The 40,658-nt window shown below is 70.3% G+C and carries 35 protein-coding genes and 1 riboswitch (1 of these 36 running past the window's edge); of the genes, 26 read left to right on the plus strand and 9 right to left on the minus strand.

Annotation, left to right across the window (positions count from 1 at the left end):
* Positions 1-207, plus strand: the 3' end of a protein-coding gene (locus tag ACWGKT_RS23720; RefSeq protein ID WP_356144115.1) for a geranylgeranyl reductase family protein. Its footprint begins 1,128 nt before the window's first position; the window shows 207 of its 1,335 coding nt (coding positions 1,129-1,335); its start codon lies beyond the left edge, outside the window; it ends in the stop codon at positions 205-207.
* Positions 208-440: 233 nt separating this feature from the next.
* On the opposite strand, the gene def is transcribed toward ACWGKT_RS23720, so the two are convergent.
* Entirely contained in the window at positions 441-1,067 is a 627-nt protein-coding gene (def, locus tag ACWGKT_RS23725; protein ID WP_453275260.1) for a peptide deformylase, read from the minus strand.
* Between the two features lie 88 nt (positions 1,068-1,155).
* Here def and ACWGKT_RS23730 point away from each other — a divergent pair, with 88 nt between their 5' ends.
* Positions 1,156-2,988, plus strand: coding sequence for a hydroxysqualene dehydroxylase (locus tag ACWGKT_RS23730; protein ID WP_453275261.1), 1,833 nt, complete (start codon positions 1,156-1,158; stop codon positions 2,986-2,988).
* Positions 2,989-3,088: 100 nt separating this feature from the next.
* On the opposite strand, the gene ACWGKT_RS23735 is transcribed toward ACWGKT_RS23730, so the two are convergent.
* Entirely contained in the window at positions 3,089-3,904 is an 816-nt protein-coding gene (locus ACWGKT_RS23735) for a C40 family peptidase (RefSeq protein ID WP_453275262.1), read from the minus strand.
* A 734-nt stretch (positions 3,905-4,638) separates the two neighbouring features.
* On the opposite strand from ACWGKT_RS23735, the gene ACWGKT_RS23740 reads away from it, so the two are divergent.
* The 15 genes from ACWGKT_RS23740 (at position 4,639) to recQ (ending at position 22,818) form a co-directional block, all read left to right on the plus strand.
* On the plus strand, positions 4,639-4,998 hold the full coding sequence (locus ACWGKT_RS23740; RefSeq protein WP_007383963.1) for an NADH-quinone oxidoreductase subunit A: 360 nt from the start codon (positions 4,639-4,641) through the stop codon (positions 4,996-4,998).
* A 13-nt stretch (positions 4,999-5,011) separates the two neighbouring features.
* Positions 5,012-5,566, plus strand: a complete 555-nt coding sequence (locus tag ACWGKT_RS23745; RefSeq protein WP_235456089.1) for a NuoB/complex I 20 kDa subunit family protein — start codon at positions 5,012-5,014, stop codon at positions 5,564-5,566.
* Positions 5,563-6,327, plus strand: coding sequence for an NADH-quinone oxidoreductase subunit C (locus tag ACWGKT_RS23750; RefSeq protein WP_453275263.1), 765 nt, complete (start codon positions 5,563-5,565; stop codon positions 6,325-6,327). Before ACWGKT_RS23745 ends, ACWGKT_RS23750 begins: the two co-directional genes overlap by 4 nt.
* Positions 6,324-7,661, plus strand: a complete 1,338-nt coding sequence (locus ACWGKT_RS23755) for an NADH-quinone oxidoreductase subunit D (protein ID WP_356144125.1) — start codon at positions 6,324-6,326, stop codon at positions 7,659-7,661. Before ACWGKT_RS23750 ends, ACWGKT_RS23755 begins: the two co-directional genes overlap by 4 nt.
* Entirely contained in the window at positions 7,658-8,524 is an 867-nt protein-coding gene (gene nuoE / locus ACWGKT_RS23760; protein ID WP_453275264.1) for an NADH-quinone oxidoreductase subunit NuoE, read from the plus strand. Before ACWGKT_RS23755 ends, nuoE begins: the two co-directional genes overlap by 4 nt.
* Positions 8,521-9,870 carry an NADH-quinone oxidoreductase subunit NuoF gene (nuoF, locus tag ACWGKT_RS23765; protein ID WP_453275265.1) on the plus strand — a complete coding sequence of 450 codons (1,350 nt, stop codon included), beginning with the start codon at positions 8,521-8,523 and terminating at the stop codon, positions 9,868-9,870. Before nuoE ends, nuoF begins: the two co-directional genes overlap by 4 nt.
* Complete coding sequence (locus ACWGKT_RS23770) at positions 9,867-12,371, plus strand: NADH-quinone oxidoreductase subunit G (RefSeq protein WP_453275266.1); 2,505 nt, start codon at positions 9,867-9,869, stop codon at positions 12,369-12,371. Before nuoF ends, ACWGKT_RS23770 begins: the two co-directional genes overlap by 4 nt.
* A complete protein-coding gene (gene nuoH / locus ACWGKT_RS23775; protein ID WP_453275267.1) occupies positions 12,368-13,732 on the plus strand; it encodes an NADH-quinone oxidoreductase subunit NuoH in 1,365 nt (454 codons plus the stop codon). Before ACWGKT_RS23770 ends, nuoH begins: the two co-directional genes overlap by 4 nt.
* Positions 13,725-14,336, plus strand: coding sequence for an NADH-quinone oxidoreductase subunit NuoI (nuoI, locus tag ACWGKT_RS23780; protein WP_235456100.1), 612 nt, complete (start codon positions 13,725-13,727; stop codon positions 14,334-14,336). Before nuoH ends, nuoI begins: the two co-directional genes overlap by 8 nt.
* Positions 14,333-15,175, plus strand: coding sequence for an NADH-quinone oxidoreductase subunit J (locus ACWGKT_RS23785; protein ID WP_235456102.1), 843 nt, complete (start codon positions 14,333-14,335; stop codon positions 15,173-15,175). The genes nuoI and ACWGKT_RS23785 overlap by 4 nt, the downstream gene beginning before the upstream one ends.
* Entirely contained in the window at positions 15,172-15,471 is a 300-nt protein-coding gene (gene nuoK, locus ACWGKT_RS23790) for an NADH-quinone oxidoreductase subunit NuoK (protein ID WP_066995480.1), read from the plus strand. The genes ACWGKT_RS23785 and nuoK overlap by 4 nt, the downstream gene beginning before the upstream one ends.
* Positions 15,472-15,485: 14 nt before the next feature.
* The gene (gene nuoL, locus ACWGKT_RS23795) at positions 15,486-17,381 is read left to right on the plus strand and encodes an NADH-quinone oxidoreductase subunit L (RefSeq protein ID WP_453275268.1); all 1,896 of its coding nucleotides are present in this window, start codon (positions 15,486-15,488) and stop codon (positions 17,379-17,381) included.
* 5 nt (positions 17,382-17,386) lie between these two features.
* Positions 17,387-18,958: an NADH-quinone oxidoreductase subunit M gene (locus ACWGKT_RS23800; protein WP_453275269.1), complete on the plus strand. Its 1,572-nt coding sequence runs from the start codon at positions 17,387-17,389 to the stop codon at positions 18,956-18,958.
* Complete coding sequence (nuoN, locus tag ACWGKT_RS23805) at positions 18,955-20,604, plus strand: NADH-quinone oxidoreductase subunit NuoN (protein ID WP_453275270.1); 1,650 nt, start codon at positions 18,955-18,957, stop codon at positions 20,602-20,604. The genes ACWGKT_RS23800 and nuoN overlap by 4 nt, the downstream gene beginning before the upstream one ends.
* A gap of 204 nt (positions 20,605-20,808) precedes the next feature.
* Entirely contained in the window at positions 20,809-22,818 is a 2,010-nt protein-coding gene (recQ, locus tag ACWGKT_RS23810) for a DNA helicase RecQ (RefSeq protein ID WP_453275287.1), read from the plus strand.
* A gap of 39 nt (positions 22,819-22,857) precedes the next feature.
* On the opposite strand, the gene ACWGKT_RS23815 is transcribed toward recQ, so the two are convergent.
* The 4 genes from ACWGKT_RS23815 to fahA all read right to left on the minus strand — a co-directional run bounded on the left by ACWGKT_RS23815 (position 22,858) and on the right by fahA (position 26,755).
* Complete coding sequence (locus tag ACWGKT_RS23815) at positions 22,858-23,796, minus strand: M56 family metallopeptidase (RefSeq protein WP_453275271.1); 939 nt, start codon at positions 23,794-23,796, stop codon at positions 22,858-22,860.
* 415 nt (positions 23,797-24,211) lie between these two features.
* The gene (locus ACWGKT_RS23820) at positions 24,212-24,589 is read right to left on the minus strand and encodes a GntR family transcriptional regulator (RefSeq protein ID WP_453275272.1); all 378 of its coding nucleotides are present in this window, start codon (positions 24,587-24,589) and stop codon (positions 24,212-24,214) included.
* The gene (locus ACWGKT_RS23825; protein WP_453275273.1) at positions 24,586-25,407 is read right to left on the minus strand and encodes a hypothetical protein; all 822 of its coding nucleotides are present in this window, start codon (positions 25,405-25,407) and stop codon (positions 24,586-24,588) included. The genes ACWGKT_RS23820 and ACWGKT_RS23825 overlap by 4 nt, the downstream gene beginning before the upstream one ends.
* Positions 25,408-25,537: 130 nt before the next feature.
* Positions 25,538-26,755, minus strand: a complete 1,218-nt coding sequence (gene fahA / locus ACWGKT_RS23830; protein WP_453275274.1) for a fumarylacetoacetase — start codon at positions 26,753-26,755, stop codon at positions 25,538-25,540.
* A 234-nt stretch (positions 26,756-26,989) separates the two neighbouring features.
* Between fahA and ACWGKT_RS23835 the strand changes: the two genes are divergently transcribed.
* From ACWGKT_RS23835 to ACWGKT_RS23845, 3 genes are all read left to right on the plus strand, one after another.
* On the plus strand, positions 26,990-28,234 hold the full coding sequence (locus tag ACWGKT_RS23835) for a carboxylate--amine ligase (protein WP_356144149.1): 1,245 nt from the start codon (positions 26,990-26,992) through the stop codon (positions 28,232-28,234).
* Between the two features lie 26 nt (positions 28,235-28,260).
* Positions 28,261-29,463 (plus strand): FAD-dependent oxidoreductase, encoded by a 1,203-nt coding sequence (locus ACWGKT_RS23840; RefSeq protein WP_453275275.1) that lies wholly within the window; start codon positions 28,261-28,263, stop codon positions 29,461-29,463.
* 173 nt (positions 29,464-29,636) lie between these two features.
* A complete protein-coding gene (locus tag ACWGKT_RS23845; protein WP_453275276.1) occupies positions 29,637-30,443 on the plus strand; it encodes an HAD family hydrolase in 807 nt (268 codons plus the stop codon).
* Positions 30,444-30,466: 23 nt separating this feature from the next.
* Here ACWGKT_RS23845 and ACWGKT_RS23850 read toward each other — a convergent pair whose 3' ends face one another.
* The gene (locus tag ACWGKT_RS23850) at positions 30,467-30,952 is read right to left on the minus strand and encodes a transglycosylase SLT domain-containing protein (protein ID WP_453275277.1); all 486 of its coding nucleotides are present in this window, start codon (positions 30,950-30,952) and stop codon (positions 30,467-30,469) included.
* Between the two features lie 3 nt (positions 30,953-30,955).
* Positions 30,956-31,128, minus strand: a riboswitch (cyclic di-AMP (ydaO/yuaA leader).
* A gap of 889 nt (positions 31,129-32,017) precedes the next feature.
* On the opposite strand from ACWGKT_RS23850, the gene ACWGKT_RS23855 reads away from it, so the two are divergent.
* The 5 genes from ACWGKT_RS23855 (at position 32,018) to ACWGKT_RS23875 (ending at position 37,616) form a co-directional block, all read left to right on the plus strand.
* Complete coding sequence (locus tag ACWGKT_RS23855; RefSeq protein ID WP_356144156.1) at positions 32,018-33,028, plus strand: polyprenyl synthetase family protein; 1,011 nt, start codon at positions 32,018-32,020, stop codon at positions 33,026-33,028.
* Between the two features lie 190 nt (positions 33,029-33,218).
* Positions 33,219-34,175, plus strand: a complete 957-nt coding sequence (locus ACWGKT_RS23860) for a CHRD domain-containing protein (protein WP_453275278.1) — start codon at positions 33,219-33,221, stop codon at positions 34,173-34,175.
* 260 nt (positions 34,176-34,435) lie between these two features.
* Complete coding sequence (locus tag ACWGKT_RS23865; protein ID WP_453275279.1) at positions 34,436-35,695, plus strand: LolA family protein; 1,260 nt, start codon at positions 34,436-34,438, stop codon at positions 35,693-35,695.
* Between the two features lie 33 nt (positions 35,696-35,728).
* Positions 35,729-36,709 (plus strand): ABC transporter ATP-binding protein, encoded by a 981-nt coding sequence (locus ACWGKT_RS23870; protein WP_453275280.1) that lies wholly within the window; start codon positions 35,729-35,731, stop codon positions 36,707-36,709.
* Entirely contained in the window at positions 36,696-37,616 is a 921-nt protein-coding gene (locus tag ACWGKT_RS23875) for an ABC transporter permease (protein ID WP_453275281.1), read from the plus strand. Before ACWGKT_RS23870 ends, ACWGKT_RS23875 begins: the two co-directional genes overlap by 14 nt.
* A 3-nt stretch (positions 37,617-37,619) precedes the next feature.
* On the opposite strand, the gene ACWGKT_RS23880 is transcribed toward ACWGKT_RS23875, so the two are convergent.
* Together ACWGKT_RS23880 and ACWGKT_RS23885 are read right to left on the minus strand one after the other, a co-directional pair.
* Positions 37,620-38,219 carry a flavodoxin family protein gene (locus tag ACWGKT_RS23880; protein WP_356144164.1) on the minus strand — a complete coding sequence of 200 codons (600 nt, stop codon included), beginning with the start codon at positions 38,217-38,219 and terminating at the stop codon, positions 37,620-37,622.
* A 105-nt stretch (positions 38,220-38,324) separates the two neighbouring features.
* Positions 38,325-38,897 (minus strand): DUF6668 family protein, encoded by a 573-nt coding sequence (locus tag ACWGKT_RS23885; protein ID WP_453275282.1) that lies wholly within the window; start codon positions 38,895-38,897, stop codon positions 38,325-38,327.
* Between the two features lie 123 nt (positions 38,898-39,020).
* Here ACWGKT_RS23885 and ACWGKT_RS23890 point away from each other — a divergent pair, with 123 nt between their 5' ends.
* Positions 39,021-40,619, plus strand: a complete 1,599-nt coding sequence (locus ACWGKT_RS23890) for a tetratricopeptide repeat protein (protein WP_453275283.1) — start codon at positions 39,021-39,023, stop codon at positions 40,617-40,619.
* The last annotated feature ends 39 nt before the right edge of the window (positions 40,620-40,658 follow it).

Here is a 40,658-nt window from a genome sequence, read left to right on the forward strand (position 1 = left end):
TACGGCGGCTACTACACGCTGGGCCGCGCCTTCGTGAAGCTCATCGGCAACCCGAAGGTCATGCAGATCGCCGCCCAGCGCGGCCTCACCCACCCCCTCCTGATGAAGTTCACCCTGAAGCTCCTGGCCAACCTCACCGACCCGACGGGCGGCGACGCGATGGACCGGATCATCAACGGCCTGAGCAAGGTGGCACCGAAGGCCTGACCCGCCACGAGCCCTGGGTCCTGTCGTTTGACGACAGGGCCTAGCTATGGCCTCTCGTTCGGATCATGCCGGGCTCGCGGGCCCTGGCACCGCTCCCCAAGCTCTTCGAGCAGGGGGTACCCCCAGCCGCGTTGTCGTCGGTTGCCATGGCTCCGCCATGACGCCCTCCTCCGCCTTGCGATGCACGGCACCAGACCCCGCTCCCTGATCCGGCCTGATCCAAACGAAAGACCCTAGCCGCTCAGCGCCTCGGTGTTGGCGGCCCGGCGGGCGAACACCTCGTCGCGCCGGTCCGCCACCTGCCGCAGCGCCTGCGCGCGCTCCCGCCGGGACAGCCGGTCCAGGTACACCTGACCGTTCACGTGGTCGGTCTCGTGGGCGAGGCAGCGCGCGAAGTACCCCGTTCCCTCGATCACGAGCGGCAGGCCGTCCCTGTCCTGCCCGCGCACGACGGCCCGGTCGGGGCGCGGTACGTCCATGACCGCGCCCGGCACCGACAGGCACCCCTCGCCCTCGTCGAGCAGCCGGCGCCCGACCGGGTCGAGCGGGTCCAGGACGGGATTCACGATGTGCCCGACATGTCGGACACCATCGTCGTCGGGGCAGTCGTACACGAACAGGCGCAGATCGACCCCGACTTGGTTCGCCGCAAGTCCCGCGCCGTCGGCGACATACATGGTCAGGAACATGTCGTCGATGAGCGCGGCGAGATCGGGCCCGAACTCGGTGACGTCCCGGCACGGCTTGTGCAGGACCTCCTCGCCGACCTCGGTGATGCGCCGCACCGACCCGCGCCGGGCCTCCGGGGCGAGCGGGGGATAGGACGCGACGGGCCGGCCCTGGACGAACACGCTTGGCATCACTGTCTCCTTGTGATTGTGAGGATGCCGTGGGTGACGGGTGAAGCGGGTTCCGGCATCCGGAGCCCCTCCCTACCCTCCGGGTCTCATGACAGCAGAACTCGCGCAGCAGTCCCAGGAGCACGTCGGACACTCCCGCAGACGCTTCCTCGCGACCGCCGGCGGAGCGGTTGCCGCGGGAGCGGTCGGCGCCACCACCTCGGCCGCCGCCGCGCACGCGGCCGGAGCCTCTTTAGGGGGCAAGCGGGTCGCGGTGCTCGGCGGCGGCGTCTCCGGCCTCAGCGCCGCCCACGAACTCGCCGAACGCGGCTACGCCGTCACCGTCTACGAGTACTACGACGTCCTCGGCGGCAAGGCCCGCTCGATGGACGTCCCCGGAACGGGCACCGACGGCCGCAGGCCGCTCCCCGGCGAGCACGGCTTCCGCTTCTTCCCCGGCTTCTACCGGAATCTGCCCGACACCCTGCGCCGCATCCCGTTCCCCGGGAACGCAGGCGGCGTCCACGACAACCTCCGCAGCGGCACCGAGGCCCTGTTCGCCCGCGCCGCCGACCGCCCGGACCTGCACTTCCCGCTGCGCAGGGCGACGACCCCGCCCGCGCCCGGCGACATCACGCCGTCCTGGCTCCGGGACCAGATCCTGTCCGTGCTCGATCTCGGCACCCGGCTACCCGCCCACGAGGTCGCCTACTTCGCCGATCGCCTTCTGGTCCACCTCACCAGTTGCGACGCCCGCCGCGAGGACCAGTGGGAGAAGACGGCGTGGTGGGACTTCATCCGCGCCGGGCAGATGAGCACGGAGTACCAGGTGCTCCTCGGCATCGGCCAGACCCGCAACCTGGTCGCCACCCGCGCGGAGATCGCCTCCACCCGCACGGTGGGCCGCGTCATCATCGAGGCCCTGCTGCTGTGGGGCCTGCTCGGCCGGGGCATGGACGGCGACGCCGAGGTCGACCGCGTCCTCAACGCCCCCACGAGCGAGGCCTGGATCGACCCCTGGGAGACGCATCTGCGCTCCCTCGGGGTCCGGTTCGCGCTCGGGACACAGGTGCGGGAGGTGGTGTACGAGGGCGGGCGGGTGACCGGCGTACGCGTCTCGGCCCGCGACGGCGGCCAGGAGCGCGTGATCACCGCCGACAACTACGTCAGCGCGATGCCCGTCGAGCACGCCCGCGCGACCTGGGGCCGGGCCCTGCGCGCGGCCGACCCGCAGCTCGGCCGGTGCGACGCCCTGAAGACGGACTGGATGACCGGCGTGATGTTCTACCTGCGCACGCCCACACCCGTCGTGCACGGGCACATCAACTGCCTCGACTCCCCCTGGGCGGTGACCGGCATCGGCCAGTCCCAGTTCTGGGACGTCAGGGACTTCTCGCGCGACTACGGAGACGGTCGGGCCCACGAATGCCTGTCCACGATCATCTCCGAGTGGGACAAACCCGGCATCCTGTACGGCAAGACGGCCCGTGAGTGCACCAAGGACGAGATCGTCGCCGAACTCTGGGCCCAGCTGAAGGACGGGCTGAACGACTCCGGCAAGGCGACCCTCACCGACGAGGACCGGCTGGGCTGGTTCATGGACCCGGCCGTGACGGGCCTGGGCGGCCCCGACCCGCAGAACCGCGAACAACTCCTCATCCACCCCACGGGCACCCTCTACAACCGCCCCTCGGCCCGCACGAAGGTGCCGAACTTCTTCCTCGCGGGCGACTACATCCGCACAGACGTGGACCTGGCGACGATGGAGGGTGCCAACGAGTCCGCGCGGCGCGCCGTCAACGCGCTCCTGGATGCGGACAATTCGGGCGCCGAGCGGTGCCGCGTCCTGGATCTGTTCCGGCCGCCGGAGCTGGAGCCCCTGAAGCGGGTCGACGAACTGCGCCACCGGCTCGGACTGCCCAACACCTTCGACCTGGGGTGAGCCCGAAGCGCCCGGAATCGGCCTGAACATCCCGGGATGAGCCCGAAGGGCCGCTGCCCCCGAGCGGCTGCGGCCCTTCACGCGTCGAGACTCGGTGCTCTCAGAGCACCCGCACCGCGCCGGTCGGCGGGTCGTAGGAGAGGGGCTTCTCCACGACGCCGGTGGACGGGTTCTGCGCACCGACGAACATACCGTCGCCCACGTACACCGCCACGTGGTACGCGCTGCCCGCGCTGCCCCAGTAGAGGATGTCGCCCGGCTGCAGGTTGCTCAGCGAGACCTGGGTGCCGGCGGTCGACTGGTCCTGCGAGACACGCGGCAGGCTGATGCCGACCTGCTTGAAGGCGGCCTGCACCAGGCCGGAGCAGTCCCAGGTGTTCGGGCCGGTGCCGCCGGAGATGTAGGTGTCGCCGATCTGGGCCTTCACGAAGGAGACGATCGCCGCGGCCGAACCGGTGGCCGTCGACGAGCCCGTGGAGGTGCTGGAGCCCGCGTGAGCGGTGGTGCTGAGGGTCGTCCGCGCGGTGCTGCGCGAGGCGCGCTCGGCGGCGGCCTTGCGGGCGGCCTCGGCGGCGGCCTTCTTCCGGGCCTCCGCCTTCTTCTTCGCCTCAGCCAAGTCCGACTTGGCCTGCTTCGCGGCCTTTGCGGCGGCCGCGTCACGCTCGGCCTGCAGCTGGTAGTTCGCGGCCGCCTGCTGCGTGGCGTCCGCGGACTGGGCGACCTGAGCGGACAGGTCGGCCGTCAGGGTGGGCAGTTCGAGCGTCTGTGTCACCGGCTCGGCGGCGTTCGCCGACGCCGACGCGCCGGCAGCGGCGAGGCTGAGGACGCCACCGGCTACTCCGGCCCGCATCGCGATGGTCGACGCGCTGCGGTTGCGGGGCTTCCGGTGGCTGCGTATGTGAGCGGTGTGGGGCATGAGAACAACCGGTATCAGGGGCTCCTTCATATCTTCAAGAAACGTGTGCTGCGCCACAGTTGTTCAATCGAGACCGTGAATCCCGGGCGCGTCGTTCTTTATTGACGCCGTAACGGACATTGCGGACGTGGGTGATCAAGCCCGTGATCACGGGTTTTCATCATTACGCCCGAATTGCCCTCCGCCTACCACTGGTTGCGGTCAGTGGCCAAGCCCGGTTCTCAGGCGGTTCTCATGGATGTGGCGGAGGTCACGGAACGGTCACCGGAGGGGCGGCGTCTCGCGCGCGGCCGACTTCGTGAATGTGTGCACGCGTCCACACCTCACCCCGGACCTCCCCCTGATGTGTGAACGGGCTCCTTTAGCAGGACGTGGCACTCGATGCCAATTTGCATGCAAGGGAAGCCTCTTGATATGGAGGCATGCCCTCTGGCCTGCGGCGTTGAGCGAAAATGTCACTTCTGGTGATCAGGTGAACGCTTCGCGTACGAAGATCACCGCTCATCCGACTTCATGATCCTTCGTCAGGTGGTGGAGATCACAAAGCTTGTGTAATACCCCGTGTCGCAGATCACAGAGTGGCGGGCATAGGATGCGAGGCAGTTGGGCTTGTGACCTGCTTCACATGTTCTCGATCTTCGCCCGGGACGCGCGGGGCTCGTGGGACCGGTGGGGCGGAAGTGGGCCCGACATGACCGCCACCAGTCAGTGCCGACTGAGAGGAGCGAGGAGCGGTGAACGCCTATGCGCCCATCCTCGTACTGGGAGCCCTCGGGGCAGGCTTTGCGATCTTCTCCGTGGTCATGGCCACGCTGATCGGTCCGAAGCGGTACAACCGCGCCAAGCTCGAAGCCTACGAGTGCGGCATCGAGCCGACCCCCACGCCGGCCGGCGGCGGGCGCTTCCCGATCAAGTACTACCTGACGGCGATGCTCTTCATCGTCTTCGACATCGAGATCGTCTTCCTCTACCCCTGGGCCGTCACCTTCGACGCCCTGGGTGTTTTCGGGCTCGTGGAGATGCTGCTCTTCGTGCTCACCGTCTTCGTCGCGTACGCGTACGTATGGCGGCGCGGCGGCCTGGAATGGGACTGAGGGGCCTAAGGACATGGGACTCGAAGAAAAGCTGCCGAGCGGATTCCTGCTGACCACCGTCGAGCAGGCCGCGGGCTGGGTGCGCAAGGCGTCCGTCTTCCCTGCGACGTTCGGCCTCGCCTGCTGCGCCATCGAGATGATGACGACCGGCGCCGGCCGTTACGACCTGGCGCGCTTCGGCATGGAGGTCTTCCGCGGCTCGCCGCGGCAGGCGGACCTGATGATCGTCGCGGGTCGGGTGAGCCAGAAGATGGCGCCGGTGCTGAGGCAGGTCTACGACCAGATGCCCAACCCGAAGTGGGTGATCTCCATGGGCGTCTGCGCCTCCTCGGGCGGCATGTTCAACAACTACGCGATCGTCCAGGGCGTCGACCACATCGTCCCGGTCGACATCTATCTCCCCGGCTGCCCGCCCCGGCCCGAGATGCTGATGGACGCCATCCTCAAGCTCCACCAGAAGATCCAGACCTCCAAGCTCGGCGTGAACGCCCAGGAGGCGGCCCGCGAGGCGGAGGAGGCGGCGCTCAAGGCCCTGCCCACCATCGAGATGAAGGGGCTGCTGCGGTGAGCGACGCGAACGGCACCAACGGCGCGAACGGGTCCTCGAACGGGGTGAACCCCGAGAAGGACCTCTCCGCCTCCAACCTCCCCGGCCAGCGCGGCCAGGGCGGCGAGGAGATCCGCGTCCAGCGCGGCATGTTCGGCGCCAACAACGGCGGCGACACCTCCGGCTACGGCGGCCTGGTCCGCTCGGTCCGACTCCCGGGACCGGCGAACCGCCCCTACGGCGGCTGGTTCGACGAGGTCGCCGACGAGCTGGAGGGCGCCCTGGAGGAGCAGGGACTCCTCCCCGAGAACGCCGTTCAGAAGACGGTCGTCGACCGCGGCGAGCTCACCTTCCACATCGAGCGCGAGCACCTGCTGCGCGTCGCCCAGACCCTGCGCGACGACCCCGCCCTGCGCTTCGAGCTCTGCACCGGCGTCAGCGGCGTCCACTATCTCCACGACAAGGGACGCGAGCTGCATGCCGTCTACCACCTGCGCTCGATCACCCACAACCGGCTGATCCGCCTCGAAGTCAGCGCCCCCGACAGCGACCCGCACATCCCGTCGCTGGTCTCGGTCTATCCGACGAACGACTGGCACGAGCGCGAGACCTACGACTTCTTCGGGATCGTCTTCGACGGTCACCCGGCCCTGACGCGGATCATGATGCCGGACGACTGGCAGGGCCATCCGCAGCGCAAGGACTACCCCCTCGGCGGCATCCCCGTCGAGTACAAGGGCGCCCAGATTCCGGCTCCGGACCAGCGGAGGTCGTACTCGTGAGCAGCACGCAGTCAGCAGCCGCGGCCGCCTCGGCCCGCGAGACCACCGAGGGCACCGTATATACGGTCACCGGTGGCGACTGGGACGAGGTCGTCCAGTCCGCGACCCGCGCCGACGACGAGCGCATCGTCGTCAACATGGGTCCTCAGCACCCGTCCACCCACGGAGTGCTCCGGCTGATCCTGGAGATCGACGGCGAGACGGTCACCGAGGCCCGCTGCGGCATCGGCTACCTCCACACCGGTATCGAGAAGAACCTCGAATACCGGACGTGGACGCAGGGCACCACGTTCGTGACGCGCATGGACTACCTGACGTCCTTCTTCAACGAGACCGCCTACTGTCTCGCCGTCGAGAAGCTCCTCGGCATCGAGGACGACATCACCGAGCGCGCAAAGATCATCCGGGTGCTCCTGATGGAGCTGAACCGGATGTCCTCCCACCTGGTGTGCATCGCCACCGGAGGCATGGAGCTCGGCGCCACCACGATCATGATCTACGGATTCCGTGATCGTGAAATGATTCTCGACATCTACGAGCTCATCACGGGCCTCAGGATGAACCACGCGTACATCCGGCCCGGCGGACTCGCCCAGGACCTGCCGCCCGGCGCGGTGGACCAGATCCGCGAGTTCGTGAAGAAGATGAAGAAGAACCTCCCGGAGTACGACAAGCTCGCCACCGGGAACCCCATCTTCAAGGCCCGCATGCAGGACATCGGCTATCTCGACCTGGCCGGCTGCATGGCCCTCGGTGCCACCGGCCCGATCCTGCGCTCCACCGGCCTGCCGCACGACCTGCGCAAGGCACAGCCGTACTGCGACTACGAGACGTACGACTTCGACGTCCCGACCGCCGACAGCTGCGACTCCTACGGCCGCTTCCTGATCCGCCTGGAGGAGATGCGCCAGTCGCTCAGGATCGTCGAGCAGTGCCTGGACCGGCTCCAGCCCGGCCCGGTCATGGTCGCCGACAAGAAGATCGCCTGGCCCGCCCAGCTCGCCCTGGGACCGGACGGATTGGGCAACTCCCTCGACCACATCAAGAAGATCATGGGCACCTCCATGGAGGCCCTGATCCACCACTTCAAGCTGGTCACCGAAGGCTTCCGCGTCCCGCCGGGACAGGCGTACGCGGCCGTCGAGTCGCCCAAGGGCGAACTCGGGGTGCACGCCGTCTCCGACGGCGGCACCCGCCCCTTCCGGGTCCACTTCCGTGACCCGTCCTTCACCAACCTGCAGGCCATGGCGGCGATGTGCGAGGGCGGCCAGGTCGCCGACGTCATCGTCGCCGTCGCGTCCATCGACCCCGTGATGGGAGGCGTCGACCGGTGACCACCAGTTCTTCGGAGCAGGGCGTCAGCCTGGGCATGCCCGAGCTGCCCGCGCCCGGCTACCCGGACGACGTCCGAACCCGGCTGGAGACGGACGCGCGCGAGATCATCGCGCGCTACCCGGACTCCCGCTCGGCCCTGCTGCCGTTGCTGCACCTCGTGCAGTCGGAGGAGGGCCACGTCACGCGCACCGGGATGCGGTTCTGCGCGGACATGCTGGACCTGACCACGGCCGAGGTCACCGCGGTCGCCACCTTCTACACCATGTACCGGCGCAAGCCCTCCGGTGACTACCAGGTGGGCGTCTGCACCAACACACTGTGCGCGGTGATGGGTGGCGACGCGATCTTCGAGGAGCTCCAGGAGCACCTGGGCGTCGGCAACGGCGAGACCACCGACGACGGCAAGGTCACCCTGGAGCACATCGAGTGCAACGCGGCCTGCGACTACGCGCCGGTCGTGATGGTCAACTGGGAGTTCTTCGACAACCAGAACCCGGCGAGCGCCAAGCGTCTGGTCGACGACCTGCGCGCCGGACGCTCCGTGGAGCCCACGCGCGGGGCACGGCTGTGCACCTTCAAGGAGACCGCCCGGATCCTGGCGGGCTTCCCCGACGAGCGGCCCGGGGCCGTCGAGGAGAGCGGCAGCGCGGGACCCGCTTCGCTGGTGGGTCTTCGCCTGGCGAGGGGAGAGACCGCACCCGCGCGCGTGGTGCATCCGCGCGGGGGCCCCCATGAGGGACCGCAGGACAGGGTGCACGAGCCGTCGCCGACCGAGCATCTCAGTTCCCATGACGCGCCGCAGGAGACATCGGCGTCCGACCCAGCCCACCCGGCAGGGCCTACTGCGGAGGAGGGGGAGTGATGACGGTGGCAGCCGAACTCAAGGACACGAGCCCGGAGAAGCTGCTCGCACCCGTGCTGTCGGCCTTCTGGGACGAGGACAGGTCCTGGACGCTGGACGTCTACCGGAGGCACGAGGGGTACGAGGGGCTGCGCAAGGCGCTCGCCATGTCGCCGGACGACCTGATCGCGTACGTCAAGGACTCCGGTCTGCGCGGGCGCGGCGGCGCGGGATTCCCGACCGGAATGAAATGGCAGTTCATTCCGCAGGGTGATGGGAAACCGCACTATCTAGTTGTCAACGCCGACGAGTCGGAGCCGGGAACCTGCAAGGACATCCCGCTCCTCTTCGCGAACCCGCACAGCCTCATCGAGGGCATTGTGATCGCGTGCTATGCCATCAGGTCGTCGCATGCCTTCATCTATCTGCGTGGTGAAGTCGTCCCCGTTCTGCGGCGGTTGCACGAGGCCGTGCGCGAGGCCCACGCGGCGGGCTACCTCGGCGAGAACATCCTGGGCAGCGGACTCGACCTCCAGCTCACCGTGCACGCCGGCGCCGGCGCGTACATCTGCGGTGAGGAGACCGCACTGCTCGACTCGCTCGAAGGCCGCCGTGGTCAACCGCGGCTCCGTCCCCCCTTCCCTGCTGTCGAAGGGCTCTATGCCTGCCCGACTGTTGTGAACAACGTCGAGTCGATCGCGTCGGTTCCCGCCATCCTGCAAAACGGCAAGGAATGGTTCAGGACGATGGGAAGCGAGAAGTCTCCCGGCTTCACGCTCTACTCGCTCAGCGGCCACGTCGCCAGCCCCGGCCAGTACGAGGCGCCGCTCGGCATCACGCTCCGCCAACTCCTCGACATGAGCGGCGGCATGCGACCCGGGCATCGCCTCAAGTTCTGGACGCCGGGCGGTTCCTCCACGCCGATGTTCACCGACGAGCACCTCGACGTCCCTCTTGATTACGAAGGAGTGGGTGCCGCGGGTTCCATGCTGGGCACGAAAGCCCTGCAGTGCTTCGACGAGACCACCTGCGTCGTACGCGCCGTGACCCGTTGGACCGAGTTCTACGCCCACGAGTCCTGCGGCAAGTGCACGCCCTGCCGCGAAGGTACCTACTGGCTCGTCCAGTTGCTGCGTGACATCGAGGCCGGCAAGGGCGCCATGGCCGACCTCGACAAGCTCAACGACATCGCCGACAACATCAACGGCAAGTCCTTCTGCGCCCTCGGCGACGGCGCCGCCTCGCCGATCTTCTCCTCGCTCAAGTACTTCCGCGAGGAGTACGAGCAGCACATCACGGGCCGGGGCTGCCCCTTCGACCCGGCAAAGTCGACGGCCTGGGCCGACCGCCCGGAGGTGAACGCATGACCGTGACCACCAGCGCTCCCTCCGGAGGGGGAGAGACGGCGGTCCCGCCGGAGGACCTGATCACGCTGACGATCGACGGCGTGGAGATCAGCGTGCCCAAGGGCACCCTGGTCATCCGGGCCGCCGAACAGCTCGGCATCGAGATCCCCCGCTTCTGCGACCACCCCCTCCTCGACCCGGTCGGCGCCTGCCGCCAGTGCATCGTCGAGGTCGAGGGCCAGCGCAAGCCCATGGCGTCCTGCACGATCACCTGTACGGACGGGATGGTGGTGAAGACTCAACTCACCTCCCCGGTCGCCGAGAAGGCCCAGCACGGTGTGATGGAGCTGCTCCTCATCAACCACCCGCTGGACTGCCCGGTCTGCGACAAGGGTGGCGAGTGCCCGCTGCAGAACCAGGCCATGTCGCACGGCAACGCCGAATCCCGCTTCGAGGGCCGCAAGCGGACGTACGAGAAGCCCGTCCCGATCTCCACGCAGGTGCTGCTCGACCGTGAGCGCTGCGTGCTGTGCGCCCGCTGCACCCGCTTCTCCAACCAGGTCGCGGGCGACCCGATGATCGAGCTGCTGGAGCGGGGCGCGCTCCAGCAGGTCGGCACCGGCGAGGGCGACCCCTTCGAGTCGTACTTCTCCGGGAACACCATCCAGATCTGCCCGGTCGGCGCGCTGACCTCGGCGGCGTACCGTTTCCGTTCCCGTCCCTTCGACCTGGTGTCCTCGCCCTCGGTCTGCGAACACTGCTCCGGCGGCTGCGCGACGCGCACGGACCAACGGCGCGGCAAGGTGATGCGCCGGCTCGCCGCCAACGACCCCGAGGTCAACGAGGAGTGGATCTGCGACAAGGGGCGCTTCGGGTTCCGGTACGCGCAGCTGAAGGACCGGCTGGAGACGCCCCTGGTGCGCAACGCCGAGGGTGAGCTCGAACCGGCTTCCTGGCCGGAGGCGCTGCAGATCGCCGCGCAGGGACTGCTCGCCTCGCGCGGCAGGACCGGTGTCCTCACCGGCGGCCGTCTGACGATCGAGGACGCCTACGCCTACAGCAAGTTCGCGCGCGTGGCCCTCGGCACGAACGACATCGACTTCCGCGCGCGCGTGCACAGTGGCGAGGAGGCCGACTTCCTGGCCGCCCGGGTCGCCGGACACGGCCGGGACCTCGACGGTACGGGCGTCACGTACACCTCCCTGGAGAAGGCGCCCGCCGTCCTGCTGGTCGGGTTCGAGTCCGAGGAGGAGGCGCCCGGCGTCTTCCTGCGGCTCCGCAAGGCCTGGCGCAAGCACAAGCAGCGGGTGTTCTCGCTGGCCACGCACGCCACCCGCGGCCTGGAGAAGGCGGGCGGCACGCTGCTGCCGGCCGCTCCCGGCACCGAGCCCGAGTGGCTCGACGCCCTCGCGAGCGGCGTCGGCCTGGAGGAGGGCGGAGGGCAGGCGGCCGAGGCGCTGCGCGCCGAAGGCGCGGTGATCGTCGTCGGCGAGCGGCTGGCCGCGGTCGCCGGTGGCCTCACCGCCGCCGTACGGGCCGCCACCGCGACCGGCGCCCAGCTGGTGTGGATCCCGCGCCGGGCCGGGGAGCGCGGCGCGATCGAGGCGGGGGCGCTGCCCTCGCTGCTGCCGGGCGGCCGCCCGGCCACCGATCCCCGCGCGCGCGAGGAGGTCGCCTCGGTCTGGGGCGTGGCCGAACTCCCGGTCCGCTATGGCCGCGACACCGACCAGATCGTCGAGGCCGCCACGAGCGGTGAGCTCCAGGCGCTGCTGATCGCCGGTGTGGAGGTCGCCGACCTGCCCGACCCGGCACGCGCGCGTGAGGCACTGCGCGAGGTCGGCTTCCTGGTGTCGCTGGAACAGCGGCCGGGCGAGATCACCGAGCTCGCCGATGTCGTCCTGCCGGTCGCCGCGGTCGCCGAGAAGGCGGGCACCTTCCTCAACTGGGAAGGCCGGGTCCGCTTCTTCGAGGCCGCGCTCAAGCCCGACCAGATGACCCGCCGCGTGTCGCCGACCGACGCGCGCGTGCTGCAGATGGTGGCCGACGCGATGGACATCCACCTGGGTCTGCCGGATCTGCGCACCGCGCGCGCGGAGCTCGACCGGCTGGGCGCCTGGGACGGTCCGCGGGCCACCGATCCGCTGGAGACCTCCGGTGTGCCGCCCCGGCCTGCCGCCGGGGAGGCCGTGCTCGCCGGACACCGGCTGCTGCTCGACCAGGGCGCCCTCCAGGAGGGCGACGAGGCGCTCGCCGGAACCCGGCACGCGGCACACGCGCGCGTGTCGGCCGCCACCGCCGCCGAGGCGGACGTGGCGGACGGCGACCTCATCGCCGTGACCGGCCCTGCCGGAACGGTCGAACTCCCGCTGCGCATCACCGAGATGCCCGACCGCGTGGTGTGGCTCCCGCTGAACTCCGTCGGCGGCGGCGTCGCCTCCGACACCGGGTCGCGGCCCGGCTCCCTCGTCCGCATCGGCCCGGCGGCACACGCCGGTGAGGCCCCCAAGGAGGTGGAGGCATGAGCCCGTACCTCGCCGCTGAAGACCTCTCGATGTTCGGCACCGACCCCTGGTGGCTGGTCGTCATCAAGGCGGTGTTCTGCTTCGCCTTCCTGATGGTGACGGTGCTGTTCTCGATCGTCTGGGAGCGCAAGGTCGTCGCCTGGATGCAGCTGCGCATCGGCCCGAACCGGCACGGCCCCTGGGGCATGCTCCAGTCGCTCGCCGACGGCATCAAGCTGATGCTCAAGGAAGACATCATCGTCAAGCGCGCGGACAAGGTGGTGTACGTCCTCGCGCCGATCGTCGCGGCCATCCCGGCCTTCATGGCGATCGCGGTGATCCCCTTCGGGCCCGCCGACGACGAGATCTCGATCTTCGGCCACCGCACCGCGATGCAGCTCACCGACCTGCCGATCGCGATGCTCTACATCCTCGCGGTCGCCTCGGTCGGCATCTACGGCATCGTGCTCGCGGGTTGGAGTTCCGGATCCACCTACCCGCTGCTCGGCGGCCTGCGCTCCTGCGCGCAGATGATCTCGTACGAGATCGCCATGGGCGCTTCCTTCGCCTCCGTGTTCCTCTACTCGGGGTCGATGTCGACGTCGACGATCGTCGCGCAGCAGGAACACCGCTGGTACATCCTGCTCCTGCCGGTCTCCTTCATCCTCTACATCGTCACCATGGTCGGCGAGACCAACCGCGCCCCCTTCGACATGCCGGAGTCCGAGGGCGACCTGGTCGGCGGCTTCAACACCGAGTACTCCTCGATCAAGTTCGCGATGTTCATGCTCGCCGAGTACGTGAACATGGTGACGGTGTCGGCCGTGTCGACCACGCTCTTCCTGGGCGGCTGGCGGGCACCGTGGCCGATCAGCGGCTTCTGGGCAGGCGCCAACCACGGCTGGTGGCCGCTGCTCTGGTTCGTGGTCAAGGTTCAGCTGCTGCTGTTCTTCTTCATCTGGCTGCGCGGCACGCTCCCGCGCGTCCGCTACGACCAGCTGATGAAGCTCGGCTGGAAGGTCCTCATCCCGGTCTCCGTGGCCTGGCTGATGCTCGTCGCGACCGTGCGGACCCTCAGGAACGAGAACTACGACTTCGCCGACATCGCCCTCTACGTCGGCGGCGGTGTCCTGGCCCTGCTGCTCCTGTCCTTCGTCGTCGACATGTTCCGCGACAAGGCCAAGCCGGCCGAGCCGGCCGCCGCCGAGCCGGCCGGCTTCGATCCGATGGCCGGCGGCTTCCCCGTACCGCCGCTGCCCGGACAGGAGTTGCCGCCGGTGCCGAGGCGCCACTCGCGCCGCCAGCGGGAGCTGATTGTCAGTGCTGGGTCGGACACTGTCAGTGACGGATCTTCGGATGGAAAGGAGGCGTCCGATGGCTGAGGAGCCCCAGGAGGCCGGGCAGACGAAGCCCGGTTTCCAGAACCCCGTGGCCGGCTTCGGCGTGACCTTCAAGGCCATGTTCAAGAAGCGGCTGACCGAGCAGTACCCGGAGCAGAAGAAGACCACGGCTCCCCGGTTCCACGGACGGCACCAGCTCAACCGCCATCCGGACGGCCTGGAGAAGTGCGTCGGCTGTGAGCTGTGCGCCTGGGCCTGCCCCGCCGACGCCATCTATGTGGAGGGCGCCGACAACACGGACGAGGAGCGCTACTCGCCCGGCGAGCGGTACGGCCGCGTCTACCAGATCAACTACGCCCGCTGCATCCTGTGCGGCCTGTGCATCGAGGCGTGCCCCACGCGCGCGCTCACGATGACCAACGAGTTCGAGCTGGCCGACTCCAGCCGCGCCAACCTCATCTACACCAAGGAGCAACTGCTCGCCGGTCTGGAAGAGGGCATGGTCGACACACCCCACGCGATCTTCCCGGGGATGGACGAGCAGGACTACTACCGGGGACTCGTCACCGAGGCCGCGCCCGGTACGGTCCGCCAGGTCGCCCTCTCCAAGGGAGAGAAGCCCGAGGAACAGGGGGCCGACGCATGAGCCCGCAGCTCGCCGCCTACACGACCTCCACCGGAGAGGCCTTCCAGTTCTGGGTCCTCGGTACGGTCGCGGTGATCGGCGCCTTGTGCACCGTCTTCATGAGGAAGGCCGTGCACAGCGCGCTCTGCCTCGCCGGGACCATGATCATCCTGGCGGTGTTCTACCTCGCCAACGGCGCCTACTTCCTGGGCATCGTGCAGATCGTCGTCTACACCGGCGCGATCATGATGCTGTTCCTGTTCGTGGTGATGCTCGTCGGTGTCACGGCCGCGGACTCGCTGAAGGAGACCATCGCGGGCCAGCGCTGGCTGGCCCTGCTGTGCGGGGTCGGCTTCGGCGTCCTGCTGTTCGCCGGCATCGCGAACGCCTCCCTGAAGGAGTTCGCCGGCACCGGCAAGGCGAACGCGAACGGCAATGTGGAGGGCCTCGCGGCCCTCATCTTCACCAAGTACGTCTTCGCCTTCGAAATCACCGGCGCCCTGCTCATCACGGCGGCCGTCGGCGCCATGGTGCTCACCCACCGCGAGCGCACCGAGCGGGCCAGGACACAGCGCGAGCTGGCCGAGCAGCGGGTGCGCGAGGGCAAGAACGTGCCGCCGCTGCCCGCGCCCGGTGTGTACGCCCGGCACAACGCCGTGGACATCGCGGGCCTGCTGCCCGACGGCACCCCGTCCGAGCTCACGGTCAGCAAGACGCTGCGCGAGCGCGGCCAGGTCCGTGACGTGTCGACGGAGGCGCTCAACGACCTGCGGGCCCTGGAACAGCGCGCCGAGGAGCGGCTGGAGCGGACCGAGATCGAGCCGGCCAACCTCAAGCGGGCCGAGGAGGCGTCGAAGTGAACCCCGTCAACTACCTCTATCTGTCGGCCCTGTTGTTCACGATCGGCGCCACAGGTGTGCTGATCAGACGCAACGCGATCGTCGTGTTCATGTGCATCGAGCTGATGCTCAACGCCTGCAACCTCGCGTTCGTCGTCTTCTCCCGGATGCACGGCAATCTCGACGGCCAGATCATCGCCTTCTTCACGATGGTCGTCGCCGCCGCGGAGGTCGTGGTCGGGCTCGCGATCATCGTGTCGCTGTTCCGTACCCGCCACTCGGCCTCGGTCGACGACGCCAGCCTGATGAAGCTGTGAGGGGTCGCTGAATCGTGGAGAACCTGATTGCGCTGCTGATCGCGGCGCCCCTGCTCGGAGCGGCCGTCCTGCTGGTCGGCGGCCGGCGCCTGGACGGCGTCGGTCACTGGATCGGCACGCTCCTGTCGACCACGTCCTTCGTGTTCGGCGTGATCCTCTTCGCCGACCTGCTCGGCAAGGACGCCGAACACCGCACCCTGACCCAGCACCTGTGGACGTGGATCTCGGTCGGCAGCTTCCAGGCCGACGTCACCTTCCGCCTCGACCAGCTGTCGATGACGTTCGTCCTGCTGATCACCGGCGTGGGCTCGCTGATCCACCTCTACTCGGTCGGGTACATGGAGCACGACGAGCGGCGCCGCCGCTTCTTCGGCTATCTGAACCTGTTCCTCGCGGCGATGCTGCTGCTCGTCCTCGCCGACAACTACCTGCTGCTGTACGTCGGCTGGGAGGGCGTCGGTCTCGCCTCGTACCTGCTGATCGGCTTCTGGCAGCACAAGCCCAGCGCCGCGACGGCCGCGAAGAAGGCCTTCATCGTCAACCGCGTCGGCGACATGGGCCTGTCCATCGCGATCATGCTGATGTTCACGACGTTCGGGTCCTTCGCCTTCGGGCCGGTGTTCAGCCACGTCGGCGACACCTCCGAGGGCAAGCTCACCGCCATCGGCCTGATGCTGTTGCTCGCCGCCTGCGGCAAGTCCGCCCAGGTGCCGCTGCAGTCCTGGCTCGGGGACGCGATGGAGGGCCCGACCCCGGTCTCGGCCCTCATCCACGCCGCGACGATGGTGACCGCGGGCGTCTACCTGATCGTCCGCTCCTCCGCGATCTTCAACGCCGCCCCCGACGCGCAGCTGGCCGTCACCGTGGTCGGCGCGGTCACGCTGCTGTTCGGTGCGATCGTCGGTTGCGCGAAGGACGACATCAAGAAGGCGCTGGCCGGCTCGACCATGTCGCAGATCGGCTACATGGTGCTGGCGGCGGGCCTCGGCCCCATCGGCTACGTCTTCGCGATCATGCACCTGGTGACGCACGGCTTCTTCAAGGCCGGGCTGTTCCTCGGTGCCGGTTCGGTCATGCACGGCATGAACGACGAGGTCGACATGCGCAGGTACGGCGGCCTGCGCACGTACATGCCGATCACGTTCATCACGTTCGGCCTCGGCTACCTCGCCATCATCGGCTTCCCGGGCCTGTCCGGCTTCTTCTCCAAGGACAAGATCATCGAGGCGGCCTTCGCCAAGGGCGGCACCGAGGGCTGGATCCTCGGCGGCGCGGCCCTGCTGGGCGCCGCCATCACCGCGTTCTACATGACGCGCGTGATGCTGATGACGTTCTTCGGCGAGAAGCGCTGGCAGCCGGACGAGAACGGCAACGAGCCGCACCCGCACGAGTCGCCCAAGGTCATGACGATCCCGATGATCGTGCTGGCCTTCGGCTCGGTCTTCGCGGGCGGCCTGTTCAGCTTCGGCGACCGCTTCCTGGACTGGCTGGAGCCGGTCACCGGGCACAGTGAGGGCGACTCGCCGCTCAGTGCCGGGACGGTCACCGGCGCGACCATGGTGTGCCTGCTCATCGGCGTCGGCCTCGCGTACGCGCAGTACGGCCGCAAGCCCGTCCCGGCCGTCGCCCCGCGCGGGTCGCTGCTCACCCGGGCCGCCCGCCGCGACCTGCTCCAGGACGACTTCAACCACGTCGTCCTCGTCCGCGGCGGAGAACACCTCACGCGCTCCCTGGTCTACGTCGACCACACCCTGGTCGACGGGGTCGTCAACGGCACGGCGGCCACCTTCGGCGGCCTCTCCGGTCGGCTGCGCAAGCTGCAGAACGGCTTCGCTCGCTCCTACGCGGTCTCGATGTTCGGCGGTGCGGCACTCCTGGTCGCCGCGACCCTGCTGATGAGGGCGGTCTGATACCGATGTCCTTTCCTCTGCTGACAGCGACCGCGGTGCTCCCGGCCGTCGGGGCCGTCGCCACGGCCGCCGTACCGGCCTCGCGACGCACCGCCGCCAAATGGCTGGCGCTGCTGGTCTCCCTCGCCACGCTGGCCCTGGCGATCGTCGTCCTGGTCCGCTTCGACCCGGACGGCGCCCGCTACCAGCTCACCGAATCCCACGCCTGGATCAAGGCGTTCGGGGTCCGCTACGAACTGGGCGTGGACGGCATCGCGGTCGCCCTCGTCGCGCTGACCGCCCTGCTGATGCCGTTCATCGTCCTCGCGGGCTGGCACGACGCCGACCCGCTGGAGACGGGCAGCCGCCGCTGGCGGCCGACACAGGGCTTCTTCGCCCTGATCCTGGCCGTCGAGGCGATGGTGATCATCTCCTTCGAGGCCACCGACGTCTTCCTCTTCTACATCTTCTTCGAAGCCATGCTGATCCCGATGTACTTCCTCATCGGCGGCTTCGGGGACCGTGCCCACGAGCACGGCGAGGAGGTGGCGTCGACGCAGCGGTCGTACGCCGCGGTGAAGTTCCTGCTCTACAACCTGGTCGGCGGTCTGATCATGCTGGCCGCGGTGATCGGCCTCTACGTGGTCGCCGGGAACTTCAGCCTCCAGGAGATCGCGCAGGCACGGGCCAACGGCTCGCTGGACATGGCGACGAACACCGAGCGCTGGCTGTTCCTGGGCTTCTTCTTCGCCTTCGCGGTGAAGGCGCCCCTGTGGCCGCTGCACACCTGGCTGCCCAACGCGATGGGGGAGGCCACCGCTCCGGTCGCCGTCCTCATCACCGCGGTCGTCGACAAGGTGGGCACCTTCGCGATGCTCCGCTTCTGCCTCCAGCTCTTCCCGGAGGCCAGCAAGTGGGCGACGCCCGCCATCCTCGTCCTGGCGCTCATCAGCATCGTCTACGGCGCGCTGCTCGCCGTCGGCCAGCGCGACATCAAGCGGCTGGTGGCGTACGCGTCGATCTCGCACTTCGGCTTCATCATCATGGGCATCTTCGCGATGACCGCCCAGGGCCAGTCCGGCGCGACGCTCTACATGGTCAACCACGGCATCTCCACTGCCGCGCTGATGCTGGTGGCGGGCTTCCTGATCTCCCGGCGCGGTTCGCGGCTCATCGCGGACTACGGCGGTGTCCAGAAGGTCGCCCCGATGCTCGCCGGCACCTTCCTGATCGGCGGTCTGGCGACGCTCTCCCTGCCCGGACTCGCGCCGTTCGTGAGCGAGTTCCTGGTCCTGGTCGGCACGTTCACGCGCTACCCGGCGATCGGCATCATCGCCACCTTCGGCATCGTGCTCGCCGCGCTCTACACCCTCGTCCTCTACCAACGGACGATGACGGGCCCGGTGAAGCCGGAGGTGTCCGCGATGCCCGACCTCAGGGCGCGGGAGCTCGTCGTCGTCGCCCCGCTGGTCGTTCTGCTGATCTTCCTGGGCGTCTACCCGAAGCCCGTCACGGACATCGTCAACCCCGCGGTCAAGCAGACCATGTCCGACGTACACAAGACCGACCCCAAGCCCTCGGTGGAGGCGGCCAAGTGAGCGCAACAGCCGTCCACAGCCTGTGGACAACCGCGGCCGAGCCGATCTCGAAGATCCCGGCACCGAAGATCGAATACGGACAATTGTCGCCGACACTGATCATCGTCGGCGCGGCGGTCGTCGGCGTACTGGTCGAGGCGTTCGTGCCGCGCAGGTCCCGCTACTACGCCCAGGTGTTCGTGTCCGTCGTCGCGCTCTGCGCCGCCTTCGCCGCGGTCGTCGCCCTCGCGGCCGACGGCTACGGCACGACGAAGGCGCACATCGCGGCGATGGGCGCGATCGCGGTCGACGGGCCGTCGCTGTTCCTGCAGGGCACGATCCTGCTGGCCGGCCTGGTCGCCCTGTTCACCTTCGCCGAGCGGCGCCTGGACCCGGAGGCGCACGGCAACCGGGTCGACTCGTTCGCGGCGCAGGCCGCGTCCGTGCCGGGCAGTGAGGGTGAGAAGGCCGCGGTCAAGGCCGGATTCACCACCACCGAGGTCTTCCCGCTGCTGCTCTTCGCGATCGCGGGCATGCTGGTCTTCCCCTCGGCCGACGACCTGCTGACCCTCTTCGTGGCCCTGGAGGTCTTCTCCCTGCCGCTGTACCTGCTGTGCGCGCTGGCCCGCCGCAAGCGGCTGATGTCGCAGGAGGCCGCGGTCAAGTACTTCCTGCTCGGCGCGTTCGCCTCCGCGTTCACGCTGTTCGGCATCGCGCTGCTGTACGGGTACGCGGGCTCGGTCTCGTACGGCACGATCGCGCAGGTCGTCGACGGTTCGGTGACCAACGTCGACCCGGCGCTGGCGAACACCATGGGCAACGACGCGCTGCTGCTCGTCGGCACCGCGCTGGTGGTGATGGGCCTGCTGTTCAAGGTCGGCGCGGTGCCGTTCCACATGTGGACGCCCGACGTCTACCAGGGCGCGCCGACTCCGGTCACCGGCTTCATGGCGGCGGCCACCAAGGTGGCGGCGTTCGGCGCGCTGCTCCGCCTGCTGTACGTCGTCCTGCCCGGCCTGCGCTGGGACTGGCGGCCGGTCATGTGGGCGGTCGCGGTCCTCACGATGCTGGGCGGCGCGATCGTCGCGATCACGCAGACCGACATCAAGCGGCTGCTGGCGTACTCGTCGATCGCGCACGCGGGCTTCATCCTCGCGGGTGTCATCGCGACCTCGAAGGACGGCGTGTCCTCCGTCCTCTTCTACCTGGCCGCGTACTCCTTCGTGACGATCGGCGCCTTCGCGGTGGTCACCCTGGTGCGCGACGCCGGCGGTGAGGCGACGCACCTGTCCAAGTGGGCGGGTCTCGGCCGCCGCTCGCCGCTGGTCGCGGCCGTGTTCGCGGTGTTCCTGCTGGCCTTCGCGGGCATTCCGCTGACCTCCGGGTTCGCCGGGAAGTTCGCGGTGTTCAAGGCGGCGGCGGAAGGCGGCGCGGCTCCGCTGGTGGTGATCGGTGTGATCTCCTCGGCGATCGCGGCGTTCTTCTACATCCGCGTGATCGTGCTGATGTTCTTCAGCGAGCCCCGTCCGGAGGGACCGACGGTCGCCGTACCGTCACCGCTCACCATGGCGGCGATCGGCGTCGGCGTGGCGGTGACGCTGGTACTCGGCGTGGCCCCGCAGTACTTCCTGGACCTGGCGAATCAGGCGAGCGTGTTCGTGCGCTGACGAACACACGCCGATGCGTTGCTGCCCGGCACCTCAGTGAGGGGTGCCGGGCAGTGGCATGCCGGACCGCTCTCGTCGGTCACTGAATGCCGGTGACCGATTACGGCAGGAAACGAGCTCTCCCTGTGGATAACTCCGGCGCTGTCGGTGCGGAGCCCTATCGTGGACGCAGTGGTCGAGGGACGACGTACGGGGGACACGACGATGGGTGGGACGGGCGGGATCAGCGAGATGCCAGGGGCGACCGAGAGCGAGGCGCTGGCCACACTGCACCGGGTCTTCGGGTACGAGGCCTTCCGCGGTGAGCAGCAAGCGATCATCGAGCACGTGGTCGCGGGCGGAGACGCCGTCGTCCTCATGCCGACCGGCGGCGGAAAGTCGCTGTGCTACCAGATCCCGGCCCTGGTCAGACCCGGTACGGGAGTCGTGGTCTCCCCGCTCATCGCGCTGATGCAGGACCAGGTCGACGCGCTGCGGGCACTCGGCGTGAACGCCGGGTTCATCAACTCCACCCAGGACTTCGACGAGCGGCGCGTCGTCGAGGCGGAGTTCCTGGCGGGCGAGCTGGACCTGCTGTACCTGGCGCCCGAGCGGCTGCGCCTGGACTCCACGCTGGACCTGCTGTCCCGCGGCAAGGTCGCCGTCTTCGCGATCGACGAGGCGCACTGCGTCTCCCAGTGGGGCCACGACTTCCGCCCCGACTACCTGGCCCTGTCCCTGCTGGGCGAGCGCTGGCCGGACGTCCCTCGGATCGCGCTCACGGCGACGGCCACCCGGGCGACGCACCAGGAGATCACGCAGCGGCTGCACATGCCGACCGCCCGCCACTTCGAGGCGAGCTTCGACCGGCCCAACATCCAGTACCGGGTCGTGCCCAAGGCCGACCCCAAGAAGCAGCTGCTCGCCTTCCTGCGCGAGGAGCACGCGGGCGACGCGGGCATCGTGTACTGCCTCTCGCGGAACTCGGTGGAGAAGACAGCCGAGTTCCTGAGCCGCAACGGCATCGAGGCGGTGCCCTATCACGCCGGCCTGGACGCGGGCACGCGCGCGGCGCACCAGTCCCGGTTCCTGCGTGAGGAGGGCCTGGTCGTGGTGGCCACGATCGCCTTCGGGATGGGCATCGACAAGCCGGACGTGCGGTTCGTCGCCCACCTCGACCTGCCGAAGTCGATCGAGGGCTACTACCAGGAGACGGGCCGCGCGGGCCGCGACGGGCTGGCCTCCACGGCCTGGATGGCGTACGGCCTCAACGACGTCATACAGCAGCGCAAGCTGATCCAGTCCGGCGAGGGCGACGAGGCGTTCCGCCGCCGGGCCGCCGCGCACCTGGACTCGATGCTGGCGCTGTGCGAGACCGCCCAGTGCCGCCGCGGCCAGCTGCTCGCCTACTTCGGCCAGGACCCGGACGCGGCGGGCTGCGGCAACTGCGACACCTGTCTCACACCGCCCGAGACGTGGGACGGCACGATCGCCGCGCAGAAGGTGCTGTCGACGGTGGTGCGGCTGCAGCGGGAGCGCGGCCAGAAGTTCGGCGCGGTGCAGATCGTGGACATCCTGCTCGGCAAGCGCACCGCGAAGGTGATCCAGTTCGACCACGACCAGCTGTCCGTGTTCGGTATCGGCGAGGACCTGGCCGAGGGCGAATGGCGGGGCGTCGTCCGGCAGTTGCTGGCACAGGGGCTGCTCGCGGTCGAGGGGGAGTACGGCACGCTGGTGCTCACCGAGGCGAGCGGCGCGGTGCTGCGGCGGGACCGGGAGGTGCCGCTGCGCAAGGAGCCGAAGAAGCCGGCTCGGGCGGCGTCGTCCTCCTCCGGCTCGTCCGGCCGGGGCGAGCGCAAGCCCAAGGCCGCCGCGGCCGAGCTGCCCGACGCCCTGCTCCCCGCCTTCGAGGCGCTGCGCGCCTGGCGCGCCGAACAGGCCCGCGAGCAGGGCGTCCCGGCGTACGTCATCTTCCACGACGCCACGCTCCGGGAGATCGTCACGACGTGGCCCGGGTCGGTGCGGGAACTGGGCACGATCAGCGGGGTCGGCGAGAAGAAGCTGGCGACGTACGGCGAGGGCGTGCTGGGGGTGCTGAACTCCCTGGACGCCCCGACCCAGGACACGGCCGCCCAGGCACCGAACGCGGCCGCCCCGGCCCCGGCGGGCGCCCAGGCTCCGGACGACGACTGGCCCGAGCTGGACGCGGAGCCGGAGCCCGACGACTGGATATAGCCCGCTCGCTCACGGGGGCGGCACCCCGCCCCCGGGGGGTCAGGACAGCGCCGTCAGCCCCGGGGCGAAGGTGATCAGCAGCGGCAGGAGCGGGACCAGCGCGGCCACCGTCGTCGTCAGGGCGCGCTGCCTGCGCAGCAGCCTCGGCGGGGGCTCCAGGAGGCGGTCGACGCGTTCGCCGAGCAGGCGGCGGCTTGAGGCGCAGGAGAGGACTCCGCGGTGCTGGTTCAGCTCGATCAGCGCCAGGGCGGTCGTGAGGTGACCGCAGCGGCGGGAGGCCTCGTCGTCGGCGGCCAGTTCGACCAGCCGGTGGGTCTGGTCGCAGAAGTGGGCGAAGAGGGGGATGCGCGGGAAGCCCGTGGCCAACGCCGTGGAGAGGTGCAGCAGCCAGTCGTGGTGGGCGCGGGCGTGACCGCGCTCGTGGGTGAGGACGGCGTCCAGCTGGAGTTCGGTCAGGCGGTGCAGCGCACCGGTGGTCACGACCAGCTGCGGCGGGTGGCCCGGCATCCACCAGGCGTCCGGGTACTCGTCCTCCAGCACCAGCATGGGACCGCGCGCGGCAGGCAGGCCCGCGGGCAGGTCGGGGGCGCGTTCGCGCAGGTGCGCGCGGGTCTGTCCGCGGCGGCGGCGCGCCTCGGCGAGCTCACGGGCGAGCATCGCCGTCGTCCACGCGGCGCCGCCGGCCAGCAGCACGGTCAGGGCGACGGCCCAGACCGGCGCGGCGGAGAGGTCGTAGGCGGCGGTGACGGCGGGCGGCGCCGGGGCGAAGACATGGTCGCGCACGGTGTGGAAGACGGCCGCGGCGCCCAGGACCAGCGCGGCCAGGCAGCACAGCAGCACGGTGGCGACCAGGCACTGCCACACCCACAGCCCGACCACGGGTTCCCGCTCGGGCCACACGGCCCGGGTCAGCGCACGCGGCGCCGGGACGGCGGCCAACAGAGCGACGACGCTCAGCAGGAGCAGGCAGACGGTCATGCCGGGGGCTCCGGTTCCTGGTCGGAGGTGGGGGAGGGGCGCTCTTTGGTGCGGGACGTGCGGGACATGCGGGGGTGTGCGGGACATGCGAGGTGCACGGGGGTGGTGCGGTGGTGCTACGGCGGGTGGTGCGCCGCCCAGTCGCGCGTGCGGTGCTGCGGCGGTCGTCCACCGGGTTCTGCGGCTCGTGGTGCTGTGTCCCGTCAGTATGACGGTGTCGGGCCGCGGGAGTCAGGAATCGGCGGAGAACCGGCTCCACATCCGCATCCGCTCCACCGCCGCTCCGCCGATCCCTCGCGCTTTCCCGATCGCACCGGCCGCTCCATCCCGCCCCTCGGGTCCGCCCCCGCCCTCCCCTTGTTCCTCCGATTACTCCCCTGACTCCTCCTACTCCCCCGACTCCTCCAACACCTGGTTACTCCTCCAACACCTGGCGCACCGCCCCCAGCACCTCCCCCGCGTCCGCCCCCAGCGCCCGCGCCTCCGTCACGAACCGTTGTGCCAGTGCCGTCAGTTCGGCCGGATCCGGGCGCCGTACCGGAGTCGGCAGGGGAGCCACCCGCGTGCCCGCGCCGCGCCGGGTGCGGATCAGGGAGGCCGATTCCAGCTCGCGGTAGGCCCGGGCGACCGTGCCCGCGGCCAGGCCCAGGTCCGACGCCAGCTGCCGTACCGTCGGCAGACGCTCGCCCTCCGGCAGGCGCCCGGTGGTGATCAGTGCCGCGAGCTGGGCGCGGATCTGCTCGTACGGCGGGACGGGGCTGTCCGTGTCGACCCGCACGGCAGGGCCGCTCACCGGCGGGCTCCCTGGCGGTCTCCCTGGGGGGCGCGCCGCTCGGAACGGCGGACCGCGCGCTGCCACCAGGTGGCCCGGGGCGAGCACACGGTGAAGAGCGTCCACGGCACGGTGACCAGCGCGACCAGGGCCAGCGGCCACAGCACCGCGTTGGCCACGGTCCCCACCGTCCCGTCGCAGGTCATGTTCAGCAGTGCGCCGGACGCCGTCGAGGCCGCCCCCAGCAGGGAGGACGAGACCACGAGCCCCCAGGCCGCGACGATCGCGAGGGCGCGGTCGCGGCGGGACGCGTCGTCGCCGGGCCGGGTGGCGATCCGCCGCAGGGACAAGCCGCAGGCGCCGGTGGCGACGGCGAGGGAGGCGAGCATCGGCAGGCCGTAGTGCAGCCCGGGCCAGGGGCCGTACGACTGGGTCACGCCTCGGCAGGTCAGGGTGAGGGAGCGGCCCGCCCGTCCGAGGTCGTCCGGCGAGGCCACCGCGGCGGCCACGCCCAGCAGCACCACCAGCGCACCCGCGAGCGCGATCAACAGCCAGGTCATCCGGGGCGGTACGTAGTCACGGACCCGGCGCGGTGTGAGGCCGGCCGTGCGGACGGCGCCCCGGGCCGGGGCGGTCAGCGCGTCCCCGACCAGCACTCCGGCCACCGCGCACAGCCCGAACGCCGGAATGGCGTACAGGATCCCGTCCCCGTCGTCGAGCGGGGACAGCACGCGCGCCGCGAGTGCCCCGACCAGCAGGCCGCCCCAGCGGGCGTACCGGTCGAGGGGCGCGCGGGACGCCGTCGAAGGCAGAAGTGAAGGTGAATCGTGCGCATCCATGACAAACCCCCGGACAAAGAAGCATCTTGTACTCACCGCTTGTATCAAGCAGTGAGTACAAGATGCGGTCCCCGGCGGACTTGTGTCAACTGCTTGCTACAAGTGGCCGGTGCTTGTCACGAGCGCCGGGTCAGCCGGCCACGATCCGCCCGGTCACCTCGCCCAGTCCGACCCGGGCCCCGTCCGGCCCCGGCGCCCACGCGGACAGCGTCACCACGTCGCCGTCCTCCAGGAACGCCCGCTTCCCGTCCGGCAGTTCGAGGGGGTCCCGCCCGTTCCAGGTCAGCTCCAGCAGCGAACCGCGCTCGCGCTCGGTCGGCCCGCTCACGGTCCCCGACCCGTACAGGTCCCCGGTGCGCAGCGAGGCCCCGTTCACGGTCATGTGCGCGAGCTGCTGCGCGGCGGTCCAGTACATGGTGGAGAACGGCGGCTCGGACACGACGTGACCGTTGATCGCGACGGAGATCCGCAGGTCGTACCCGCCGGGCTCGACGCCGGAGCCGGTGTCGTCCAGGTACGGCAGCAGCGCGTGGGTCCGCTCCGGCGGTGTCACCCGCGCCTCCTCCAGTGCCTCCAGCGGGGTGATCCACGCCGACACGGACGTGGCGAAGGACTTGCCGAGGAACGGGCCGAGGGGGACGTACTCCCAGGCCTGGACGTCCCGCGCCGACCAGTCGTTCAGCAGGCACAGCCCGAACACGTGCTCCCGGAAGTCGCCCAGCGCCACCGGCGTGCCCATCTCGGACGGCACGCCGACCACGAAGCCGACCTCGGCCTCGATGTCCAGCCGGACGGACGGGCCGAACACGGGTGCCGGGTCGCCGGGGCCCTTGCGCTGCCCGGACGGCCGTACGACCTCCGTGTCCGAGACCACGATCGTGCCCGAGCGGCCGTGGTAACCGATCGGCAGGTGCTTCCAGTTGGGGGTCAGCGAGTCCTCGGCGTCCGGGCGGAAGATCTGGCCCACGTTCCGGGCGTGGTTCTCGGAGGCGTAGAAGTCGACGTAGTCGGCGACCTCGAACGGCAGGTGCAGGGTCACTGAGGCCAGGGGGTGGAACAACGGCTCGATCGTCTCGCGGTGCGAGGGCACCGTGACCCACGCGGTCAGCGCCCGCCGCACGTCCGACCAGGCCGTGCGGCCCGCCGCCAACAGCGGGTTGAGGGTGGGGCGGGCGAGCAGGGAGGCGTACGGCGAGCCGAGCGCGGCGGCCGCGGCGCCCGCGTCGAGCACGTGGTCGCCGAGCCGGACGCCGACCCTCCGCTCCGGTGAGCCGGGGAGCGAGAACACGCCATAGGGAAGGTTGTGCGGCCCGAAGGGGTCGCCCTCGGGAACATCGAAGGGGGGCATGGGGTACTGCCTCACTCTCATCCGAGCCGTGCACGGCCCAACATTCCATGTGGTCGCGCCACACGTTACGGCCGAGTTGCGTGTCTTGGGCAGTGTCTAAAGAGTTCGCAATGTCCGAATAGGCCTTGTCGGAGGGTCTAATTCCGGCTTAGCGTCCTTTGGGGGACACGGCCGGGGTGAGTCCGGTCCGTGGGGGGACACGTGGGGGGACCCGTGGCCGGAAATGCCGTCAGTGTGCCTTTCGCGGCCGACCGTGATGTGCCGGGCCTGATCGTGAAGTTCGGCGACTACCCGCTGCACCACGGTGGCGTCGGAGCGATCCGCAGCCTGGGCCGTCTGGGCGTCCCCATGTGCGCGATCACGGAGGACCGCTACACACCCGCGGCCTCCTCCCGCTATCTCAAACGCGCGTTCGTGTGGCCGACGAGCGGGGCCGAGGAGCCGGAGTACCTCGTCGAGGGGCTGCTCCGGATCGGCCGCCGCATCGGCCGCCCCACCGTCCTCGTCCCTACCGATGAAGAGGCCGCCGTCCTGATCGCCGAGCACCAGGACGCGCTGGGGACCCGGTTCCTCTTCCCGCGATTGGAGCCGGGCCTGCCGCGCCGTCTGGCCAGCAAGCAGGGGCTGCACGAGCTCTGCGTGGAACACGGCATCCCGAGTCCGACCTCGGCCTTCCCGCAGTCGTACGACGACATCGCCGCCTTCGCCGAGAAGGCCTGCTTCCCGGTCGTGGCCAAGAACCGGGAGGCGTTCGTGCGGCGGAAACAGCCCGCCGTCAACGGGACCACGAGGATCGCCACCCGCGAGGGACTGCTCACCCTCGCCCGCGACTGGGGCGAGCAGCCCGGCGTCATCCTGCAGGAGTACCTGCCGAGGGAGCAGGCCGAGGACTGGATCGTCCACGCCTACTTCGGCGCGGACTCCACCCCGCTCGCCATGTTCACGGGCGTCAAGGTGCGCTCGTGGCCGCCGCACGCGGGGATGACGGCGAACGCGTACGTCGTCGACAACCCGGAACTCGCGGACCTCGCCGCGCGTTTCGTCAAACAGATCGGCTTCAGCGGCATCGTCGACCTCGACCTGCGCTTCGACCGCCGCGACGGCCGGTACAAACTCCTCGACTTCAACCCGCGCGTGGGCGCCCAGTTCCGGCTCTTCGAGAACGAGTCGGCGGTGGACGTCGTACGCGCCATGCATCTGGATCTGACCGGACGGACCGTTCCGGAGGGGGAACAGCGGGCCGGCCACCGGTACGTCGTGGAGAACATCGACCTCCCCGCCCTCCTCGCCTACCGCCGCAGCGGCTATACGACGCCGCACGCGCCGGCCCGGGCGAGCGGGACGGAGCTGGCCTGGCTGGCGGGTGACGACCCGCTGCCGTTCCTCACGATGCTGGCGCGCTTCGTGCGACCGGGCGCGAAGCATCTGTATCAGCTGTGGCGCACCAACCGCCGCGGCAGCAGTACCTCCACGAAGTAGGCACATCCGTCCTGGGGAGGGACTTCGTGATCGAACCGGTAGCAGTCATCGGCGCCGGACCCTTCGGCCTGTCCACCGCCGCGCACCTGCGAGGGCGCGGCATTCCGGTACGTGTCTTCGGCGATCCCATGGTGAGCTGGCGCGACCACATGCCCGCGGGCATGATCCTGAAGTCGACCCCGGCGGCCTCCACCATCGACGCACCGCAGCCCGGGCACACCCTCGCCGACTACTGCGACGCGGCCGGCGTCCGCCGCCTGGTGACGGACGAGGACCTGATCTCCGTGGAGACCTTCATCGCCTACGGCGAGTGGTTCCAGCAGAAGCTGCTGCCCGACCTGGAACGGGTGCGGGTCGTCTCGGTGGACCGCCGCACCGGCGGCGGATTCGAACTCAAGCTGGACTCCGGCGAGTTGTTCGCCGCCCGCGCGGTCGTCGTCGCGACGGGCCTGTCCGGCCTGGCCCACCTCCCGGTGGAACTGGCCGGCGCCGCGGCGGACGGACCCTCGGCCACGGGCCCGGTGTCCCACAGCTCCCAGCACCACGACCTCACCCGGTTCTCCGGCAAGGAGCTGATCGTCGTCGGCGCCGGACAGTCCGCGCTGGAGACGGCGGCGCTGGCCGCGGAGGCGGGCGCGCAGGTCCAGGTGGTCTCGCGCGGCCGGGGCAGGGTGGCCTTCGGCGCCCCGCCGTGGAACCAGCCGAGGCTGCGCCCCGAGTCCCCCTTCGGCCGCGCCTGGTCCCTGTGGGCGCTCAGCTACTACCCCCACCCCTACCGCTATTTCCCGGCCCAGGTCCGCCACTACCTGGTCCGCCGCGTCCTCGGCCCGCTCGGCGCCTGGTGGCTGCGCGACCGCTTCCAGGACAAGGTGCGGGTCGAGGAGGTCGAGAGCGTGCTCGGCGTGGACGCCCCCGACGGCGCCCCGGTCCTCACGGTCCGCACCCACGCCGGCGCCACCAGCCAGCTGGCCGCCGACCACGTCATCGCGGCCACCGGCTACCGCGTCGACATCGCGGCGATGGACTTCCTCGGCCACGAACTGCGCACCCGGCTCGCCGTCAGCCGCGGTGCCCCGAAACTCGGCGCCGGCCATGTCTCCTCGGTCCCCGGCCTCTACTTCACCGGTCTTCCGGCCGCCGCGTCCTACGGCCCGGTGATGCGCTTCGTCTGCGGCACGGAGTTCGCCTCCGGCCGGCTGGCGAAACACCTGGCCGCGGCGCACGGCTGAGCGCAGGCGGTGCGGGCGGGGCCGCGGTCTCGTCGTCCAGGGCGTTCTCGCGACCGGCGCCCTCGAACCACAGTCCGGGCCCCTCGCACACCGCCATCTCGGAGTCACCGGGCCTCACTTGGGGCCGAAACACACCGTGAGTCTCAGGGGCGTGGTGTCCGTATTCTCTGATCATGGCCGTACCCCCTGCTTATGCACTCATCGCCACCGACCTGGACGGGACGCTGCTCCGCGGCGACGACACCCTCTCCGACCGGTCCCGTGCCGCGCTCGCGCGGGCGACGGAGGCCGGCGCGCGGCACCTCGTCGTGACGGGGCGCCCGGCGCCGCGCGTACGGCCACTGCTCGACGACCTCGGCAGCACGGGGCTCGCGGTGTGCGGACAGGGCGCGCAGTTGTACGACGCCGGCGCGGGCCGGCTGCTGTGGTCGGTCACCCTGGACCGGGAGCTTGCGGAGACCGCGCTCGGCAAGATCGAGGCCGAGGTGGGCCAGGTGTACGCGGCCGTCGACCAGGACGGGGTGGACGGGCTCACGCTCATCGAGCCCGGGTATCTGATGCCCCACCCGACCCTGCCGGCCGTGCGGGTCGGGCGGCGCGACGACCTGTGGTGCGCGCCGATCAGCAAGGTCCTGCTGCGCCATCACACCCTGTCCGACGACGAGTTGGCGCGGACGGCGCGCGCGGTGGTGGGCTCGCTGGCCACGGTCACCATGTCGGGGCCCGGGACCGTGGAGCTCCAGCCCTGCGGCATCACCAAGGCGACCGGCCTGGCGCTGGCCGCCGAACACCTCGACCTGAGCGCCGAACGGGCCATCGCCTTCGGGGACATGCCCAATGACATCCCCATGTTCCGCTGGGCGGCTCACGGCGTGGCGATGGCCAACGCCCATCCCGAACTCAAGGCGGTGGCCGACGAGATCACGAAGTCGAACGAGGACGACGGCATCGCCGTCGTCCTCGAAAGACTCTTCGCTTAGCTCTACCGCTTCGGGTGGACGCGTCAGTACGCGCTGTTGACGTTGTCCATCGAGCCGTACCGCGCGGCCGCGTAGTTGCAGGCGGCGGTGATGTTCGCGATCGGGTCGTAGATGTCGAACGACGTGCCGGCCACGTGGTACGTGTTGAACGTCGGGTCGATGACCTGCAGCAGGCCCTTGGACGGGATGCCCTTGGCCGCGTTGGAGTCCCACAGGTTGATGGCCCGCGGGTTGCCGGACGACTCGCGCATGATGTTGCGGTGGATCCCGTTGTACGAGCCCGGAATGTGCTTCTCCGCCATGATCGCGAGGGACTCGCGGATCCAGCCGTCGAGGTTGTTCGGGTACCCGGCGAGTGTGGTGGAGGGGGTGGTGGCCGTCGGGGCGGCCGAGGCGGCGGTCGCGCCGACGAGCGGGACGGCGAGCACCGTGACACCGGTGCCGACGAGGGCGAGCTTGCGGACGAGGCGGGACGAGCGGGTGCTGGTGTGCTGAGCGGCAGCAGACATGGCGAAGTTCCTCTCCGTCGCCTACGAGGTGAGCTGTCGGGTTCGGGCGGGGAGGTGCCCGGCCGTACCACCGTGAGGTGGCACTGACTTCACCCCGCCGTTCCGGTGCGACATGTGCCGACCGGTCCGGCGACTTACCTGGGTTCCCCCGCTCCTGCCTACGGCGAATGAGTTCGTCGATGGGTGCGTAGGGCGGCGGCAGGATTCGGCGTTCCGCCCGACAGCCCGGAAGCTATGCGAGAGCACATGTCGGGAACAAGACTCGGAATCACATAACGCACCGATTGACCTTGGTCTGAGGCGTATGGGGTGCTTGATCCTTTGCGGTTGCCAAGCCTCAACTGGCCGACGCGGCAAGGCGAAATGGGTCAAAGGGGGCTCTGGTGGTCCGATGGGGTGGAGTGACCCAATTCACGGAATAAGGCTGGAATAATATTCACGGCAAAGCGGACATGCGGGTCGGAAGGGGGTTTCGCGAGGGCGACGAAAGAGTCCTTTTCCCGCGTTCGGCGGAATGGGCCCACCACCCCTTGTAGGTCGTTTTGTCCGATACCGGAAGTGGCTCGTATCACAGGCGCGCCGCACCTGCGGTCACTCGGGTTGGGCCGGACGGCGGACGGTGTCGCCGTTTGCTCCGGTGGGTGAGCCGGTGGGTGGGGTGGGCCGGCGGACGGGCCGACGGGCGGAGCGGAGGGTGGGCGGGGGCGTGAAGGGGGTGAGGCGCTCCGGATGGTGGAACCCGCCGGGCGGGGCCCGTCGTTGTCCTGATGGTCGCCGCCGGAGCGGGCCCCGGCGGCCGCCGTGAGCGGCTCGGGCGCGAGGGCCGCCATTCGGACGAATGGGTAAGCAGACGGACAAAGAGTGCTGCATCCTCTGGAGTCGATAAATATTTGGTCATATCGACTGATCGAAAACATACCGGTCGTGCTCCGATAGCGCCCGGGCTGGACGGGTGGGCGCTATCGGTGATCGAAACCTGACCGGATACGCTGACTTGAGTGATGGCAGCGACCTATCGACAAACCGCGTAACCGCCAGCAGACACCAGCAGACAGGAGACCCCTCGTGACCGTCGTCGGGCCGTTCGGGCTGAGCGTGCGGGACCAGGCTCTGGAAGCCGATGTCCAGGCCGGATTGGCGGCTGTCGAGGAGGGTTTGCTCGAAGCCACCAAGAGTGAGGTCCCGTTCATCACGGAGGCCGCGCAGCACCTGGTGCGGGCCGGCGGGAAGCGGTTCCGGCCGCTGCTCGTGATGCTCGCGGCCCAGTTCGGTGACCCGTACGCGCCGGGCATCGTGCCCTCGGCCGTCGTCGTCGAGCTGACCCACCTCGCGACGCTGTACCACGACGACGTGATGGACGAGGCGCTGGTGCGCCGCGGCGTGGACAGCGCGAACACCCGCTGGGGCAACTCGGTCGCCGTCCTCACGGGTGACTTCCTCTTCGCCCGCGCCTCCCAGATCCTCGCCGACCTCGGCCCCGAGGCGGTCCGGGTCCAGGCCCTCGCGTTCGAGCGGCTCGTCACCGGGCAGATCCTGGAGACCGCGGGACCGACGGACGGTCGGGATCCGGTCGAGCACTACCTGGACGTGCTGGGCGGCAAGACGGGCTCCCTGGTGGCCGTGTCGTGCCGGTTCGGCGCCATGATGTCCGGGGCCGACGAGACGGTGGTCGACGTCCTCACCCAGTACGGCGAACGGCTCGGTGTGGCCTTCCAGCTGGCGGACGACGTGCTCGACATCGCCAGCGACTCGCACGAGTCCGGGAAGACGCCGGGGACGGACCTGCGCGAGGGTGTCGCGACCCTGCCCGTGCTGCGGCTGCGGGAGCGGGCCGCGCGGCTGGGGCTGGCCGAGGACCTCGCGCTGTGCGAGCTTCTCGCCTCCGACCTCACCGACGACGCGCGGCACGCGGAGGCGCTGGCCGCGCTCCGCGTCCACCCCGCGCTGGAGCAGGCCCGGCGGGACACGGTGCGGTACGCGGAGGACGCGCGGGCGGCGCTGGCGCCGCTGCCGGAGTGCGACGCGAAGGCCGCGCTGATGGAACTCTGCGACGCGGTGGTGCACCGGGCCGCGTGAGGCCGCTCGCCACGGGGCCGGGTGAGTGTCGCTCGGCCCATATCTCGTCGCCGTGGCCGCTTGACCAGCCTTTCTCTCTTTTGTGACCCAGGTCACATTCATGGACTGAGTCTAATCTAGGATCCCTTCGTGCTCATGCCCAGAAGCTGACGCAGGGGGCGTCAGTCGCATACGGGGAGAAAACCGAATCATGGGTATGAACCGATCCTTCTTCGCGCGCCGCAAGGGTCTCGTCGCCACCGCCGTCACGATCGCCGCGTGCGCCGGTGTCGCCGGCGCGGTGGCGCCGGCCTCCGCCACCGAGAACACCGGCAGTACCGGCAAGGAAGCGACCGTCCTCGTCGCGAGCCTCCGCGGCGCCAACGAGGTCCCGGTCAAGGGCGGCCCCGCCGTGGGGGACAGGGACGGCGCGGCGCTGGAGTTCATCAAGGTCAAGGGGGACAAGGTGTCCGTCGCCGTGGCCTGGCGCGGCACCGGCAGGCCGACCGACCTGCACATCCACCAGGGCGCCAAGGGCACCAACGGCGGCGTCAAGATCGACTTCGGCAAGGTGCTGAAAGAGGGGCACAAGGGCCGGTACTCCGTGTCCGGGAGCGTCCGGGTGACCGACGCCGCCCTGCTCAAGCAGCTCACGAACGACCCCGGCGCGTTTTACGCCAACCTGCACACCGCCGAATTCCCGGGCGGAGCCGTCCGCGGACAGCTCCACAAGGTCACCACCGCCATGGACTTCCGGCACACGCTCGGCGGCTTCCAGGCCTCCGTGGTCAAGGGCAAGCAGATCTACGAGTGCAAGCCCGCCGAGGGCGGCGGCTACGCCTTCGGGCAGCGCGACGTCAGCGCCCTGCTCGGCGGCCACATCCGGCACTCCTTCGTGAAGCCCAACTCCGGTACCCCGCAGTGGGTCGCGCCGGACGGGAGCGCCGTCACCGGCGCCGTGATCACCAAGACGCCCAACGGGGCCGGCAACATCCCCGAGCTGGACCTCAAGGCCACCCGGTCCGGAAAGCACCACGGGCTGCTCGCCGGCACCACCGAGATCCTCCGGCTGAACACGGTCGGCGGAGTCGCCCCGACCGGCTCCTGCGCGCCGGGCACCATCGCCGCCGTGCCCTACCAGGCGGACTACGTCTTCGTGCAGCACTGAGCCCGCACGCCGGTCTCCGGCACCCGGCGGCGCCTCCCCGTACGACCCGTACCCCTACGGGTCGGGGGAGGCGCCTCCTCCTCGTGTCATACCGCAGGCGTACACGGAGTTGGCTCCGCAGTCTGACGCTTCCTCACGGCCGATTTGGTCAGATGGAAACCACGGAAATCACCACTCCTCACCGATTCGGGTGAGAATGGCGGCTCAGGGTGGGACAGAGCGTGAGCACAGCCGCCGCCGACGACGGAGGTAAGGCACACATGGCACCGTACGAATCCGACGACAACACGGGCGCGCCGGAGGCCGACGAGCTTCCCACCGGGCGGCGCAAGGCCGCTCGGTACGCCGTGCCGGTCGCGGTGGTGGGGCTGGCGGCTGCGACCATCGGGCTGGTCCCGGCGCTCGCCGACTCCGGCGACCCCGACCTGCCGAAGATCACCGCGCAGCAGCTCATCGAGAAGATCGCCCAGTCGGACGTGGAGCAGCTGTCCGGCACCGTGCGGATCAACACGGACCTGGGTCTGCCCAACCTCGGCGGCCTGGAGAGCGGCCTGGTCTCGGGCGCCACCCGGTCGGGTGACGGCTCGTCCGCGGACCCGACCGCCAAGCTCACCGAGCTCGTCTCCGGCTCCCACACCCTGCGTGTCGCCACGGACGGCCCGGACCGGCAGAAGCTCTCGCTGATCGAGAGCGCCGCCGAATACAGCCTCATCCACAACGGCAAGGACGTCTGGGGCTACGACAGCAAGTCCAACGAGGTCTACCACGGCAAGGCGGAGGAGGCGGGCAAGGACCACCGCGGCGAGGAGCCGCCGGCCACGCCCAAGGACTTCGCCGACGAGGCACTGAAGTCGGTCGACGACACCACGTCCGTGACCGTCGACGGCACCGCGCACGTCGCCGGCCGGGACGCCTACAAGCTGCTGATCAAGCCCAAGCAGTCCGGCACCACGGTCGGCGCGATCAGCATCGCCGTGGACGCGAAGACGGGCATGCCGCTGAAGTTCACGCTCACCCCGGCCGCCGGCGGCGCCGCCGTGTTCGACACGGGCTTCACGCAGGTCACCTTCGCCAAGCCGGCCGCCTCGACCTTCGACTTCACCCCGCCCAAGGGTGCCAAGGTCACCGAGGAGGGCGACGCCTCGAAGGCGCCCGGGTCGGACAAGGGCCTCCCGAAGGCCGGCGACGACCTCGGCACGGGGCTCGGCGAGAGCTTCGGCAAGGACTTCGGCAAGGGCACCGACGGCAGCGACGGCTTCAAGGTCCTCGGCAAGGGCTGGAACTCGATCGCCACCTTCGACACCGGCTCCGAGGGCGGCATACCGTCCGGCGCCGGCGCCGGCGGCGGTGACCTGGGCGGCTTCCTCGGCTCGCTCGGCGACAAGGTGAGCGGCAAGTTCGGCAAGGGCACGGTCTTCTCCACCCGCCTGATCAACGCCCTGATCACGGACGACGGCAAGGTGTACGTCGGTGCCGTGACCAAGAACGCCCTGGTCGAGGCGGCGAACGCGGCGAAGTAGGTACCCCTGGCGCACGACGAATCGAGGGAGCCGATGGACGAAGTGTCCGCCACGGAGCCGGATCCGGGCGCGGGCGACGCGGAGCACGGCGTCATCCAGACCCGCGGCCTGACCAAGCGCTACCGCGGCGGACAGCTCGCCGTCGACGGTCTCGACCTGACCGTCCCGGCGGGCAGCGTCTTCGGCTTCCTCGGTCCGAACGGCTCGGGCAAGACCACCACCATCCGCATGCTGATGGGCCTCATCGAACCCACCTCGGGCACGGCGCGGCTGCTCGGCTGCCCCATGCCGCGCGCCTCCCGCGCCGTGCTGCCGCACGTCGGCGCGCTCATCGAGGGACCCGCGCTGTACGGCTTCCTGTCCGGCAGGGACAACCTCCTGCGGTACGACGCCGCCGACCCGACCGCCGACCCGCGCACCCGGCGCGCCCGTGTCGCGGCGGCACTGGACCGGGTGGGGCTGACGGCCGCCGCGGGCAAGAAGGCGAAGGCCTACTCCCTGGGCATGAAGCAGCGCCTGGGGCTGGCGGCCGCGCTGCTCCAGCCGCGCAGACTGCTCGTCCTCGACGAGCCGACCAACGGGCTCGACCCGCAGGGCATGCGCGAAATCCGGTCGCTGGTGCGGGAGCTGGCCTCCGACGGCACGACCGTCTTCCTCTCCTCCCACCTCCTCGACGAGATCGAGCAGGTGTGCACGCACGCGGCGGTCATGGCACAGGGGCGGCTCATCACGCAGGGCGCGGTGGCCGACCTGGCGGCGGGGGCGCGCGGCCGGCTGGTCGTGACCACGCCGGACACCGGGGACGCGGCCCGGGTGCTGAAGGAACAGGGAGTCGCCGACGTCGTGGTGGCCGAGGACCGGGTGACCGCGGAGCCGCCCGAGGCTGAACTCGCCGAACTGAACGCCGCGTTGGTGACGGCGGGCGTCCGGGTCCGCGGCTTCGTGGTCGAACGGGCCTCGCTGGAGGACGCGTTCGTGGCACTGACCGGGGAGGGTTTCGATGTCGCGGGCTGAGACCCCGATGCGACAGGCCGGGGCCCAGCTGCCGGCGGGGGCCGCGCTCGAGGCCGTGCGCGCCCCGAGCCCGCTGTGGACCTTCGGTCTGCTGCGCAACGAGCTGGTCACCACGTTCCGGCGCTGGCGCACGCTCGCCCTGCTGGGCGTGCTGGCGGCGGTACCGGTGCTGGTCGGGATCGCGGTGAAGATCGAGACACGGGACGGGTCTTCGGCCGGCGGGGGCGGCGGCGCGGGACCGGCCTTCATCGCGCAGATCACCAACAACGGTCTGTTCCTGGTGTTCACGGCGCTCGCGGCCACGCTGCCGTTCTTCCTGCCCATGGCGATCGGCGTCGTCGCGGGCGACGCGATCGCGGGCGAGGCCAACGCGGGGACCCTGCGCTATCTGCTGGTCGCCCCCGCCGGCCGCAGCCGCCTGCTGCTCACCAAGTACGCGACGGTGATGGCCTTCTGCCTCGTGGCCACCCTCGTCGTCGCCGTCGCCGCGTTGATCATGGGTGCGCTGCTCTTCCCGCTGGGTGAGTTGACGACCATCTCCGGCACCCGGATCAGCTTCGCCGACGGCCTCGGCAGAGCGCTGCTGATCGCCCTGGTCGTCGCCGCGTCACTGACCGGAATCGCCGCCCTCGGCCTGTTCATATCGACCCTGACCAACAGCGGGATCGCGGCGATGGCGACCACGGTGGGCCTGCTGATCACCATCCAGATCCTCGACCAGATACCCCAGCTGCACGCGCTCCAGCCGTACTTCTTCTCCCACTACTGGCTGTCCTTCGCCGACCTGATGCGCGAGCCCGTCTACTGGGACAACCTCGTCAAGAACCTCGGCCTGCAGGCTTTGTACGCCGGGGTGTTCGGCTCGGCGGCCTGGGCGCGCTTCACGACGAGGGACGTCACCGCGTAGGACTCAGACGGCGGGCGCCTCGGCGTCGTACGGGAACCGCGCGAGCGGCGCCTCCCTGGCGAAGAAGGTCTTCGCGTGCGCCAGTGCCTCCGCGTCCCGCAGGACGTCCCCGGGCGCGCTGCCGTTGCCCAGCAGCACCCCGCCGAAGCGCATCCGCAGGTAAGCGGCCGAGTGGTTGAGCGTGCCGATCAGCGGGTCGGCCACCTCCGGCTCCTCGTGGGCGAGCGCGGTGACGCCCCACAGCGTGCGCCCCGCCAGGGTCGCCTTGAAATCGGCTCCGGGGGTGCGCAGCCAGCCGGACCAGTGGTCCAGGTAGCGCTTGGTGAGGGCGGACACCGAGTACCAGTACAGCGGCGAGACGATCACTATGTCCGTGGCCGCGAGCGTGGCGTCCAGGTACAGGCCGGTGGCGCTGTTCGAGGGCGGCCGGACGTGGTCGCTGTCGTGCCGCAGGTCCACGAAGTCGGGGAGGGGGTGCTCGGCCAGGCTGATCCACTGCTGCTCCACGTCCGCGGGCAGCTGTTCGGCGGCCTTCCGGGCCAGCAGCTCGGAGTTGCCATCGGTGCGGGCGCTGCCCAGGACGAACAGGAAACGGCGGGTCATGTGGTCCCCCAGACGGATTGGCGTACGCGAACCTCGAATGCAAGCGTGTGCATTATATGCATACGCAATAAAATCTGGGGAGAGGGCCGAGGCCGCCACGGCTTCTCAGAACGGACGTCGCCCAGCCGCGCGCCCGGCCCCCGTCAGCCGCAGCAGCGCGTCGGTCCCGCGGGGCGCCCCGCCGCTGAGATCCCCGAGGCGCCAGTCCTCCACCCACGGCACGCGGTACACGTCGACGACCGACTCGATCGCCCTGACCTGCCGGTCGAGCGGCTTCGGCAGCCGACCCGGCGCGTCCGCGACCAGGACGACGGCGTCCAGATCCAGGCCGAGCGGTGCGCCACCCCGGCGGAACGCCTCCACGGCGTACACGGCGCAGGTCAGCCCGGCCGCGTGCGTACGGGCGACGAGCAGCACCGAGGGCGGGGCGCCGGGGCCCGGCCAGTCGCGTCCGCAGTCCTGGCCGCCGTACACCGCGGCGAGGGTACTGGTGCCCGCGCCGCCGTGGGTACCGACCCAGGAGTAGTGCCGGACGGAGACGGGGACCTGGGCGGACGGGGCGAGGGAGCCCCACCCCGCCTCTCGCTCCCGCTCGGCGACCGGTCCGCGGATCCAGATCTCCGGCCCCGGACGCGGATCCGGTTCAGGGTCCGGCCTCTGCCGACCGCGTGGCTGCATGCCGGCGCTCCTTCCTGGTGCGAGTCTGTGACGTCGCGGTTACGTGGGAACCGTAGCGAGCGGAGAGACTCGACAGTACGCACGTGTACGACCGGATCGTGACGCCGGGGAGTGAGGGGACCGATGTCTCGACTCAGCCGCGAGAAGCGGGAACAACAGGGGGCTGCGTGCCCGGCGGCACCGGTCGAGGTCCGGGTCTCGGGTTCGGGCGCGTCGATCGGCGGCGTGGCCGTCGTGGCGGCGCCCGGCGAGGAGATCCAGCATGCCGTCCTGAACCACCTCCATCGCCTCGTTCTCACCAGTGGCCATCCTGTCCTCGCAACGGTCCACGACGACCGCATTGGATACGTGGTCGCCCTCCAGATCGACGCGGACGGCTCAAGCCGGTTCACGGGGGAGCCCGTTGCGGTTCCGGCGACTCCGTCGCTCGGGCAGGGGGAGCCGGGGGAGTCCGTGAGCGGAGGCGCGCGGGAGGCCGGCGGGCGGGACAAGCCCACCCATCTCCTTTCCGCGGTCGCCGAGCCGGTGCGCGACGTCGCTCCCACGTTCCCGCTGAGGGCCGTGCCGGAGCCGACGCCGGTCGCGGAATCGGCGCCCGGCCTCTTGCCGAGCGTCGTGGCGGACGTGGTTCCCGGGACGGTCCAGGCACCCACGGGGGTGTTCGGACCGCCGCCGACCATGGACACCGCACCGGGGCACACCGCGGCGCAGGCGCCGATGGCTTTGCCGGGGCCCATGGCCTTGCCGGGACCGATGGCTTTGCCGGCGCCGATCGCGGCGCCGAGTTCCGGCGCCGGGGCGGATCCCGTTGCCGGGTCGGCGTTCCGTGCCGGGTCGGATTCCGTCGGCGGGCCGACTTTCATCGCCGCGCCGCAGCCGATCGCCGGACCGGGTCTCGACGCCGGGCCGTATCGCGCCCCCGCGCCGCACCTCGACACCGAGCCCCGGCCGCTCGCGCCCGCCCCGGCCGAACTCCCTGCGACCTCCACAGCTTCCTTGGCCGGAGGCCCTTCGGCCGTCACGGCCGGAGCCTCCTCGGCCGCCACGCCCGAAGCCCCCTCAGCCCCCAAGCCCGCGCTTGCCCCGGTTCCCGCACCCGAAGCCATACCCGCCCCGACCCCGACTCCCCGCCGTACCCCTGTCACCGACTTCGTCGCGGAGACCGAGCCCGAGCCCAGGCCCACGCCTGCCCGGGGTTTCGACGCCGTCGCCGAGGCGGTACTGGGGGACGGGCCCGCGACCGTGACCGAAGAGGGGGCCGCGTTGCTCGGGGAGCCGATGACGCGGATCAACGAGGCGGTGAAGTCGGGGCGGATCGACACCGCGGCCGAACTGGCGGAGCGCACCGTCGCCGAGGCCACCGCCCTGCTGGGCCCCGGCCACCCCGAGGTGCTCGGGCTGCGCGAACTGACCGCCTACATCGCCTACCTGGCCGGCGACCCGCTCCGCTCCTTCCACCTCTCCCTCGACCTGGCCCGCCTGCGCCGCCGCACCCGGGACACGGAGGCCGCCTACGGCAACGTCCAGAGCGCGGCCACCGCCTGGCGCGCCGTCCGTGACCCCGAGCAGGGACTGAACCTGGGCCACGAACTGATCGCCCTGTGGACGGAACTCACCGCGGAGGAGGGCCCGGCGGTCGACGACATCGAGGAGCTGGAGTCCGCCCACGCCCGCATGGTCCGCCTCACGGAACGCGCGCGGCGGGCACGAGCCCAGGGCTGACGCGAGGGCGGCCGGTGCCGACACTGCCACGTCGACTCC

This window comes from Streptomyces sp. NPDC054794 (genome assembly GCF_053611585.1).

Coding starts and splice junctions, on each gene's coding strand:
- ACWGKT_RS23870 (WP_453275280.1), top strand. CDS start 35,729: ATGGACGAAGTGTCCGCCACGGAGCCGGATCCGGGCGCGGGCGACGCG.
- ACWGKT_RS23875 (WP_453275281.1), top strand. CDS start 36,696: ATGTCGCGGGCTGAGACCCCGATGCGACAGGCCGGGGCCCAGCTGCCG.
- ACWGKT_RS23885 (WP_453275282.1), bottom strand. CDS start 38,897: ATGCAGCCACGCGGTCGGCAGAGGCCGGACCCTGAACCGGATCCGCGT.
- ACWGKT_RS23770 (WP_453275266.1), top strand. CDS start 9,867: ATGACCGTGACCACCAGCGCTCCCTCCGGAGGGGGAGAGACGGCGGTC.
- ACWGKT_RS23730 (WP_453275261.1), top strand. CDS start 1,156: ATGACAGCAGAACTCGCGCAGCAGTCCCAGGAGCACGTCGGACACTCC.
- ACWGKT_RS23845 (WP_453275276.1), top strand. CDS start 29,637: ATGGCCGTACCCCCTGCTTATGCACTCATCGCCACCGACCTGGACGGG.
- recQ (WP_453275287.1), top strand. CDS start 20,809: ATGGGTGGGACGGGCGGGATCAGCGAGATGCCAGGGGCGACCGAGAGC.
- ACWGKT_RS23735 (WP_453275262.1), bottom strand. CDS start 3,904: ATGCCCCACACCGCTCACATACGCAGCCACCGGAAGCCCCGCAACCGC.
- ACWGKT_RS23880 (WP_356144164.1), bottom strand. CDS start 38,219: ATGACCCGCCGTTTCCTGTTCGTCCTGGGCAGCGCCCGCACCGATGGC.
- nuoH (WP_453275267.1), top strand. CDS start 12,368: ATGAGCCCGTACCTCGCCGCTGAAGACCTCTCGATGTTCGGCACCGAC.
- ACWGKT_RS23800 (WP_453275269.1), top strand. CDS start 17,387: ATGTCCTTTCCTCTGCTGACAGCGACCGCGGTGCTCCCGGCCGTCGGG.
- ACWGKT_RS23860 (WP_453275278.1), top strand. CDS start 33,219: ATGGGTATGAACCGATCCTTCTTCGCGCGCCGCAAGGGTCTCGTCGCC.
- ACWGKT_RS23815 (WP_453275271.1), bottom strand. CDS start 23,796: ATGACCGTCTGCCTGCTCCTGCTGAGCGTCGTCGCTCTGTTGGCCGCC.
- ACWGKT_RS23745 (WP_235456089.1), top strand. CDS start 5,012: ATGGGACTCGAAGAAAAGCTGCCGAGCGGATTCCTGCTGACCACCGTC.
- nuoI (WP_235456100.1), top strand. CDS start 13,725: ATGGCTGAGGAGCCCCAGGAGGCCGGGCAGACGAAGCCCGGTTTCCAG.
- ACWGKT_RS23785 (WP_235456102.1), top strand. CDS start 14,333: ATGAGCCCGCAGCTCGCCGCCTACACGACCTCCACCGGAGAGGCCTTC.
- fahA (WP_453275274.1), bottom strand. CDS start 26,755: ATGCCCCCCTTCGATGTTCCCGAGGGCGACCCCTTCGGGCCGCACAAC.
- ACWGKT_RS23865 (WP_453275279.1), top strand. CDS start 34,436: ATGGCACCGTACGAATCCGACGACAACACGGGCGCGCCGGAGGCCGAC.
- ACWGKT_RS23825 (WP_453275273.1), bottom strand. CDS start 25,407: ATGGATGCGCACGATTCACCTTCACTTCTGCCTTCGACGGCGTCCCGC.
- ACWGKT_RS23890 (WP_453275283.1), top strand. CDS start 39,021: ATGTCTCGACTCAGCCGCGAGAAGCGGGAACAACAGGGGGCTGCGTGC.
- def (WP_453275260.1), bottom strand. CDS start 1,067: ATGCCAAGCGTGTTCGTCCAGGGCCGGCCCGTCGCGTCCTATCCCCCG.
- ACWGKT_RS23850 (WP_453275277.1), bottom strand. CDS start 30,952: ATGTCTGCTGCCGCTCAGCACACCAGCACCCGCTCGTCCCGCCTCGTC.